Source organism: Methanobrevibacter thaueri (assembly GCF_015062905.1).
Taxonomy (GTDB): domain Archaea; phylum Methanobacteriota; class Methanobacteria; order Methanobacteriales; family Methanobacteriaceae; genus Methanocatella; species Methanocatella thaueri_A.
In genome coordinates this window covers 1-57,456 of record NZ_SUTK01000007.1, presented here as the reverse complement: position 1 = coordinate 57,456, position 57,456 = coordinate 1, and the positions used below count along the sequence as shown (strand labels likewise).

The window sequence follows — 57,456 nt, the reverse complement described above, 5'->3', positions numbered from 1 at the left end:
TCGGATATCAATTTTCAATGCTGTGGTTCAGTCTCGTTACATTCCTGGCATTGATAGCTACAATAATCTTTTTCCCAAGCCTGCCGGGTAAAGAGCAATCCTATGGAAATCAAATTAAAGTAGCAACAACTGGAATATTTATAATATCTGTTTTGGGAGTTATATTCTTAAATGGAGGCATGTATGCTTCATATTCATACATTTCAGAATTTCTAAATTCATTAACTAACATATTTGGAACTGAATTAAGCATCGTACTGTTTATTTATGGGGTTGCATCAATTGTCGGAAACTGGCTCGGAGCCAAATTATTAAATTCACAAACAAATAAAACTGTCTTATCATTTCCAATAATCTTTTCAACATTGATGATTGGAATATTCATATTCGGAGGTGCTAAAATACCAATGATTGTCCTGATGATTTTCTGGGGACTGCTTGCAGGTATTGGTAATGATATTTCACAATACTGGATGGTTTCAGCAGCAACTGATGCTCCTGAATTCGCAAATGGAATATTCTTAAGTATGGGAAATGTCGGAGTCACTCTAGGAACAACAATCGCCGGAGCAGTAGTTGCAGGAATGGGTGTCCAATATGTCATGATTGCAGCTGTTGTGGTGATGATTATCGATTTAATACTGTTATCTATCAGAACATACAAATATCCAATTGAGGCATAAAAATGACATTACCTGCTCAATTCAAAAAAGAAAATTCAGAAAATATATTCATATATCACTATGTCGAAGAAATGATAGCTGATTATACAAAATATGTCAAAGAAACATTCGATGACTCTGACATTACTGTTGCTGAACTGCCGTTTCTAATAAGGATTAGATTCAGTGAAGAAACTACACAAAAAGAATTGGTGGAACTGTTTAGGGTCAGTGAAGGATATACTGCTAAACTGTTAAGGAAATTTGAAGAAAAAGGATATCTGACTCGATGCGAAGATCCGACAAACCGGCGTAAAAAAATTGTCGAATTAACTTCTCGAGGAATTGAAAAAACAGATGAGTTAATTGAATTGATTAACGGTTGGGAAATAAAGGTAACAAAAAATATGAGTGATGAAGAGGTTAAAACGCTAAAATCTTTATTATTTAAAGTAGTTGAACCGTAATGATTTTAATTTGATTTAAATCATCGATAATAACATTACTAATACTAAAATACAGTTCTTAGAGGGCTACAGAAACATTTTCATTTTCATGAAAAAAAGTAGCTATTAATTATATATAACTTAAAAATTAAATCATTAATTAATTAAAATTATTGGAGAGAGGTTAATATGAAAGGAGATGTATATTACGGAAAAGGAATCAGGGAACTCGAAGGCGAATATCCTGATTTATATGAATTGGTTTCTGATATAAACAGTACTGTTTGGAATGCTAAAGTATTGGATTATAAGACTCAAAAATTGATTGCTATCGGAATTGCCGCTTCACGTGCCGATGCAAGAGCTACCAAAAAACAGATCAGGAGCGCTATTGAAGTATTAGGTATTACAAAAGATGAAATTGTGGATGTCTTAAGAGTAGTCCTGTTGACTTCAGGTATGCCTGCATTCTCCAAATCACTTCAAATCTTAAACAGTGTTGTTGAAGCTATTGAAGAGGAAAGGGAAGATAAGGCTTAATTCTTCTCTTATTTTTTTTAGTATTGTATTTTAATGCTATTTAACCTAAAACCTGATAGATCATCTCACCTATAAAAAACAGAATAAAGAGAATCATCCCATAATTTAAGTATACGGTTCTAAATGGATTTTTCAGACTGATTTGTGTTTTTGAACCGTTGAATCTTGCCTTTTTAATTTTGGTCAGTCCGTAAAGTCCAATCAGTATAAAGGTTAATATGATTGCAAAGTATCCCAGGATTACCAATGCATCAATTGGATTGAGACTTGTTTGGATATTTGCTACTGAATTTGCAAGGATTAGGCTCACGACCGATCCCATAAAGTTCACAATCGCATGCAGGATTATTGTGTAGGTTATCCTTCCGGTTTTGATGTAGACATATGCGAAAAATCCTCCCATCAGAAATGCATAGAAGAACTGGTTAAGGTTTCCATGGAAAAAGGCGAACAGCACTGCCGATAGGATTATGGACACCTTTGCCCCGTACTTGATTGTCTTGTCGATTAGAAATTTCCTGAAAAGGATTTCCTCACATATCGGGGCGATTATGCTGATCAGCACCAGATTGATCCAAATGTCCGTGCTGTTGATGAGTTCCTGAACGGGATTTGAAATGTCATTTTGCATTGCGCCGCTCAAAAGCATTGTGATGATTAAACCGATTATGTTTCCAATCCACATTAACGTGATTGTAATTCCTGTGTATAGGATGAATGTTTTTGCACCGACGCTTTTCTTTTCGATTTCAACGTCATCCAATTTTTTCATCAGCCAATAGAAGATTGGAAATGGTAGAATATAGCTGCATAATGATGATAGAGCGGTCAATATGTTTATGTCACTCAGATATTTCGGATTTATCATGGAAATTATATTGACGATGATTATCTGAAATATTATTGCTATTATGCCCAGTATCAGGTAATTTGCCCCTATTTTTGAGAAAAACTTTTTATGAATGTTCAATTTTTCACCTATATTCATTAATTATATTTTTACAATATAAATCTTATTATAGTTTTTTTTGCATGGGGATTTTTCTAAAGTTTTTATATTATTAAAACATAATTTAATATGTATAAAAAAATTTTTGATTAAGTGATTTAATGTTTGATAATTATAAGAATAAGTTTATTCCATTGATTTTACCAATCTGCATAATTATCTTCTGGTATCTTATTACCGAAGGATTTGGCATTATCAATCCATACATCCTTCCTGGTCCGATTACAGTTTGTCAGTCAGCCTGGGAGTTGATATTGAATGGAAAGCTTCTAACAAACACTCTGGATACTTTATATAAGGTATTCGGCGGTTTGATTTTAGCGTCTGTTGTTGCCATTCCTTTAGGAATTCTTCTCGGATGGTATAAGACTCTCGAAGACATTGCAACTTTGGTAATCAGTGTATTAAGACCGATTCCTCCTGTTGCATGGATTCCATTTTCCATCCTTTGGTTTGGAATAGGCATGTTTCCGGCAGTTTTCATTATTTTTATGGGTTGCGTATTCCCGATATTGGTCTATACAATTGATGGAGTTAAAAGAACTGATAAGGTTTTAATTGAATCAGCCCAAACTTTGGGAGCAAGCGATTGGAATGTTTTAAAAAGGGTAATTCTGCCTTCAACAGTTCCATATATTGTTTCAGGTTTGAAAGTCGGAATTGGTATTGCTTTGATGTGTACAATTTCAGCTGAAATGGTTGGTTCAAGCAGTGGTTTAGGTTATATGATTCTGACAGCAACTAGTTTATTTGATCCGGGTACAACAGTTGTTGGTATGTTAGATATAGGGTTAATAGGTATCATATTTGATTATGTATTTACTAAAGCCCAGGAAAGGATATTCTGGTAGGTGTTAATGTGTCAATTGAAGTAAAAAATATTAATAAATCATTTGTAAGTAAAAAAACAGACCAGCTATCAGTTTTGGAAGACATTAATTTAACCATTGAGGATGGTGAATTAGTCTGTCTTTTAGGTCCTTCCGGTTGTGGAAAAACCACTCTATTAAGATTAATTGCAGGTCTTGACCAGCCTAGCTCCGGTGAAATCATTGCCAACGGTGAAAAGGTTACCAAGCCGTCTGGGGATAGGGCAGTGATTTTCCAGCAGTATTCATTATTCCCATGGCTGACTGTCCTGCAGAATGTTACTTTCGGTTTGGAGATGACAAACAAGGGAGCTAAGGAGGAAAATATCGCTGCCGCTGAGAGATACCTGACAAGTGTGGGTTTAATTGATTTTAAGGATAGCTATCCTCATGAACTTTCAGGTGGTATGAAACAAAGGGTTGCAATTATCAGATCCCTGCTTAATCATTCGCCTATTCTTCTTATGGATGAGCCGTTTTCTGCATTGGATATGCAAAATAGGCACAAGCTTCAGTCACAGCTCATAGGCGTTTGGAAAAGATTCGAAAACACAATCGTTTTCGTAACCCACGATGTTGATGAGGCTGTGTATCTGGCAGATAAGATTGTCATCATGGGCAAAAACCCCGGAAGAATAGATAATGTCATTGAAGTGGATATTGAAAGGCCAAGAAAAAGAGATTCAAAGGAATTCATCGCACTTCAAGAGTCAATTGTAGAAAAATTAGATATGGGAGAATAGTTATATTTTAGCTATTAATGTCCCATAATTTCCATTTTTTATTCCTTCATAAACATAATCCATCGCCTTTAGACAGGAATCCATTAAGGAATTGTTTTTTGCCAAATATGCGGTTATTGCAGATGACAGATTGCATCCTGAACCGTGTAAGTTATCGGTTTCAATCAATTCCTGTTTTTTTATTGTTATTTCATCATCGATGTTGATTACATTAATTCCGTCCAAATGTCCGCCGGTAATGAAACAGTTGCAGTCAATAAGTTCTGTTGCCTTTACGGCATCTTCCTTGCTGTTTATTTTAATTCCACTTAATCTTTCAGCTTCACTGACGTTTGGAGTGGTCAATATGGAATTTGGAAGCAAATGTCTGTTAAAAGCGTCGGCTATGTCTCCTCCAGTCAAATCTCCCCCTGAAGTTGCAACCATGACGGGGTCAACCACCGCCTTTAGATTATACTCCCTAATCTTTTTAGCTGTCAATTTGATTATTTCCGGTGAGTAGAGCATGCCTGTCTTGATGAATTCCACTTCGTAGGCATCCATTACGGAATCTATCTGCTCTTCAATGTATTCAGGTGAAACAGGTTGTGTTGAAAAAAATTTATAGGGATTTTGAGAAGTCAGGGCGGTTACGATTCCGGTACCATAAACTCCAATAGCCTGAAATGTCTTCAAATCGGCAAAAACCCCTGCGCCTCCTGACGGATCAACGCCTGCAATGCTCATCACTATCATCTAATCAGCTCTTGTGACTTTAAGGCGTTCGGATCCACGGAATGACTCGACAGTGACCTTAAGCTCCTTCAGGTATTGCCTGGTGTGGGTTTTCTCACCGTGAATCATGATTTCACCCAGGTCTTCAGTGGTGTTGACGTCCAATGCCATGAAAAATGAATCGTGAACCTGCGGATTAAGTTTTTTCCGCTCGGCTGCCTGCACATGTTCCTTATAGCTGAATCCTTCATATCTTGTTCTGATGGCCATCGGCTTCATTATGATCATGTTTGTTCCTCCGCCTTTTGATGGAACAATTATGAAATCCAGGCTTTTGGATGCGTCAATCAGCATCTGAACATTGGTTTTGCCAATCAGTGGAATGTCTGAAGGAACTATAATTACCTTCCTTGTTTTTCCTTTGCAGATTTTCATAGCCTGTGTGAGGGCCTTGTTCAGGTTGGAATTGTCATTTTCCTGTATGGTGTTCACATTGAGGCTTTCTGCATATTTTAACACATCTTCATCCCTGCTGATTATGAAAATCTTGTCCACATGCTTTTTTAAGGTATCAGTCACGTCCCGAAGCATTGCCTTTAGGAGGTTTTCCCTCTCTTCGGCAGATAAAAATGGGGAAAGCCTGGTTTTTGCATTCTTGAATGTGGTTACTGGTATTATCGCATAAATGTTGTCCATATTATCACTAGTATGTTTTGGCAATTAAGGCAATGTATTTTGCATCTTTTCCGCTGGCTATGCATTTGCCTTCAGACACTTCTTCCTGAATGCCTAAAACGTCATAGCCGGTTTTTTCTTCGATTTCATGGCCGACATCCTCATCTCCGCACCAGTAGAATTTAACGACATTTCCGGATTCTACAAGTTCTGGAATATCTTCAAGGTTTTCTGCAAATTTAACATGCTCATTCTGGAATTCCCATGCCTGTGAGGATAAGTTTTCAGAAGATTTGTCCAATAAGTCAATTACATTGTCAACAAGATTGTCATCCAATTGAATTTCAATCTTTTCTCCTTCGTCACGTCTCATTGCAACGGTGATATTGTTTTCCAGGTCTCTTGGTCCAAGTTCAAGTTTGACTGGTGTTCCTCTAAGTTCCCAGTCGTTGAATTTTTTGCCCGGCCTGATGTCCCTGTCATCAAGCTGGACTCTCAATCCTGCTGCCTCTAACTGCTCTTTGATTTGTGAGCATTTTGCAAGAACTTCCTCTTTTCCTTTCTTGAATAGGATTGGAATTATGGTAACTTGATTCGGTGATACTTTTGGTGGTAAGCGTAATCCGGTTTCATCTCCATGAATTCCAATGACGGATGCGATAACCCTGTCGGACACTCCTGCACAGGTCTGATAAACCAATTTGTGTTCTCCGTCCTTGTCTTCAAAGGTAATGTCAAATGTTTTTGCGAATGTCTGGCCTAAATTGTGTATTGTACCTATTTGCAGGGTTTTACCGTTTGGCATTATGGCATCAAAGGCCATTGTATAGTCTGAACCCGGGAACTTGTCCCATTCAGGCCTTTTGGAGATTAAGTATGGGATTCCCAAATCATCAAAGAATTCCTTATACATTTCAATGAAGTCCTGGATTTGCTCGTCGGATTCCTCTTTGGTTGCGTGTGCGGTATGGGCTTCCTTAAAGGTAGTGATTTCCCTTACCCTGATTAGAGGTCTGGTATGTTTTGTTTCGTATCTGAAAGTGTTTACAATCTGATACATTTTGATTGGCAGGTCAATGTGTGTCCTGATCCATAATGAATACATCGGATATATTGCGGTTTCACTGGTTGGCCTTAAGGCTAGCTGTTCGTTCAATTCAGTCTGTCCGCCTTTTGTTACCCAGTATACCTCATCTTCAAATCCCTTAACATGTATTCCTTCCTTTGCAAGTTCAGTTTCAGGAACAAGCATTGGGAACAGTACCTCATCATGGTCCTTATCCAATAAATTTTTAATAATGTTCATTGAATGTTTCCTTATCTGAAAACCGTATGGTCTCCAAACTGCCATTCCCTTAATAGGATATCTTGAATCGGTTATGTCTGCTTGTTCTAAAATGTCATGAAACCATTCGTCAAAATTTTCCACCATATCACCTAAAATAATTTTTTATAATATTAAATTATCTGTTTTTAATAAGTATTAAACTTATTTAAAGATAAATTATTTATAATTATCAATTAAATATATATTAATGTATAATTAACATTTAGGAGATATCATGAGCAACAGGAGAATACAGATGCCCCGTGAAGTTTACATTGATCCGGGCATTATAAAAGATACTGGTGAGATTTGCAAATCTCTGCATTTGGATAAAAAGATTCTGATTGTTACAGGTGCGCATACATATGATGTTGGTGCAATACCTGTAATGGAAAGCCTTGAAAGGGAGGATATGGAATTTGATGTGGTCAAAGTTGACAGAGCATCCTATGAGTCCATATCTGAAGTTGAGGAACTGATCACTCCGGACACAACCGTTTTGGGTGTTGGCGGAGGAAAGGTTATTGATGTGGCCAAGTTATCTTCATATAATCAGGGTGTCTATTTTGTATCCATGCCAACAACCGCTTCTCATGATGGTATCGTATCTCCTTTGGCATCAATCAAAAACCCTAACACTTCAATATCAGCAACTGCGCACTCCCCGATAGCGGTCATTGCGGATTCCGAAATCCTTGCACAATCCCCATTCAGGCTTTTGGCTGCAGGATGTGCGGACCTGATTGCAAACTTCACTGCCATCAAGGATTGGGAATTGGCACACAGGCTTAAAAACGAAGCGTTTTCAGAGTCAGCTGCTGCATTGTCAATAATGTCAGCGCACCTGATTACTGACAACATCGCCAATATCAAGCCTAATCTCGAGCCTAGTGCAAGAATAGTCATGAAATCACTTTTCAGCGGGGGAATGGCAATAAGCATCGCAGGTTCATCAAGGCCTGCAAGCGGATCAGAGCATCTCTTTTCACATGCCCTTGACAAGATTCTTGACAAGCCTGCACTTCACGGCGAGCAGTGCGGTATCGGAACAATCATGATGATGTATCTTCATGGAGGGGATTGGAAGGCAATAAGGGACTCCCTAAAGGCCGTGCAGGCCCCTACCACTGCAAAAGAACTTAACATTACTGATGAGGACATTATTGAAGCTCTGATGATGGCTCATGAAATCCGACCTGAAAGATACACTATTTTAGGAGACAATGGAATTTCAAAAGAAGCTGCATATGAATTGGCTTATAGAACAGAGGTGATTTAATGATAACACTGATAGGTATAGATTTAGCGAAAAAAGGTCAAGAGTTTATTTTTCTAGGTCCTGCCAAGGAATGTGAAGACTGCAGATTTAAGTCATCCTGTGTTGGAAACCTGGAAGTGAACAGGAAATATGTTGTAACTGAAGTAAAGGAAAACGAGCAGAACTGTCCGATACATTCTGGAGGCAAGGTAATTCCTGTTGAGGTTGACAGAGCCGAAATAGACATACTAACAACTTCAAAAAACATCTTTGAAGGATCAACATTTACATATAATGCTCCTGACTGTGATGAAAACTGCGATTATCATGACTTGTGTTTCCCTGAAGGATTGGTTGAAAACGACAAGTGCATCGTATTGGAGAACAATGGAAAGCATGATGGGGAATGCAAGAAAGGATTGAAACTTAATAACTTAACTTTAGGATTTGTGATTTAAATGAAAGATACTAGTAGCAATAGCTCTTCTAAAATGAATGCAGGATACAAGGCTGCAGAATATGTCGAAGATGGAATGGTCTTAGGGCTTGGAACAGGTTCAACCACACACTTTTTCATTGAAAAGGTGGGCATGAGAATCAGAGATGAAGGAATAAACGTTATGGGAATTCCAACATCATTCCAATCATTGTTGAAGGCAAAGGAATGGAACATTCCAATCACAACATTGGAAGAGCATGACATTGACCTGTCCGTTGATGGAGCGGATGAAGTTGACTCAGAGTTTAATCTGATTAAGGGTGGAGGAGCCGCCCATACTAAAGAAAAGATTGTAGATTATGCTGCAGACAAATTCATAGTTATAGTTGACGAATCCAAAGTCGTTGATGAATTGGGAAATTTCCCGGTTCCTGTCGAAGTGCTTCCGGACGCATCAAGAATGGTCATTAAGGAACTTGAAGACATGGGAGCAACCTGTGAGATAAGGATGGCCCAAAGAAAAGACGGTCCTGTAATAACCGACAATGGAAACTTTGTAATAGATGCCAAATTCGAAAAAATCGAATCACCTGCTCACCTTGAAATCGATTTGAATGCAATTCCGGGTGTTGTGGAAAACGGAATCTTTTCACAGATGGTTGATAAGGTAATCATCGGAACCGATGACGGCACCAAAGAGCTATAGTGATTCAAATGCCTATGTTTGACATTCCTGATATGAGGGATTTGACATATAAGATTGCTATCGTATTTGGAGCAATAATTGTAATCTATGGCGTTTTGTGGCTATTGGTTAATTTGGGATTGATTCCTGCTATTATTGCAGCGGTATTTCCGCAGATAGTCCTGATAATCATCGGTCTGTTTATAATTTACACTGCCGTTGACCGCAGAAAAAAATATTACTGATTTTTTTTTAAAAAAAGAAAGTTTGAGAAGAGAAATAATCTCTTCTATTTCATTTTAATTTTAACTTTTGCGGTGGTTTTGCTAAAGTATTTGTTTCCTGTAAAAGTGACAGTGCTTTTGAAAGTTCCTTTTTTAGTGAATTTTTTAATTTTAAAGGTTGCTTTTCCTTTAGAATTAGTTTTGGCGGTGAACTTTTTATTCTTGATTTTGATAGTTACTTTAACTCCACTGATTGCTTTACCTGATTTGGATTTTAGGGTAATTGCATACTTTTTGGTTTTGGATTTAGCTTTAAATGTTTTCTTTTTGGCTGTAATTTTGCTTGCTTCTTTGGTTACTTTGATTGTAGCTTTTGCAGTTGTTGCTTTGTATGCATCATCGCCTTTGAATGTAATTGTTGACTGTTTGGAGCCAGTTGCTGTAGCAGTTAATTTGAAAGTAGCTACACCATTGGAATTGGTTTTTGCAGTAATGGTTTTTCCATTGAAGTTAATGGTAACTTCTTTGTTTTCAAGAGTTTTTCCGTTGGATTTAAGGGTAACTTGATAGTTAGATCCTTTAGCGATAGCCTGTAAGTAGAATGTTTTTCCAGGAGCAGTCAATGCAGCGGAAGCTCTATCATCCACAACTGTAATTGCTGCTTCGGTATTGCCTGCCTTATTGTAATAGTCGCTGACGGTATGCACTTTTGCAGTATATGTTCCGGTTGTTAAAGCTAGATTGATGGAAGCGGTTCCGTTTTCATCAGTTATGAACTCTTGCACATTTCCATTGATGGTTACGGTTCCTGCTTTATTGGCCAGTGCTTTTCCGGTAATGTTCTTTAAGGTAATTTCCAATGTGCCTTTTTTGTATCCGACAGTCACATCAGCTGCACTTAGGTTCACATTTTTGGAGTCGCCGTAAGTTCCTACAACTTTTGCTCCGATTTTGTCATAATATTTATTTTCGGATTTTACAAGGAAATGTTCAAAGGTAGGTGGGAACGGTAATTTGTCAGGTTTGTATGTATTTTTACCTATAGTGACATTATAATATCCTCCACCAAGTATGATTGCAATTCTGCTTTTAATAAAGGTGTTGTCGAAAATATATTCATTTCCAGATCCATAACAGGTAATTGAACTGATTTTTGAGTTGGATATTGTATTTCCGTAAACCTTATGTCCGCTGGAATGTAGGAGGTATATTCCTTCTTTAGAACCGGAAACGCTGTTGTTAAAGACAGTAACTCCACTTCCCTGATTGAATCTTACGTCTATACCGTGGTTGTATGCATTGGTGATAGTATTATTTGCGATTATTGAATTTTTACATCCGAAGCATAGTATTCCTGTTGTGTACTGATTGCTTACTTTGTTGTTTGTGATTATTGCATTTGGACGTCCTTGTTGTCTTTCACCTATAAACATACCCCATGAAGCACCATTAATATTACATTGGGTAATGGTAAGGTTTGGACTGAGTATTGAATAGATACCCGCTGTACAGTATTCTCTTAGATTTTGGTTTGTTCCGATTGTTGTGGTGTCATATCCAGGATATCTGCATTCAATATTTAATTTGCTCACAGTAATGTCTGAAGCATTCATGCAGTATAATACAGCTGAATAACTTACTCCGAATCCTCCTTCATTGGTTTTGTTTTTTATTCTTTCAGGAACCAAATCAAGGCTTGCGGATTCATAACTGATTAATGTTGCATTGTTTCCAATCACTTTAATGTTCTTTTCGATGTAAATGCTGATATTTTCAAATATTGCGTTTTCTTCAAAAATTAATGTGTCCCCATCTTTCATGTTATTGATTCTGTTCTGAATTTCTTCATTTGTCATTCCAGAGGTTATTAACACTTCATCGCCTGTTGGTTTTAAGATGGTGTTATAGTCAATAACGATAGGTCCTGGAATAGGGATTTCACTATATTCCACATATGTGATGTTTGAAAGGCTGCTGTCAGTGTGGGTACCCATCATTGAGTCCATACTTGCATAATCGGCTTTTGCTTCAGCAACATAATATTGGAAAGACGGTGGGAACGGCAATTCATCAATTTTCCATTCATTTGTTCCAATGGTAATGTTATTGTATCCGGTATAAGCTCCTCCTTGAGGTGCTCCTCCACCTAAAAGAATGCCTATTCTAGAGTTGTATAACTTATTGTCTTTGATGGTAATATGGCTTGCACCACAACATGTAATTGAACTTACAGTACAATTGATAATTGTATTTCCAGTTACAACATGTTTAGGTGAGTGCAATAGGTAAATTCCCTCTTTTGAACCGATAACAGTGTTGTTTAATACTTTAACATTTGGTCCGACACCATGCCTTACATCAATACCGTGATTTTTGGCATTGATTATTGTATTGTATCTGATTATGGTTCTTTTTGATTGGAAGTTCAGGATTCCTGTAATCAATTGATTCATGATTGTATTATTTTCTATTGTTCCATCATCACAATTTTGGAACCAGATACCCCAGGAACAGCCATCAATTGTAATGTTGGATATTGTGGTATGGTTTGAAAAATAGTTATATATTACACAATTTGTGTATTTTGGATCATCAGTTCCGGTTGGGGTTGCAGTCCCGCTGTTTGCACCTGCAACAAAATTAATGTCTTTTAAAACAACATCATTTGCCTTAAGGATATATAAAGTTGCCTTATTTGTAATGGCATATCCTCCCTCGGTTGTTTTGTTCATTATGATGTCTGGAATATTATCATTGCTTGGGTTGTCATAACCATATAATGTGGCACCATTACCGTTGATTGTCACGCTTTTATTAATGTAGATGCAGATGTCATGATAGTCTCCCTTTTGGAAGTTTAATGTATCTCCATCGTCCAAGGTATTGATTTTTTCTTGAATCTGATTATTGTCATCTGTAGTTTCAATTGTAACTTCTTTGCCAGCTGCAATGTTGTTATCTTCGGACACTTCCAATATGTCGCTAGCATTATTGTCAATATTGGAGGTATCTTCTGCGGATATTGCATTTGTGGCTAAGAATACAATTAATACTAACAAAACAGCTAATATTAAACTCTTCTTATTCATAATATTTCCTCTAAAATCTTTTTAAACAATTACTTGATCATAAAAAATTATATCGATAAGCAATTAATTTAATATTGATTTTCATATTATTTAAATTAAAATGTCTTAAATTCTTGATATAACACTGTTAAGAATAGTTATTTGTTGTAATTTGACTCATATCGTTTTAAATTTTTAATATAATGCCGTTATATAGGTTAGATTTATATATATTTGATATCAAAATATTATCATTAATCAATATTATTCACATAGATAAATTTTTACTTTTGAGGTTAATTTTTCTATTAAAGTTATTTGATTATAAAAATAGTAATTAGGAAGTTTTTAATATGGATAAAAAAGTATTTAATCTTTTTTTCATATCATTATTGTTCTTATTCTTAGTTTCATCAGTCAGTGCAACTGATATTCAGGATGACAATATGACTATCCTTTCTAGTGGAAATAATCATTTCATCACTTCCGATTTGTCAAATGATGATATACAGTCACAATTTGATAATGCAAATGATGGAGACACTTTTGAATTTACAGACCCTGAGTATCAGGACATATCTTTGGTTGTAGATAAGAAATTGAACATCATTTCAAAAAAGGATAGTGTAATTTATGTTTCTGATGAAGTGAGCGATAAAGCTAGGGATATGGGAATAGATAAAACTTTCGGATTTTACTTTACATCAAACGCAGCAGGTAGTATCTTATCTGGAATAAATATCGTTGCATCTAACAGCGATTATGGAATAGTTGCAGATAATACAAGAAATATCAAAATAACCAATAATAATGTTACTGGTGGAGGAAATGGTGTTTTGATAAAGAATTCAGATAAAATTACCATGTCTGAAAACGACATTTCAAAAGCCAAGCAAAATGGAGTGCAAATTCAAAATGTAAAGAATAGTATTGTTGAGAGGAATGTTATTTCACTCAATAAAAAATCAGGCATCGAAACATCAAACATTGAATATTGCAAAATATTGAACAATACTATTCATCACAACGGCTTGAACGGAATTTCCACATTCAACAAATCTTCACATACTTTAATTTCAGGAAACAATGTTTATGAGAATACCAACGGAATTTACATCAATTCCACATCAACCAATGATGTTGTAAAGTCAAATTCCATGACTCATAACAGGAAAGACCCAAGGTCCAACATGGGAGGATTTGAAACCGGTAACGGGTTGCTGTTTGGATCAGGATTTAAAAGCCAAGGGGATTCAATACTTAAAGTCGAATATAATTATCTGGCTCACAATGAATTCTATCAGGCCAAGAATTATTGGGAAAATGAAAACTTTGAATTAGGTCAGAATTGGTACAATTCAAATGATCCTACAAACACATTTGTCTGCCCAAGACTTTTAGCATCTCTAATGACATTGGATACATTTTCCGTCAGTAATACATTAACCCTTCAGCTAAGGGATTCCTCCGGAAGGGCGGTCAATGAGTTTGCAACATTCCAGACAAATGTTGAAGTCGATGGAAACGTGTATACTGCAACTTTTGTCAACGGTAGGGCTAGCGTTACTCAGTTGGACCCTAATGTCGACCATAATGTCAGAGTTCAGATTGCCGATGAATATTACAGATATGATGTTAGGGATGCATCCGGTGAAACTGGTGATGCAAAGGATTCAAAAACCTCAGCAAGTGAGGATAATTCTGGTTCTAGCGGAAGCAGTGCAAGTGGAACTTCTGAAGTTCAGGGAAATTCCAATTCCCAAGGCGCTTCAAATGGGGGAGATTCATCAGGTTCACATATTGCAAATTCAGACAAATCCGGCAATTACGGAACTAACAGTTCAGATATTCCGTCTCAAGACACATCTGATAACGGTAATGATGCACTGTCCAATGGTGATTTAAATGCAGGCGATTCCGGAAGCGGTGATGCAATGGATGAAGGAAAAGCATATGAGATAATTCCTCCGGTCACAACATCAAAAGAGCTTACCAATACATCAGGGCTTGTGGTATTAAGTATTCTATCTATCATGGGAATGCTTATCTATGGATATTGGCGTAAAGATGAATTCGAACATTAAAATTTTCCTTTTTTTCTTTTTTAATTTATTAACTACTTTTAACAAATATTTAATCAATGACAGTCAAAAATCATTCCATTAAAATAAATACGAACAGAAACTTTGAAATCATTGACATCACATCTAAAATCAACGAACTGATTGATGTTGAAAACGGAATAATCTCCATTTTTTCAAAGCATTCCACATCCGCCATTGTTGTCAATGAAAACGAATCCGGTCTATTGAACGATTTGGAATTCACTTTAGATAATCTCATTACTGATAAGTTTACATATCAGCATGACAGAATCGATGACAATGCAAAGTCTCATCTGAAATCATTTCTGCTTTCATCAAGCGAGTGTCTTCCAATCAAAAACGGCAGATTGGATCTGGGCACCTGGCAGTCAGTTTTTTTCATAGAACTCGATGGGCCGAGACATAACCGAACCATAAGTTTAACAATAATAGGGGAATAATATATTAATAAGATGTGAATAATAGGAGAAATTTTTATGGATGATGAAACTCTAAAAACTTATGGATATGTAATCAGCTCTTCATATAGGGAAAAATCAGTCAAATCTCTTAACAATGGAGACAAGATACCGACCGATCTGGCGGAAGACATCGGAATTCGCACCAATCACATTTCAAAGGTTTTGCGTGAGCTTAAGGAATGCGGTGTTGCGGAATGCATAAATGAGGAAAAACGCAAAAATAGAGTATACAGGCTAACACCTAAGGGTGAAGATGTAGCTAAACTTATCGATTAATGTTAATTTTTTAATGTGGTGTTTTTAAATTGAGGCGATGGACAATAATTTTGATAGCTATTATAATTCTTTTATTTATTTTGATACTCATCTTTAATTATTATGGCACTTCACCACAGGTCAATGAGTACGCCCAAATGGAAACCCAGATGAGAAAATTGTGGTATTGAAAAAGAATTTAGTTTAGAAATTCTATTTCAAACGCAATTACCGGGTACTCTAAAGTAAAGTTTGTAATTACTTCAGGGGAAACCTCACCAAAGAAACCTTTAACGGAACCTTTTTCAGCCGCACCGGTTACATCGGCAACTCTTCCCGGAATGAATGTCTTGTTTTCACTGTCAGATATTTCCATTGAATAGCCGAGATTGGACAATACGCTTGTAACGACAGATTTGATTTCTGTAAAGTTTGCGGATGAATGACAGATTACTCCAGCTAATTTTTTGGAAGCGACAGTCTTGTTTTCTGTGGTTTCGTCAAGGTATAGCACGTCACCTATTTCAAAGATCTTTTGAGGCAGGTCCTCATGCTTGTTGTCCTCCAAGAATTCCATCAGGGAATTGATCAGGCTTGTTCTAATCATGGTTCTGTCAATTGTAATCGGTCTTGCAACCTGAACATGAGGCTTTTCTTCCTGATTCATGTTTTTGTAGTGTGCTTCCTCACTGGTAAGCATCAGGCTCATAACTTCCTGGAAGCCTAAACCGATCATCACTTCACGGATTATGCTTTCTGCCTTAAACCAGTTGTTTTCATAAGCTACAGTATTGATGTCAGGCAATTCGGCCACAACATCGTTGATGTGGTATTGCACTGCGATATTTTCAACAATATCGACTTCGTGCAGGATGTCCACCCTATATGCAGGAATGATTGCCTTAACCTCATTGTCATCAATGATTTCAGCATCAAAACGGGCCTTTAAAAGCAAATCATGAATGTCCTGTGCAGTCAGGCTGGTTCCACCAATCAGTTCATTTGCAGTATCGACATGAACATTCATCTCTTGTGGAGTCAAATCAGGAGTTTTGATGGTCTTGTCTTCATATCTGACTTCCATGGATTTGATTTGTCCTCCAACTTCAGCAAATGAGGAGCAGATGATGTTTAATGCCTGGTTGACTGCCCTTTCGTCAGTACCTGTCACGTCAACAATGATATTGTGAGTGTCCTCTTTAAGTTTGGTTAGCTCTCCGTTAATGATCGGAGGCATTGATAGGACATTATCATCTTTGTCTAGAATTAATGGATATTTGTCAAAGTCTTCAATCAAATGAGCATAATCCTTACCTTTGTCATGCTCAGTCAAGATTTCATTTGGAGTCATTTCTGCATCTTTTTCTAAAGGAACAAAAGCGTTTGCGTCTTTAGGTGTTGCAATATATTTGAATGGACCTTCAACAACATCTGCATTGTGGATACCTATAGCCACTTTTTTCCTGTCCCTTCCAATAACCCAATGAAGGTTTTCTTGGAAATCCATGCAGTACTTGAGCTTGTCGCCAGTAAAGTCAACATTGTCGATTTTTGCAAATCCTATATATGGTCTGATTGCTGCAACATCCTTGTCTACAGTTACATATTCTCCGGATTCTTCAACCTTATAGTCTGGAAAACCGATTTCTTGACCGATAAATCCCTTAAAAGATCTAGCTACTCCTTCAACAGACAAATTGTCAGGTCGGTTAGGGAAAAATTCCACTTTGATTTCCTCATCATCAAAGTCTTCAATGTCACTAGACATCATAGGTAAGGTGTCTATTAATTCATCTTTGTCCATATCTATTCCTAAATCTTTTAAATCTTGATATTTGAATGTTATAACTGGCATTTAATAACTCCATTACTTTATAATCCATAAATTAAAATGAAAAATAGAGACTCAACTGCAAAGTGAAGCGCTCTATGTTCTAACTCGCCCATATTGCGTATGAATACTGTATGGGTTACATCAATTACAAAATGAACAAGGGCTGCTAGAATTCCAACAGTAGGATTTAAAAATACTATTGACAGTACAATGAAATGAAATCCTGCTTCCATAATCTCATGAATTACCCAGGTTTGCCAGGTAGAATGTGTGGATTGTTGGATTATTCCACCTAAAATGATGTAGAAGTTATTTAAAACTTTCCACATTAGAGTGGTGTGTAATATATCGCTTATAGCTAAAACAATTGCAACATAAAACCATAATAAATTCATTCTTTTACACAGTCCTTATTTTTGATAATATTAATAATATGATTTTTTTATATAATATAGTTAACTATTTTTGCATTGTTTTCACTTCGTAAAATTGTTTTCACTTTTTAATATTGATTTAACCTAATAAAATTGCTTTAATTTATAACTAACTACTTTAAATAGTTTTAAAATGATAATCAAATCGTGGAACTGATTTAAAATTAGTTTCATAGGAGGATTTTTTTAAAATGAAAAAAAGCGCTAAAATAGTAATTGCACTGCAAGTAATTTCAACAATTACTGCTATTGTGCAATTACTATGTACTATACTAGGGGGATGATTAATTTATCATCCCTCATGTATGGTAATTATATGCGCTTTTTCATTTATAAATCTTTTCCATGTAAATTAATAGTTATTTTTTGTGTTAGGAGGTAAACAACAATGGTACTTTTGTTGATAATCGTAAATATAATTTTAATTTTGCTGTTTCTAATGGTGTTGTATAAGAATTCTAATTTAGAATATCGAAATATATTAATGAGTTTAATAATTATTCAAATAATTTTAACATCAATAAACCTATTGCTTCAATCACTTTAAAAATTTTTTAAATTTAGAAGTTTAATCTTTCTTTTTCAATTCCATAATTACTTTTTTAAATAATAAACTACATAATTAATAATATTATTTTTACTTAATTATTTTAGGAGAAAATATATGTCAAACCAAGAGATTCCTAAAGACTATGATTTTAAAAAAGAGAAAGTTTGGGAGCAAAAATGGGAAGATGAAAACATCTACAAATACATTGGAGATGGATCTCGTCCTAGATATATTATAGACACTCCCCCGCCATACCCAACAGGCGCCATTCACTTGGGCCACGTATTGAATTGGGTTTACATTGATATGAATGCAAGATACAGAAGACAAAAAGGATTTGACGTCCTGTTCCCACAGGGATGGGACTGCCACGGTCTTCCTACTGAAGTGAAAGTTGAAGAAACTCATGGAATCAAGAAAAATGATGTTTCAAGAGCCAAGTTCAGAGAATATTGTATTGACTTGACCACCAAAAACATTGCAAGCATGAAAAAGGACATGAAGGCAATGGGTTATTCACAGGATTGGACCCGTGAGTTCGTTACAATGAATCCGGATTACATGAAAAGGACCCAATACTCCTTTTTGAAAATGTATGAAGACGGATTGATTTATCAGGGAAAACACCCAGTAAACTGGTGTCCTCGCTGTCAGACAGCTATCGCTTTTGCTGAAGTAGAATATTCCGATAACACTACATTTTTAAACTATGTCAACTTCCCTCCGGCTGTTGAAGATTCCTATGATGATATTGCATCTTCACAGGAGTCAGGCAAACAGGCTGACCCTAAAGAGGAAGGAATTTTGATTGCAACAACCAGGCCTGAACTGATGTCTGCCTGTGTGGCTGTTGTAATTCACCCTGAAGATGAAAGGTACACTCACCTTTTAGGCAAATATGTTGAAGTGCCTTTGTCACACCAGAAAGTAAAAATCATTGCAGATGAAGAGGTAGATCCTGAATTCGGTACAGGTGCGGTAATGATTTGTACCTTTGGGGATAAGACTGACGTAAGCTGGGTTCAAAAATATGACCTTGAAGTCATTGATGTTATGGACGATGACGGCACATTGACTTCTGCTGCAGGAAGATATGAAGGAATGGACCTTCAAAGCTGTAAAAAACAGACTATTGAAGATTTGGATGCTGAAGGATACCTCTTGAAGAAAGAAGAGGTGGACCAAAATGTGGGTCAATGCTGGAGATGTAAAACTCCTGTTGAAATTCTTCTTAAGGAACAGTGGTTTGTAGCGGTCCGTGATTTGATTGAAAAGACCAAAGTTGCAGCGGATGAAATGAAATGGGTGCCTGAACACATGAAATCCCGTATGGTGAACTGGGCAGATTCCATGGAATGGGACTGGTGTATCTCAAGGCAAAGAATATTTGCAACCCCAATTCCTGTATGGTACTGTAAAGACTGTGGAAAAGTCATTTTGCCTGATGTGGAAGACTTGCCAATTGATCCGACTGTTGATAAGCCAAAACATGCATGCGAATGCGGATGTGAAGAGTTCGTACCTGAAGTGGATGTACTTGACACCTGGATGGATTCATCAATTTCACCGCTATCAATTGCAGGATGGCCTGACGAAGATTATGTTAATCATTTCCCATCAAATATCCGTCCGCAAGGACACGACATTATCCGTACATGGGCATTCTACACCACCTTACGTTGTATAGCCTTAACCGGTCAAAAGCCGTTTGACGACATTGTAATCAATGGTATGGTATTCGGTGAAGATGGAAACAAGATGAGTAAATCAAGGCCGGAATTTGTGGTCGGCCCTGAAGAGGTCATTGAAAAATACGGTGCAGACCCATTAAGGACATGGGCTGCAAACAGCGTACCTGGGTCTGACGTAATATTTGACTGGAAAGACATCAAGCACGGATACAGATTCCTCAGAAAATTCTGGAATGCATTCAGATTCATTAGCATGCAGATATTTGATGAGGAAGTTTCATATGAAGATGTCAAGGATAATCTCGGACCATTGGACTTATGGATATTGTCAAAACTCAATAACTTGAACAAAACTGTCGATGAGGCATTTGCAGACTATAACTTCGCACAGACAATCACTCCAATCGAAAGGTTCTTCTGGCATGATTTCTGTGACGAATACATTGAAGCCGTAAAATACAGATTATACACTGACGTTTCAGATGAATCCAGAAAAGCTGCAAAATACACATTAAGGACAGTTGTGGAAACATCCTTGAAATTAATGGCGCCTATTGCGCCGTTCTTCACTGAAGAGGTTTACCAATACTTCTCAGATGAGTCAATCCACACAACCTTATGGCCTGAAGTCTATGAGGAATTAATCAGTGAGGAAATGGAGACAAAAGGGGAAACTACCGTTGAGCTTATTGATGAGGTCAGAAGATTCAAATCAGCATCAAAAATCCCATTGAATGCCGAACTCGCTGAAGTGAACGTTTACACTTCCGATGAGGATTTGGTTGATGTATTCAATCAGTTTGACTCAGACATTAAGGGAACTCTAAAAATCAATGATTTGGCAATCAGCTCAGGAAAACCTGAAGTTCACGAAAAAATCATTGAAGTGGAACCTGACATGTCCCAAATCGGACCGACATTCAAAGGAGATGCCGGCAAAATCATAGGCTATCTAAAATCCACTCCTATTGATGAAATCGGTGCTGTTTTAGAGGAAAATCATGAACTGACAATTGGCGAAATTGTAGTTCCTGAAGACATGCTGAACATCAAAAGGGAGATTGTTGGAGCATCCGGTAAAAAAGTGGATATCCTCCAATCTGAAAACTTAGACATGATTGTTGAAGTAATTAGATAATTACTTCACAAAACTCTTTTTTTTTTTAAAAAATAGGGATAATTAACAACGGATGTTGTTAAATATCGTAAATGTTTACTGCATTTGGTTTGAATTCGTCTTTCTTTTTATCATAGCCTTCTTCAATATAGAATGAGACTTTGACTCCCTCACGGTATTTATTCGGATCTCCCTTAAATTCAAATCCGTTGAAGAAATATGACACTCCATCATCTCCGTTGATGAATCCGGATTTTCCATGAGGGAATATCCTGTGAATCACGCCATGAGTTGGTTGCTGATTTTTAAACTTCAGCTCTTTCCAGTATTTTTTCAGTTCCTTCTCGATTTTCCAATATTCGGTGTTTCCAGTATCCAAACCGGCATCTGCTATTTTCTCTTCTAACTCCTCATCAATGCTCCATTCATTATGGAGCCTTATTGAATAGATTAGATAGGAATGTTTCAGTGCAATTTCAGGTTCGTCATCTTCAAGCAAATCTTCAAGAAGGGAATATAATTTGATTTTTTTATCGCTGTCTCCACGACTTAATGCGGCTGAAGCGGCAAATTCGAGAGATTTGTCCTCTTCTCCTTTAAAGAAATAGTTTTCTGCAATCTCCCATTGGATATACCATTCCTTTTTGAATTTATAGATGTCTGTCAGGTATTCGATCGCTTCGTCATATTCTCCCAATTCCCTGCATGACCTGGCGATTCTCCATTTGAACCAGATATCCCCATTGTTGGTGAAGTTATCTAACTTTTCAAGGGCTTCCTTTGAAACAGCTAAACATTCATCATAGTCTTCAACTTCCTGAAGTGATTTTGATACCCAATTGTAATATTTTTCCTTGTTTGACGCCAATGTCACTTCCCTTCCGTCACTTGTTGTGAAAGAAGATGTCTTAGGACTTAAATAATTAGGATTTAACTTATCTGCCCATATAAGGAGGTTCTCATAGTCATTGTTTTTATATAGATGGTCAAGAAGCTTCATCATGGATAGGGTATATGCGCAAACACCATCCTTTTTGGAAAGGTCTTCCTGTGGCACTAACTGTGTTATTGATTCTACCGCTTCAAATAACGCTGTTTCATCTTCAGGATTTTTCACATAAAGTTGATATAAAGCCCAGCTGTAGAATCTCTTGTCCCAAATTGTAAACGCTTCCGGATGGTCAATATAGAGTGATTCGTATAAATCTTTTGCTTCTTCGTATTTTTTGCTTTGGTAATTCTTTTTTGCTTGAGCCAAATCCTTTTTAATGTTTTCACTCATGTTTTCACCACACTCATGTTCATATGTGTATAAATTGTTATATGAATTATTTAAATGTTGATGTTTAATTTTCACATTCTGTTTTAAAATCAATCTTGTAATTGCTTTAAAATTTTATTTCTTGATGTAAATATTGTTTTTACTCAATTAAAAGTATATATGTAAGTTAATGCATAATTAATTAATGGAGATGGGCTTTAATTAATTTTGGTTGAATAATTAATTCCTCCTGTGGTGTTTTAGAATTCCTTGATTTAAGTTTAAAAAAATTTCTTTTGATGGTAATGGTTGGCCTATCTCCACTATTTTCCTTGAATCAATACTTTATGATGTGGATTCATTGATGGCTGTAATTAATGAAAACGGTAGATTTAAAGTAGGTTCTCTTTGGAAGGTTATCGTAAAATATGTTCTGCCATGCTTTTTAATAATAATTTGGCTGATTGGGGTATATAACTTATTAATGGACCTTGATCCATTTGAAAAGATTGTGTATATTGTTATAACGGTGGTAGTGCTGTTATTCAGCGGAATTTTAACTAAAATTCCTTCGGATTAAATGAAAAAGATTTAATCCGAAATTTTTTTCATTTTCAAATTGGCAACTTTCCGGTGTATTGTTCTATCTCTGTTTTGGCGTTATCTAAATTCACTCCGGTTTTTTCCTCAACTGCGGATTTAACCTCAGTTAAATTGGTGCTGTTTACATAATCATTTGCCTTAGACTGCAGGTCTCCAGTCATGTTTTTTACAGTGGAGATGGTATCGTTTAAATCAGTATTGTCCGGATAAACATTTTTGTATCTTACTGATTGGGCCATATGAACCGCAATGTCCTTGTCGTTGCAACAGATTAGGATATTGTCGTGAGTGGTTTCATTAGCCAATGGAATGCAATAGAATTTGCCGTTATAATTTACTTTAATTATGTCAAATATGTGGATTTCCAATAATTCATCAGCATTTATCACGTAACATGTAAAACCGTCAATGTTTTGTTTTTCTCCATTTTTTATAAGCTCGTTTAAGGTATTAAAGCCTAATTCACTTACTTTGATAAGATTTTTGTCCTCATAACTGTTGTATGTAACAAGTATTCCCTTGTCCCAGTTCCAAATTTTGGCGCCTTCAACATTTCCGTTAAATTTGGTTTGGTTGGCAGGAACCTCTATGCTTGTTCCGTTTGGTGTTATGTCAATTCTTTCATAATTTACTGAGGTCAACATTACTAGAATAATGCCGGCTATTATGATTAAGAATATTACACCAATAATAATTATTTTTTTATTATCCATTTTCATACCTTCTTTATAGAATCCTATGTTGATTTACTAAAGCTATTGTAAATAGGAAAAAGCAATCCTATGTTAATTAAAATTATGTTTAATGATATATAAAAACAAGTAAATAAATTCATTCAGTTAAATCTTTTTGAATAACTTTTAAATAATACTTTTACAATAAATTAGTACTGTCTCTTTTTAAGAGCATGAAAAAAGTTAAATAGGGGTGAAAATATGGATGTAATAGAAATAATTAAGGATGCTTTTCTCTTTCCATCAAAAGACATAAAAGTATTGGTGATTTATGTTCTACTGTCAATATTGGCGGGGGTATTTTCTTTTATAGGAACATTTGTTTATATATTAGGATTCATTACTCCTGAATGTTTTATGTGGGGTGGAATAGCTTTTATTGTTTCAATGTTAATTGGATGGGTATTGGCCGGTTATTTAATCAGCATTATCAAATCTGGAATTGAGCTTGATGATGAAGTTCCTGGGTTTGAATGGTGGGAAAATTTCATCACCGGTTTTAATAATTTCATTGTCACAATAGTCTACTTCATAATCCCTGCATTCATTGTTGTAGTTGTGGGATATCTTACAAATATTTACGGCAATTTTATGATAATTGCTAATGAAGTTATGTCACAGGCACAAAATGTTTATATGGGAAATTCCACCTTTATATTGTCTGAAGCTGCATCTCAGGCAATTGCCAATTTGATGATTTCTTTATCTGTCACTATTATGGTTGCTTTAGTCTTATTTGTAATCTTTTCATTCTTACAAACTATGGCTCAAGCAAGATTGGCAAATACTGGCAGTCTAGGTGAAGCTTTAAATGTTGTTGAAGCAGCAAAAGACATAAGAAGAATAGGTGTAGGTAAGGTAATAGTAGTGATCTTATTGATTATCATAATTATTGCAGTTATTGAGATGATTTTATCATCTGTTCCATTTTTAGCAATCCTTTCAATAATAATAAGTCCATACTTGTTATTCTTTGCTCAAAGAGCTGTTGGATTGTTATATTCTGATATAGCTTAATTTTTTAAGCTATATATTTATTTTTTTTGATTCTATTTTTGAAATTAACCAATATCATTTTCAATTTTTTTAATAACCCTTGCGGGAACTCCAAGTGCAAGTGAATTGTCGGGGATGTCTTTAGTAACCACCGCACCGGCACCAACAACCACATTATCGCCGATGCTTACTCCAGGAAGAATTGTCACGTTGGCACCTAACCATACATCATTGCCGATTCTGATTTCTGATGCCTGTCCCAAATGTTCACGTCTTTTTTTGGGAGATAATGGGTGGCCGACGGTCGTTATTGTAGTGTTGGGACCTATCATTACATTATCTCCAATGTATACCTCTTTGATGTCAAGTATTGTCAAATTGAAGTTTGCAGTAAAGTTGTTGCCTATGAAAATGTTTTTGCCATTATCGAAACAGAATCGCTTTGCAATCCACACTTTTTCCCCTACTGAACCCAAAATCTCGCTTAGCACTTCATGCTGCTTGTCCAGATCGTCTTCTGCAAGAGAATTAAAGATATTGGCATTTTCGATTGCATGTAATTTCATTAGTGATATTTCCTCATCGTCATAGCAGTATTCAAGTCCGGCTTGCATCTTTTCTATTTCTTTCATAGTTAAATATTTATTAATTTAATTTAAAAATAGTTATTGATACAATGATTCTTAAGGTAAAAAATATTTCAGAAATAGGTGGGGTAGTTAAAGCACCACCATCCAAAAGCTATTCACACAGAGCAGTGATTTTAGCTTCACTTGCTGAAGGGACTTCTAAATTGTATGACATGCTATATTCAGAAGATACATTGTCCTCAATTAGGGTATGTAAAGCTTTAGGCGCTAAAATAAATAGGACCGATGATTATTTGGAAGTAATTGGAACCGGAGGCAAATTACATAACTCTTCTGCCGAACCAATTGATTTGGCAAACTCAGGAACTACCTTAAGATTAATGACTTCAGTTTCGTCTTTAAGCGATAATGAAGTTACTTTAACTGGTGATGACTCTTTACAAACCCGTCCGATGGGACTTCTTATGGATGCATTGTTGCCGTTGGGAGTTGAAACCAGTTCTTTAAAAGATAATGACAAGGCGCCGATCTTAATAAAGCCGGGTTATGCGGGCGGCGAAACCAATATAATGGGAAATGTCAGCTCACAGTTCATATCATCAATTCTCATTTCTGCTCCATTGTCTAAAAAGGGCGTAAGATTGTATGTATTGCCTGAATTCAAATCAAAGCCTTATGTTAATATGACATTGGATATCATGAGGAAATTCGGTGTTAAGACTCTAAAAGGGTATTATTTGAAGCATGAAAACTGCGATAAGGAGTATCAAGGCTGCAGAATTGATGAGTTCCTTGTAAGAAAGCAGAATTATGTTGCCTGTGATTATACTGTTGAGGGAGACTATTCTTCAGCATCATACCTGCTTGCACTGATTGCAATTAACGGCGGAAAAGCCAAGATCAAAAACTTGTTCAGGGATTCCAAGCAGGGTGACAAGTTCATTTTGGATATACTGCAGAAGATGGGTGCTACAATCATCCGTGGAGAGGATTATGTGGAAATCGCTTCTGAAGGAAATCTGAAGGCGATTGATGTTGACCTTTCAAATGCTCCTGATTTATTGATTACCGTTGCGGTGCTGGCGGCAATGGCTGAAGGCACAACCAACATTACTGGAGTGGCCCATGCAAGGGTTAAGGAAACTGACAGGATAGATACAACCTGCAGGGAATTGGAGAAATTGGGCTGCAAGCTAACTGAAATGGAAGATGGCATGAGCATAACAGGTGGTGTAAATTCAGGTGTTGTTGATTCACATGGAGACCACAGATTGGCTATGGCATTCAGTTTAATTGGCCTTAATCATGATATTGAAATTACAAACGGAGAAGTCTTTGACGTGTCTTTTCCTAATTTCATTGAAGCGATGGCAGAACTTGGATTTGAATTGGAGTTAAAAAATGAATAATGAAGAACGTGTTATCAAGTTGATTGAAGAGCTGGAGAGTGTTTTTGAGATAAGGACTTTCCTTGACCATGATCCGTATAAGGTTTTAATCAGAACCATACTGTCTCAAAGGACAAGGGATGAAAATACTGACCAGGCAACCAATAATCTGTTTGCCAAATATCCGGATATTTATGCTGTTGTTGATGCTCCGATTGATGATGTTAAGGAGCTAATCAGACCTGCCGGTTTTTACAATGTCAAAGCGGGCAGAATTCAGGAGGTTTCACAGATTTTGATTGACCAATATGGCGGTGAGGTTCCGGATACTGTTGAGGAAATGATTAAGCTTCCAGGTGTAGGCCGCAAAACCGCAAACTGTGTCATGGTTTTTGCCTTTGAGCTTCCGGCAATTCCTGTTGATACTCATGTTCACAGAATTTCCAATCGTTTGGGACTTGTTGACACTAAAGACCCTGAAGAAACCGAGGTTGAATTGTGCAAGATTGCTCCTGAGGAGTTATGGATCAAATTGAATGATTTGATGGTTCAGTTTGGCCAGAACATCTGCAAACCGATAGGTCCTCAGTGTGAGATTTGTCCCTGCACTGATATTTGCGATTATTTCAAGGAAAATATCTAACTAATTTTTAGTCATACCAAAACATTTATAAAGTAAAACAATGTTATATAACAATAGTTATTATAACGAATGTTATATAACTTTTAAAGTAACCCCTTTAATATGCCCTAAAATATAAATTAATATAGGAGAATAAAACATGGCAAATATTCCAAAATTAAAAAGAGGAGTACTCGATAGCATAACCGATGCTATTGGAAACACTCCAATTGTAAGATTGAATAATTTAACTAAAGACTTAGAAGCAGAAGTGGACGTCAAAATCGAATCATTCAACCCAACCGGAAGTGTTAAGGATAGGGTAGCGGTTGCAATGATTGAAGATGCAGAGGAAAAAGGCCTTCTCAAGCAAGGTTCAACTATCATCGAGCCTACCAGCGGCAACACCGGTATAGGTCTTGCATTTGCAGCAGCCGCCAAAGGCTACAAATTGATTTTGACCATGCCTGAGACCATGTCTGTTGAAAGAAGAAAATTCCTCAGTGTTTTAGGTGCGGAATTGGTATTGACTCCTGGTGCTGATGGTATGGGAGGAGCAATTGCAAAGGCAAATGAACTCAATGAGGAAACTCCGGATTCAATCATCTTGGGGCAATTCGACAATCCTGCAAATGTCAAAATCCATTTCGAAACTACCGCTCAGGAAATCTTTAGGGACACTGACGGCGAGGTCGATTTTGTTGTATCTGCTGCTGGAACCGGTGGAACAGCAACTGGTATCGCTAAAGGTTTAAAGGAACTTGTTCCAGATGTTAAGGTGGTTGTAGTTGAGCCAAAAGAATCACAAACACTTGGAAAAGGTGAAAAAGGACCTCATAAAATTCAGGGTATCGGTGCAGGATTTGTTCCGTCAATCTATGATGCCGATGTGATTGATGAGATTATTCCGGTTGCAAGTGAAGATGCGGGAAAAACTTTATTGAGTCTTGCTAAAGTGGAAGGTATATTTACAGGAATATCTTCTGGAGCTGCAACTTGGGCTGCTTTGGAATTGGCTAAAAGACCTGAAAATAAGGGTAAAAGAATAATAGCCATCTTACCTGATAACGGTGAAAGATATCTCTCTGTAGACTGGTTATTTGAATAAGATTAAGTATATATACCATATGTTATATAATTTAAGTATAACATATTGTGAGGTTTATCAATGTTTGACAATTTGAAGGCTGAAATTAAAGCTATTAAAGAAAAGGATCCTGCCGCAAGGTCCACATTGGAGATTTTTCTATGTTATCCCGGTTTTTGGGCCCTGTTTATGCATAGGATTAGTCATTGGCTTTGGATTCATTCTTTCAAGCTTTTGGCCCGTATGAATTCCAACTTGGCCAGATTCCTTACGGGTATTGAAATTCACCCTGGTGCAACATTTGGTAAACGAGTATTTATTGATCATGGTATGGGTGTTGTAGTCGGCGAAACCGCTATTGTTGGTGATGACGTACTGTTATACCAAGGCGTTATCCTTGGAGGAACAAGTACAGAAAAGACCAAAAGGCACCCAACTGTTGAAAAGGGAGTGATTGTCGGAGCCGGTGCCAAGGTGATGGGAAACATCACCATTGGAGAATATTCAAAAATAGGTACCGGTGCAGTTGTGCTAAAAGATGTGCCTCCTCAATCAACTTGTGTTGGTGTTCCTGGCAGAATCGTTAAACGCAGAGGCGTACGTCATGAGGAAGTTGACCTGGATCACGGCAAACTTCCGGATCCTGTTGCCGATGCAATTAGAGTAATCGAAAAGCATCTTCAGGAAAATGATAAGCGTTTCGAAATTTTATTCGAAAAGCATGAAATTTGTTTGACTGAAGATATTAGAGATGAACAAGAAGAATTAGAAGATTTATTTAAAAAAGATGGCGATTAATATGAAACCACCTTGTGAAATTGTTGTATGGTATGTAATACCGGCTATTAGATCAGAACTGGCAAAAGAGCTATTAAACTTAGGAATGAAGCAGAAAGACGTTTCAGAGCTTATGGATATTACTCAACCTGCAGTTTCTCAGTACATTACTGATAAACGTGGAAGCGGCATTAAGCTTGATGATGATGTAAGAGCAATGATTCATGAATTTGCTCGTCAGTTGTCAGAAGGTGAAGCTACCAAAGCAGATTTGATACCAAGAACCTGTAAGATTTGTAAAAATGTCAAGACTGTTGATGTTTTAGCCCAACTCAATATTGATAAATCTGAACTTGGTGAAGACTGTCAATCTTGTATGGGTTCCGAAGCAGAATAGTGAAATATTGGAAAATATAGTAAAGTATTTAAACTATTAGTTACCAATATTTTATTATACTTTTTTAGTTAGTGGCAAGTTTACCGAGTGGCTAGGTGTGTGGCTGCAGACCATAATACGGGGGTTCAAGTCCCTCACTTGCCTTTTTAATTACTTTTTTTCGAGGTTTATTCTTATGGAAGTTTATTCAACTTTAACTCGTAGTAAAGAAGATTTTAAAACATTAAATAAAAATAGAGTTAACTTATTTGTTTGTGGTCCAACTGTATATGATGATGCACATATTGGACATGGAAGAACCTACATTTCTTTTGATACAATAAAAAGATACTTGGAATACAAAGGATATGCCGTATTCTACATTCAAAATATTACTGATATCGACGATAAAATCATTAACAGATCAAAAGAAAGCGGAATTCCCGCTAATGAGTTAGCCAGAAAATTCGAAAAACGATACATTGAAGACATGAACAAATTAAATGTCAACGGCGTTAATTTATTTGCAAGAGCAACTGATCATGTTGATGAAATTTTAGACCAAATTCAAAGATTAATCGATAAGGGATTTGCCTATGAAACCGAAGACGGTGTTTACTTTGAAATTGACAAATTCCCTGAATTCGGTAAGTTATCCAACAGAAATGTTGAAGAGTTAGAATCTCACAGGGACATAGCCGAAACCACCAAGAAAAATCCACAGGATTTTGCATTATGGAAAAAACGTGTCGGAGTGGATGAGCCAACTTGGCCGTCTCCATGGGGTGACGGAAGACCTGGATGGCATATTGAAGATACAGCAATCACTGAATACTACTTCGGACCTCAATATGATGCTCACGGTGGCGGACTTGACTTGATTTTCCCTCACCATGAAGCGGAAATTACCCAAATGGAAGCTGTGTCAGGCAAAGCTCCTATGGTTGAATTCTGGTTACACACAGGATTTTTAAATGTAAACGGAGAAAAGATGTCAAAATCTTTGAATAACTTCATTACCATTCGTGAATTACTTAAGGATTATGCTGCCGAGACTTTCAGATTCTTTGTATTGTCAACACATTACAGAAGTCCGATTGACTTTTCTAAAGATTCACTTCACCAATCAGAAAGAAGTTTGGATAGAATCAGAAAATACTATGAGCAATTGGATGTTGAAGTTGGCGAAGAGGAATTTGAATGTGATGCTTTAAAACCTCACAAGGAAGAGTTCTTCAACAGCATGGATGATGACTTTAACACTCCAAAAGCTATTGCTGCCCTTTTTGGTTTAATCAATGATACTAAAAACGATTTGGATAGCTTCAGTGAATCTGATAAAATTGCAATTAAATCATTCTTGGATGATGCCGCCCATATTTTCGGTGTTAGCTTTGAAAGTGAAGAGGTAAATGCAGGATCTGATGATTTGCTTAATCTTATTTCTGAAGTAAGGTCTGAGTTAAGAGCCAACAAGCAATATGACTTGTCAGATAAAATCCGTGATAACCTACAGGCGTTAGGTTATGAAATTAATGATTAAGGGAATTTATTCTCTTCTTTTTTTATTTTTTTTCAAAAATATAACAATGTTTATATACTAAAAATAACAGATGTTATTTTTGTATAACATAAGTTATAAATCAATATCTCTACTTTTTTTTAGGTTTACCAAAACATTTATATATAAAAAATAACTATTGTTATATAGTGAATATAACACGTGATATATTTTACTGAAATTCAAAAATTAAGGTGATATTAAATGACAAATAAAAATTATGGATTAGCAACTTTAGGTGTACGCGCAGGACAAACTCCCGACCCCGCAACCGGGGCTCAGGCGGTTCCTATTTATCAGACAACTTCATATGTATTTAAAGACTCAGATGAGGCTGCAAGAAGATTCGCCCTTCAAGAATTTGGACAAATTTACTCCAGATTAACTAACCCTACCAGTGATGTATTTGAAGCAAGAATTGCTGCTATCGAAGGCGGTAACTCAGGTATTTCAACATCAAGTGGTCTTGCAGCAATTTCATATGCAATCTTAAACGTAACCGAACCTGGAGACAACATCGTATCAGCAGACAACCTTTACGGTGGAACATACCAATTGTTCAACTACACCTTCAAGGATCTCGCAAGGGAAGTCAAGTTTGTCGACTCACAGGACCTAGAAGCTTTTGAAGCGGCAATCGATGAAAAGACCAAAGCGATTTATGTTGAATCAATCGGAAACCCAAAATTGGACGTGCCTGACTTTGAAGCATTGGCAGAAATCGCACATTCACACGACATTCCATTGATTGTTGACAACACTGTGGGTGTTGGACTTGTAAGGCCTCTTGAACATGGTGCTGACGTCATTGCAGCATCCGCAACCAAATATGTCGGAGGACACGGTACTGCAATTGGAGGATACATTGTAGATTCAGGTAAATTCAACTGGGGAAACGGAAAGTTCGCAAACTTCACAAAGCCTGATCCAAGTTACCACGGATTGGTATTCTGGGATGCATTCGGTGATGTTCCTGAACTCGGAAACTTAGCATTTACCGTAAGGATAAGGGCAAGACTCTTAAGGGACTTGGGCGCAACCCAGGCACCGGTACACAGTTTCATATTCCTTCAAGGATTAGAAAGTCTAGATGTTAGGGTAAAAAGACACTCCGAAAACGCATTAAAAGTAGCACAATTCCTGGAAGCTCACCCTAAAGTCAAATGGGTAAACTATCCTGGTTTAGAATCCCACCCTACCTATGAAATCAACAAGAAATACTTGAAAGACAACTTTGCAGGTATTCTTGGTTTCGGTGTTGAAGGAGGAGAGGAAGCAGGAAGAAAAGTCATAGAAAAACTTGAACTTTTCTCAATACTTGCAAACATCGGAGATGCAAAAAGTCTTGCAATTCACCCGGCAAGTACAACACATCAACAACTAACACCTGAAGAACAGGAAGCAACAGGAGTAACTCCTGACTTCATCAGGCTTTCCATCGGTCTTGAGGATGTTAACGATTTGATTGATGATTTAAGTCAAGCACTTGACAGTATCTGAGTAAAGTAACCCTTTACTCACTTAAAATATTTATATCATAAAATTTTACTTATTAAAAAAGACAATTGGGAGATAAAGAATGTATTTGGATAACTCAGCAACTACACAAGTCAGTGAGGAAGTTTTTGAAGAAATGAAACCATATTTTACAGAAGAGTTCGGAAACCCTTCAACTCTTTATAAAATTGGTCGTGAATCAAAAAAAGCATTAAATCAGGCTCGCCAAAGAGTGGCTGATGCAATCAACGCAAAACCTGAAGAGATTATTTTCACAGGAGGAGGATCAGAATCAGATAATCTTGCCATCAAGGGTATTGCATTTAAATATCTCAACCAGGGTAAGCATATTATCACAACAGAATTTGAACATCCTGCGGTAAAGGAGACTTTAAAATTCCTGGAAACCATCGGATTTAATGTGACTTACCTGCCAGTCTATGAAAATGGTATCATCAAGGTTGAGGATTTGAAGGATGCAATAACTGAGGATACAATTTTAATCACAATTATGCATGGTAACAATGAAATAGGTACAGTTCAGCCTATTGAAGAGATTGGTAAAATCGCCCGTGAAAAAGGAATCACATTCCACACTGATGCGGTTCAAACCTTCGGTAAAATCGAAGTGGATGTTGAGAAATTAAATGTGGACATGCTATCTTTATCTTCTCATAAAATCAACGGACCAAAAGGTGTTGGAGCATTATACATCAAGAAAGGAACCCGTGTCATCCCATTGATACATGGGGGCGGTCAGGAAAGAGGAATCAGGGCAGGTACTGAAAATGTTGCTGGTATTGTAGGATTTGGAAAAGCCTGTGAGCTTGCATCTGAAAAATTGGAGGAACATTTCGAAAAATTGTCCTCAATCAGGGACGAGCTGATTGAAAAGGTTCTAAGCACAATTCCGGAATCCTATGTAAACGGGGATATGGAGAAAAGGCTTCCAAACCTTGTCAACTTCAGATTCAAAGCAATTGAAGGGGAATCATTGATTCTTCTATTGGATGCAAAAGGATATCAGGCTTCAACAGGTTCAGCATGCTCATCAAATAAGCTGGAGGCATCACCTGTCCTCACTGCACTGGGCCTTGATCCGGTTGATGTTCATGGGTCCCTTAGGATTTCCCTTGCTCCTGAAAGCGATGCATTTGATGTTGACGAATTTGTGGAAACTGTTTCTGGGGCTGTTTCAAGACTCAGGGAAATGTCCCCTCTATGGAATCAGGAACTTGATTATGATAATGTAATGTGTAAAAAGCACAGCGATACTTGTAAGAGGTGTTAATAATGGATTATTCAGAAAAAGTAATGGATCACTTTGCAAACCCTAGAAACTGCAGAAAAATGGAAGATGCAAATGGGGTTGGAACTGTGGGAAACCCAACCTGCGGAGATTTGATGACAATTTACATTAAGGTCAATGATGATGATGTCATTGAAGACATTTCATTCCAGACATTCGGCTGCGGGGCAGCTATTGCAACAAGCAGTATGATAACCGAGATAGCTGTTGGCAAAACTGTTGATGAGGCTTTAAAAATATCAAGAAATGATGTTGCTGAAGAATTGGATGGTCTTCCACCTGTAAAGATGCACTGTTCAAACCTTGCTGCAGATGGCCTTCAGGCAGCTATTGAAAACTATAGGGAAAACAATCAATAATAATATATACTTTGTTAAATAAATTATCTTTACCAAATAAGGAGATGTTTTATTATGGCAAAAATATTAAAATGTGATGACTGTGGAAGTATTATCCAAGTTTTAGTCGAAGATGATGGAGACACATGTGATTCTCACATGCTCGCTATCCCTGTACAAACTGAAGGAGAAAAAGCTCCTAAACACAAACCTGTAGTTGAAATCGACGGAGACAAAGTAACTGTAAAAGTCGGTGAAGCTGCTCACCCAATGGATGATGACCACTACATCCAATTTTTAGTTGTTGAAGCAGGTGCTGAACAATACGCAAAATGCTTTAAACCTGGTGATGTTGCAGAAGCAACATTTACTGTAAACTCAACTGATGATGTTAAAGCATTAGCATTCTGTAACCTACACGGACTCTGGTCCAGCGAATAAGTTTAAAAATATATTTTTTAAACTTCCTTATTTTTTTTTGATAAAAAATTTTAATAATATCTTTTTATATACTTTATAATGTGTCTAGTTATATTAAATTAATAATTTTTATTGTAGTTTTACTTTTAATCTCTGTAGCTATTGTTTATGTTGACAGTTCATTAGATAACATTAATGAATCCATGCCTAAGATTAGTGACAGCATTGTTCAGGGAGATAAGGATTACAATGAATCCGTTGATTTGTTGAATACCAAATATTTTGAGCAATCAAGGGAAAAAGCAATATCTGCTGAGGAAAATTATAATGATAGTTTGCATAGTCTGCAAAGCATCAAGGATAAATATTATAAGGACTTGAATGAGGTTCACCAAGACTACATTGACACAACCATCAACGAATTGGAACTTAAATTAAAAGCCGTTAGCAATTTAAAGGATGCAATATACTATTTGGAGATGTATGAAAACTATACTGGGTCAGCTTATGGAAGCGACGCAAACGAGATAATGTATGATGCATTGAACTATCAGAATGAAAGAAATGAAATTGTCCAGAATAATTCAGAATTATTTAATTAGACAGGTGTTTAAATGAAAACAAAATGTCCGAAATGTAAAGGAATAGGTTCAGTTGTAGTGGACTATAAGGAATGTGATGCCTGTGGCGGAACAGGTTATGAAGATGATGTTTTTGATATAGGAAGTCATTTTAAGGGCGTAAACAGTAAAGCACGTGATAAATTTGACCTTGGAGGTGAAGAGGACATTCCATGTGAAGTGTGCAATGGAAAAGGGCAAGTGGAAGTTTATGAAGAGTGCCCTCAATGTCATGGAACAGGTCAAATCAATGTATGCCGTGACTGTGGAAAAATACTTGATGAGAAATATGATTTATGTCATGAATGCGGTGAAAAAAGAAAGGCTGAGAAAATGAAGCACGATGAATTTGAAGCTAGAAGAAAACAGGCCCGTGATGTATATGTTTTGGATTCAATATGCACTATGAATGATATTGATAGGGATAAACTATACAAAGGAAAGATCACAAGGATAGAAAGATATGGTGCATTTATTTCTCTAAACAATAATGTTTGGGGACTTATGAGAGGCGATGTGTCTGAATATAATGTTGGTGAGGAAATAATTGTATTTGTCACTTCAATCAAATCAAGAGAAGGAAAAATCGATTTTGCACCGGCTTATGTTGAGTCATATAATCTTAAAAGGCTCACCAAATCAATTCCAAGAACACTTATTTCTCAATTGGATGAAAATAAGGGCAAGATTGTCAGGATTGACGGTGAAGTGCAGCAAATCCAGCAAACATCAGGCCCAACAATTTTTATCATTAATGATGAGACAGGCACTACTGAAATTGCCGCTTTTGATAAGGCTGGTGAGAGGTCATATCCTGAAATTGAGTTGAATGATGCGGTTCAGGTCATCGGTGAAGTTAATGAACATGGCGGAAAGACACAAATTGAGTCATCTTCAATGATAAAGCTTGATGAGGAAAGCACACTCCAGCTACATAGATTGATTGACGATGCATTAAACAGGAAGGCCAGACCTCAAGAGGTTGATTTCTTGGTCAAAAGTGATGTTTTAAACAGGCTCAGACCAAAGATGTATGAAGCCGCTCAAAGAATCAGAAGAGCAATACTTGACGGAAGAACAATACTTCTCAGACACCACAATGATGCGGACGGTATCGTTTCAGGTGTTGCAATGGAAAAGGCTATTGTGCCATTGATACAGGAGATAAATCCAAGCAATGATGCTGAATACTATTACTTTAAAAGGTCACCGAGCAAAGCGCCATTTTATGAGCTTGAGGATGTTGTTAAGGACTTGTCATTTGCCCTTGAAGACCAGGAAAGGCATGGACAAAAATTGCCTTTAATCGTATTGTTGGACAACGGTTCAACTGAAGAGGATATTGTGGCATTGATGCAAGCGAAAATATATGACATTGAAGTCGTTGTAATAGATCATCACTCCCCTGGAGATTTGCTCACTAAAGATGAAAGGGATGGTGAAATATACGGTGCAACAGTGGCGGTTGATGAATATGTGGACACACATGTTAATCCGTACCTTGTAGGTGGGGATTCACAGTTGACTGCAGGATGTCTTGCGACTGAAGTGGCACATATCATAAATCCTGATGTTGAAGAGCTAATCAAGCATCTGCCTGCCATTGCATCCTTGGGGGACCGTGCTGAATGCGGTGAAACCTATCAGTATCTAAAGCTCGCTGCACAAAAAGGATTTAGCCAGGAACATCTTTCAAAAGTTGCTGAGTGTGTTGATTTTGAAGCGTACTTCCTAAGATTTATGAATGGAAGAGGAATAATGGATACCATTCTCGCAGTGGACAATCTTGACAAGCACAGAAAGATGATCGATGCATTATACAGAGAATATCAAAAGAGGATTGACACCCAGCTTAGGGCTGCACTTCCAAACATTAAAAGGACACAACTTGAAAACGGAATTTACTTCAATCTTCTTGATGTTGAAAAGTTCGCACATAAATTCACATTCCCGGCACCTGGGAAAACCTGCGGATTTGTGCATGACCATGTCATAAAGGAGCTTGGTGAAGACAAGCCTATAGTGACATTAGGCCACGGTCCTGATTTTGGAGTATTTAGAGCAACTGATGCAGTAAACGAACAGTATGGATTCAATGTGAATGAGATTGTAGCTAAAATGATAGAAAAAGTGCCTCAAGCAGGTGTAGATGGTGGAGGTCACGAATGTGCAGGATCCATCAAATACATTGAAGGCCTGGGCCAAGAGGTATTGTATAAGGTTGTAGAGGAAATACAATCATTATCTCGAAAAGGATAATATGGAATCAAAGAATTATTGTAGAATTTGCGGTCATAGAATACTGCCAAATGAACCTTATTGTATTGGTTGTGGCCATAAAACAGGTTTTGATGCAAATAATGCCTCTCCTGTTTTGATTCCCCCAGTACACAATATAGGTTTTTTTAATTTTCAAATAGACTTTTCACCATATATTAACACAAAAAATGATTTCAAATATGAAATATGCTCCTGCGGCTATTTGAATGACATCAACAATGAGTATTGCTATATGTGCGGAGCAAAAAGGTCACAGAGCAGGCTTTCAAAAATCTTTAAAAGAGATTCTAAACCTAAATTTTCCGTTGACAATGTTCTGTGTGAATGCGGGGCGGTCAACTCAAGGGAAAACATATTCTGTGAAATGTGCGGAAAACAACTGCAGGAGGAGGAAGTTAGGTCAAACGATAACTACAGCAATTTCAATAGGGAATTTGATGATTCGATTTTTTGCTTTTGCGGTGAGGAAAACGAAAAATTCTCACAGTTTTGCCGCAACTGCGGGCTCCCATTAGTCAATTATGGTAATTTGGGGCAAATTGCAATTTTATGCACCTGCTCCACCCTAAATGAAGTAACATCCGATTTTTGTATTGAATGCGGCAATAATCTGAAAAAACTGGATACTAAAATCGTCTGCATTTGTGGTCATAAGAATCATAAGCATCTAAAATTCTGTGAAAACTGTGAAAGACCATTAAATCCTCAGAGAAATGTAAAAACAAGATTAGTTTGCTCATGTGGTGAAATATTAACTTGGGACAGTGATTTCTGTCCAAATTGCGGTAAAAATATTAGGAGAAGAATATCTCAAAAAAATTCAATCAATTCAACTGTTAAAAGTCTTAAAGACATGTTTAGGTAGGGATGAACATGAAGGCCTGTGATATTTGTGGAACTCTAAATCTTAAAGAAAATAATTATTGCACCCATTGTGGCAACAAATTGATACTGGAACACATCTGTCCGTTTTGCGGTGAAAACAATTCGGATTTTGCCGTCTATTGTGCCAAATGTAAAAGTCAAATCAACCCAATCCGCATTGAAGACTTTGAAACACTATTTTCAGAATTCAATCAGAACCTTCTGCAGAATGCTCAGATTTCTGATGAGCAATACCATCAAATTCTATCCACTATCTTTATTAGGGCGGATTATTTTGACGTTTGGGGAGATACCGTAAAAAATAAGATTTTAAACCTGGCTTCTGTTTTTACCGAATGCAATCCCAAGGCAAGGGGTTATGAGAGAGGTTTCATATTTGTCGGCAATGGAATTTATTATGATGACAGATTAGAGGATTCAATCCAAATTGCCACAATCATTCATGAATTGGCTCATTTTTTATTATTTACAATTATTGAAAGTTTATTATGTCATATTCTTAAGGTTAACTCTTCTTCCACTCTTCAAAGTTTTGTATGGTACTTTTTAACTCGTCCTGAATTCAAAATCATGAATGAGTACTGTGCACATACTGTTGAGGGAAGGTTCATTCCATATGGCCATCAAAATTACGGATCTTTCAATGTATTGGCTGAAAGCTATGGATTTGATGATGAATCGTTAGACAGCATGATAATATTGGGCAATTCATTTGCTAATGAGATAATAGTCTATTTGGAAAAATATATTGACGAGGAGCTAAGAAACGAAATAAAACTCCAGTACAAAAAAGATTTAATTCAGCCAACATATGAATCCATTTTTAAAGAGACAACCAATAGTTTCTCATTGGATGTTAAAAATAGTATTTTATTAAAAACGTTGTATGATGTTTTAAAAGAAGTTTTGGATAATGAAGATATAAGTGAATTAGAAAGTATAAGAGAGAGTATAGAATTGGGTTAATTATTCTTCTTTTTGCTCTTTCTCTTTAATAGTTTCTAATACATCTTTACCGGTATCGGTTAATCTGTATAATCTTCCTTTACGGGCTTCTTCATTAATGCATTCAACAATTTCTTTGCTTTTTAATTCGCTTAGAACTTTTGAAATATGATTTGTTCTAATCCCACTGTCTTTAGCAATGTTTGTTGGTATTTTAACATCGTCACCAATTGACTTTAATGTTTTTTCTCGGTATTTTGAGATTTGAACATATGAAGTCAGCTTCAAAAGTTCATCACTATCTTTTACCATAATAAAATATATAGTCTTTATGATATAAAATATTTTATAACATTGTATGTTTAATTTAAACACTTCTTAGATTACTATATATTTGATAATTAACTTCATATATGTGGTGTGTTAAATTAATAAACATAACAATAGTTTTGTTCAGTTGATTAAAATGAAATGTAATAAGTGTGGACAAGAAAATAAGCCTGAGGCTAAATTTTGCACAAAATGTGGAAAACCGTTATCCGCTCCAGTTCAAAGTGAGGCTACTACTTCCAGCAATAATTCTAAAGTCGTCATTATCGCTTTGGTTGTTGTTATTATAATGTTGGTTGGAGTTATCGGTTATTTTGCATCAAATACTGGTACTGTTGCTGATGATGCCAGTTCACAGAGTAGTGCAGATTCCGACAAAGTTCAGTCTGAAGATGAGTCTGATGATAATTCCGATTCTGAAAAGACAACAACCCCTGTATCTTCTTCAAAAACATCTAGTTCGTCTGAAAGTAATTCCAAAGAATGGGTATGTATAGGAAGTTATTCCGGTTCAGGAACAGGTTCTGAAACCATTAAGGTTCCTGAAGGTAAAATAAAAGTGGAACTTTCTGCATATCCGATTTTAAATTATGCAACAAACCATTTATATGTATCCGGTACAAATGGTGAGTCTGGTGGAGTGGATTGGGGTTCAACAAGTGCTGTTGAAACAAGATCTGATTCATTCGAATTCGATTCAAATTCTGAAGAGGAATTTACAATAGACTACTATGAGACTGTTAGTTGGGAAGTTTATTTCTATAGATATCAATAAGTGATTTATAATCACTTATCTTATTTTTTTTTGACAAATTTTTAAATATATAAAATAATAAAATAATTACTATGTTTTTTGATTTAAATATTAAAGGCGGTAGCTTAGAAAATAATATTAAATTGGCTAAGCAGGCTTCCGAGTATGGATGGGAGCACATTAATTTTTCATACAATCAAAATGATTTTAAAGATGCCTTGAATTTAAAAGATGACTTAAAAGATGATTTAAACGGCATAATTGATTTTGATTATACTTTAGAGATTAAATCAACAAACATTAATGAAATTAGAAAGGCGACAAATAAATTCCGGCAAAAAGCATCATGCATTTCTGTAATTGGTGGAGATTTGAAGGTCAACAGGGCAGTTTTGGAAAATGTTAAAATCGATGTACTGTCAAGACCTTATTTAAAAAGATACGATTCAGGCATAAATCATATTCTTGCAAAGGAGGCTCTACGCAATGATGTTGCCATTGAACTATCTTTCAGGGATATTCTAAAAAGTTATTTGGCGCCGAGATCAAAAATCATTTCAAATTTCAGGGACATTTACACCTTATACAGAAAGTTTGATTTTCCATTAATCTTATCATCAGGAGCGGAATCTATTTTTGAAATTAAAACAACTCATGATTTTGTTTCTGTTTTCAAGCAAACAGGATTGGAGGATGATGAAATAAACAAGTCATTCCTGACTTCTGAAAATATACTTAAATTCAATAAGGACAGAGGAGACCTGATTTTTAAAGGTGTTAGGAGGGTAAACGATGAAGCTTAAGGTTTTGCCACCCACTCTCAGAAAGAACAACAGATATCTCACATTGGATATTAAGGCTGCATCTCCAATCACAAAAGACGAATTGGTAAACCTGATTTGGGATACATGTATTCGCTTTCAGGGAGAATGCATGACTTCTAATTTTAATTTATGGGTCATGAAATTTTATGAAATGGAAAAGACCGATGAATATCTTCATTATAAAGCCATTGTCAGATGTCAAAGGGATTTCACTGAAAATGTGCGATCTTCCCTTGCTTTAACCTATAAGTATAACGGCAATGTCATTTCAATATCAACCATCGGATTGTCCGGAACCATAAGTGCCTCTCAAAAATACATTTAATTACTTTTTGTTATTTTAAAATAGAAAACTTTATAAATAAATATAATTATAAATATCAATTGGATTTATGGAAAAAAAGAATAAAAAATATTTTAATTCACTACAGATTTGTGATTAGAATTAAAATTTGCCTTTTCATGGAAGATTTGGTTTTATTTTTTTTAAGTTGTCGAATATAAAATTAATATTTATAAAAATATGAGGTATTAATATGCAACCTTTACAAAATGCTGGATATGACAGGGCTATTACTGTATTTAGCCCAGATGGAAGACTTTTCCAAGTAGAATATGCAAGAGAAGCTGTTAAAAGAGGAACTACATCTATTGGTGTAAAAAGTTCAGAAGGTATTGTTTTAGCTGTTGACAAAAGAACTACTTCAAAATTAGTTGAAGCCTCATCTATCGAAAAGATATTCAAAATAGATGAACATATTGGAGCAGCTACTTCAGGTCTTGTTGCTGATGCAAGGGCATTGGTTGAAAGGGCAAGAGTTGAAGCACAAATCAACAAAATCACCTATAGTGAACCTATTCGTGTAACCAGCTTATCTAAGAAATTATGTGATATGCTACAGTTATATACCCAGAATGGTGGAGTAAGGCCATTCGGTTCTGCTTTAATCATTGGTGGAATATATAACGGCAGATGTAAACTGTTCGAAACAGATCCTAGTGGAGCTTTAATTGAATACAAGGCAACTGCTATCGGTTCTGGTAGAAATGCTGCAATGGATATTTTTGAAGAAAAATATGAAGATGACTTATCATTGGAAGGAGCTATTGAACTAGCATTAACTGCTATCAATGAAGCTACTGATCATGAAACCACTTCAAACAATGTCGAAATCGCAGTCATTAAGATTGAAGATGAAAAGTACGTAAAACTTTCTCAAGATGAAGTACAGGAATATATAGACAAAGTACTTCCTGATGAAGAGGAAGAAGAAGAAACTGAAAGCGAAGAGTCTGAAGAGGATTCAGAAGAAGAATAATTATTTTCTAATTGACTAGTTAGGGGATGCTTTGATGGTAAATGTTGATGAAGCTATAATTGCTAAATATGAGTACTCAGGAGAACATTTTGAAATATTGGTTGACCCTGATTTAGCAGCAGATTTTCGAAATCCTGATGGGCCAGATGTTGCCATCGAAGATCTTTTAGCTGTTGAAGAAATTTTTAAAGACTCTAAAAAAGGAGATAAGGCTTCTGATGAAGCTATGAACAAGATATTTGAAACCACTGATCCTATTGAAGTTTCCAAGATTATACTTGAAAAGGGAACTGTTCAATTAACTGCGGAACAAAAGAGAAAAATGCAGGAGGATAAAAGAAAACTGGTTATAAATAAGATTGCTAAAGAAGCGATAAATCCTCAAAATGGCTTGCCTCATCCTGTTCAAAGGATTGAAAATGCGTGCGATGAGGCCAAAGTCAAATTTGATCCGTTCACATCAGTGGACCAACAAGTCCAATCTGCTCTCAAATCCATTAAACCACTTATACCAATCAGATTTGAAAAGGTTAAAGTTGCTGTCAGACTTCCGGGTTCTGCAGCTGGTGGAGCCTATAATGTTATTCATGGATTTGGGCAAATAATCAATGAGGAATGGCAGCAGGACGGTTCTTGGATTGGCATTGTAGAGATGCCAGGGGGTCTTCAAAATTCTTTTGCTTCAAAGATGGCTGAAATTTCAGGCGGAGAGGCAGAAACTAGAACTATAAAATAAATTCATATTTATAGGGATTATTATGATACATGTGGAAAATAAAGATTTAGTTATTCCAGGTCAAATATTGGCCGATGACGAATACTATTCAGGAAGAGGTACCTTTAAAGAAAACGGTAAGATTTGTTCTTCTTTATTGGGACGTGTTTCTTTAAGGAATAAAAAGATTAGGGTTATTCCTTTAAAAAGCAAATATGTTCCTAAGAAAGGGGATGTTGTAATTGGTAAAATCAAGGATGTCAGATTCTCAATGTGGGATGTAGACATTAATTCACCATATTCCGGAATTTTACCTGCCTTTGAAGTGTTTGGTCGTGAGAAAAAAGAGCTCAACAAAGTATATGATGTTGGGGATGTGCTATTTTTAAGAGTTGTCGATGTTGATGAAATCAAAAAGGCAAAACTCGGTTTAAAAGGTAGAGGAATGGGTAAATTCAAAGGAGGAATTATTGTAGACATTGCTCCAACCAAGGTTCCTAGATTAATCGGTAAAAAAGGCTCAATGATTAACATGATTAAGGACAAAACCAAATGTAAAATCGTTGTTGGTCAAAATGGTCTTGTATGGGTTAAAGGTAACGAAGATATGGAACAACTTACCCGTGAGATAATTCATTTGATTGAGGCTGAAGCTCATACTTCTGGTTTAACAAATAAAATCAAAAACAAATTATACCTTGCTATCGACGGTGAATTGCCACCTGAAGAGGTTGAGGAAACCGAAGAGGAATTTGTTTTAGAAAAACCTAAACTTCAAAACTTTAAAGAAGAGTTAGAACAAGAAGAAAAAGAAGAAATGGAAGCTGAGGAAAAAGCAGCTGAAGAAGAAAAAGAGAAAAAAGAAAAACCAGATATTGGTGAAGTTATAGAAGAATTCAAAAGAAAAAATAAAAGTAAAGATGGTTCATTATCCTATAGTGATAACTCAAACAATTCTTTCATACTAAATAACAAATAATTCTTCACATTTATGAGGTTGATAAGATGTCAGATTTAATAAGAGATGATGGTAGGAAATTTGATGAATTACGTCCTATTAAGATTGAAGCTGGAGTTCTTGAACGTGCAGACGGTTCAGCTTATTTGGAAGTTGGAGGAAATAAGATATTGGTAGCTGTTTATGGTCCTAGAGAATCATACATCAGAAGATTGCTTGAACCAAATACAGGTGTAATCAGATGTAGATATAACATGGCTCCGTTTTCTGTAGATGACAGAAAAAGACCAGGACCTGACAGAAGGTCATCTGAAATTTCCAAAATTACTGCAGACGCTTTAAGGCCAGCATTAATGTTAGAAAATTATCCTAGATCAATGATTGATATTTATATTGAAGTAATAGAAGCTGAAGGTGGAACCCGTTGTGCTGGAATTACAGCAGCTTCTGTTGCACTTGTCGATGCAGGAATTCCTATGAAAGATATTGTTGTAGGTTGTGCTGCAGGAAAAGTTTATGATGAAATAGTCCTTGATTTATCTGAAAAAGAAGATAAAGAAGGTCAAGCTGATGTTCCAATAGCTATGATGCCAAGAACCGGCGAAATCACATTATTACAAAGTGATGGTAACTTGACTGAAGAAGAATTTGCAAAAGCAATCGATTTAGCTATGGAAGGATGTCGTAAAGTAAACGAAATCCAAAAAGAAGCTTTAATGAAAAAATATTCTATAGAATAGGGGGTGGAAAATATGGAGATAGTACCAGAAATTACAAGAAGAAGTATTGAAAACCTTGTCGGCAATGATAAAAGAGAAGATGGCAGGGCACTTGATGAATATAGGGACATTTCTATTGAAACTAATGTTATTTCCAAAGCTGAAGGTTCTGCTCGTGTTAAAATCGGTGGAACTCAAGTTATTGTAGGTATTAAACCACAACTCGGAAGTCCATTCCCAGACACTCCGGATTTAGGAGTTTTAATGACCAATTGTGAAATGTTGCCAATGGCTGATCCTACTTTTGAACCAGGACCACCTAGTGACGATTCAATCGAACTCGCACGTGTAGTTGACAGAGGTATTCGTGAAAGTGAATTAGTGGAATTGGACAAATTATGTGTTGAAGAAGGAAAACATGTTTGGATGTTATTCATTGACTTGCATATTATTGATAACTGCGGAAACCTTTTCGACGCATGTGAATTAGCAGTTATGGCTGCTTTAAAAACTACTAAATTGCCTGTTGCAACTATCGTTGATGAAGAAGTTGTCATCAGTGAAGATGAACCTTCGATTTACCAATTAACAATGAATTGGCATTATGTACCTTTGTTAAAATTGGTGATAAGATGGTAATCGATCCAACATTATCCGAAGAAAAAGTAGCAAGTGCTCGTTTAAATGTTGGTGTCACAAAAGATGGTCACATCTGTTCCATGCAAAAAGGTGGAAAACAACCATTAACAAAAGATGACATTCTTTTCGCTGTTAATTTAGCAGTAACAAAAACAAAAGAGTTAGTAGAACATCTTTAAACGTCTTGTGGACGATTAAGATTTCTAAATTCTTTTTTTTCTATTTTTTTATTATCAATCAAAACAAATTTTGTATCTATTTTTTCTATCAATCCCTTGATGTGCAGGATATCATTTGAAATCAGGTTTTCGATTTCAGGGATGATGCTCTTGTTGTAGATTGAATGCAGTGGTTCGGATGTCTTTAATTTGTTTTCCTCATCATGATAAGGAACAACAGCTTGATAATCTTTATCAATTTCTTCAAAAATAGTATTTATATAATTTTTGGAAACATAGGGACTGTCACACGGCAGAATCAGTGCGTAATCGCTGCTGATTTCATATAGTCCTGTCATGATTCCGGGCATGGGGCCCTTATCCTTGATTTTGTCTTCAACAAAAGTAATCTTATAGGTGTAGTCTTGAGGATTTATGAATTCGCTATATTTCTCAATCCTTTTTCTATCATTTAAAACAATTATGACTTCATTTATTTGGTGGTTTAAAGTAGTAAGAATATGTTTAATCATAGGTTTGTCCTGAATAATCATAGAACCTTTATCCTGACCCATTCTACTACTTTTGCCTCCACATAAAATAATGCAAGATTTAATATTTTCACTATTTTCAGTATCGTTACTCATATTAAATCTCTCCGGAATTATTTTACGTACACGTCTGCATCAGCATCAAACGGATTGGTACGAACAACTAATGCAATCATGTAAGGGTAATTTTTATATAGATATTTTAGATAACTGACCCATTCATAGACTAACTTGTCGTATACCCTTTTCATGTCTCCATTCAAATGGCCGAAGTCAGTGTCAGTGACTAATGTCAGGTCTTTTCTATGTTCCAGTTCCTCATCCAAGTGAAGAATGGCATTGGTCAATTCAGTAAATTCTTCTTTTTCAAGTAAGTTAGGATTGTTTATTAAATTAATAATAAACTCTCTTTTGCTTGCAAGCAATGTTCTTAAGTTTTCTAAGAATTCTTCACGCTCTTCAGCAGGAATATCTGCTCGAAAATCAAGTGAAGCATCCTTTAGTTCAGCTAGTTTATTGTCAAAGTCTTTTTCATCCCAATCCTTGATTGACTTTAAGTTTTCAGTGCTTGTTTTATATTTATTTGCTGTACTTAATTGACTAATCAATTCGTTTCCAACTTCTGAAAAGAAAGTACTCATGAGCATGTCTAATTTTTCAAGCATAGCTTCTTTTTCCTTTTTTTCAATAATTTCATCAAGTAAAAATGCTACAAGCAGAATATCAACTGGAATGAAACCTAAATGTGTCCAAACATATGAAATAATATGTTCTCCGTCACCTAATACAAGGTAATTTGATCCATAAATGATTATTATCAGCAAAACCATCACTATGGAAAATTTTACCTTCCAACTTAATCGTTTACTCATTGTATAATCTCCAATTTTATCGCTTTTTTGCGGTTATAATGGCTATCGGGTTTTCACTAATCATCAAAATTCCCCTATCGAGGATTCTGCCGTTTGAAACATTGACTTCCATAAGTTTTGGATTATATCCCAAGTCTTTAAGTTTGTTCACTGCCTCAACTTTAGTGTCAACTAGAATAGCTGTAATTATGATTCTTCCTTTTGAATTTAATTTTTCATGGACAATGTCCAAGATATTTTCTAATTGTCTGCCGCTGCCCCCCACAATGGCAATATCAATATCATCAATATCCTTTAGGGCATTTGCCCCATCGTCATTGATTAATGTGACATTATCTCCAAGGTCAAATTTCTTAAGATTTTTTGAAGTAACTTCAATCGCTTCGGGATTGGTATCAATGGAGATGACTTCGCCTGCTCTTTGGCTAAATTCGCAGGTTATTCCTCCGGTTCCGCATCCGCAGTCAACAACTTTGTCTGTTGATGTTACTTCGGATTTATATAAAATTACTGCTCGTATAGCTTCTTTTGTAGGTCCTGGAACGTCACAGGATTTAATGAAATCCTTATCTTCTAACATTTACTCCCACCTTTTAAATAAGTTATTTTCAATTTTTAAGGAGTCCAGGATTTTTCCGACAATGAAATTGATTTGGTCATCAACAGTATCGTGTGTTGAGTAAAAACCGGGCATTGCAGGTAAAATAATGGCTCCCTCTTGTGATAATGTTAGCATGTTCTGTAAGTGAATGCTTCTAAGAGGAGTTTCGCGTGGAACAATAACAGTTGGCCTTCTTTCTTTTAAACTCACATCAGCAACTCTTGTTATAGTATTTGCACCGTAACCATTTGCTATTGATGATAATGTCTTCATTGAACATGGCACAATTGCCAGCGCATCGGCTTTGAATGATCCACTGTTTATCGAAGCGGTCAGGTCATTGAAATCGTAATATTTGTCTGCCATGTTTATTACATCTTCAACATTGTAATCAGTTTCCGATTCAATAACTATTTTAGCCGCATCACTTATGACTAGACTATTTTCAATATTCAATTCCTTTAAAGCCTCAAGAAGTCTTATTCCATATATGACTCCGCTTGCTCCTGTTATTCCAACAACTATCATATTATTCTCCTAGAATAGTTTAATTTGATCATAATGAATTCCGTGGAATTTTTCACGGTCAATTTCAGGTAAATCAATGTAATTATCTAATTTTAATTTGCCGAATTTGGATTTTTCTTCTTCCGGAACATAAACGCTAATGTCCGGAATGTTGAATCTTGCTTTGCTTAATGCTGAGATGATATTTGATATTTCAGTCAGTGGGAACAATTTTCCATCAACGCTTACTTGTGTCTTCATTTCATCAAAACGAGGGTACTCTGCAATATTGACGAATACATAATCTTTGTCAAGTCCATAATCTTCAGCAATTTCCTCTTCCGCTTTTCTAAGTTCCTCGGCTTTGATTTTATACATTTTTTCCGGGAACTTAAAGTTATCCAAACGGATCGTTTTCACTCTTTTTGGAACAATCCTATTGTCCAATCTGTGCATTATGTCGTTTGCATAATCGTTTTCACTTTGTCTGAATGTTGCAATGATGTCTGCATCATCGTATTTGTAAATTTTACGTTCATCTATTGTGCCCTCATCGATTATTTTTTTCAATGCCCTTCTAAACATTGAGTTTACAATTCTGGTGGTGTGGTGCTGATAAACGCTTGGATACATGAAATATCTTGACACTAATGCTCCTTCAGCTGCTTGAACACCCTTAATGTCAAGTATCAATCCGTCATCTAATGTTAAATTTGAAATTAATCTTTCATAATCAATTATTCCGTATGAAACTCCGGTGTTATGTGAATCTCGTAAAAGGTAATCCATCCTATCAACATCAAGCTCGCCGGAAACGATCGGTCCCAGGTGTCCCTTTCCGTTAATGATGTCAACAATTTCATTTACATCAAATTTCTCTTCCAGCAGATCCCTCATTGATGTTTTGGTGATTACATATTTTGATAATTCTTCATGGGGAACGGACAATACTCCTTCTGATACATGGGAAAATGGACCGTGACCTATATCATGTAGGAGGGCAGACGCTCTGATTAGTTCGATGTCATCATCATTCAATCCCAGTTCTTCGGAAAGCTTTGACCCCAAATTCATGGTTCCAACACAATGCTCAAATCTTGTATGTGTTGCTCCAGGATAGATTAAACTGATCAATCCAAGTTGTTTTATGCGTCTTAAACGCTGAAACTGAGGCATATCCATTATTTTTACTTCAAAATTGTTTAAACTGATATCTCCATAGACGCTGTCTCTGATAAATTTCTTTTTTTCACCCATTTTATCAGCCCTCTGTGAACCTTTCTATATTTTCATCAATGTCGCCTGTCCAATTGTCTATCGTAGTTTCAATATAATCGGTTGAATTTGTTGTATTTAAAGTAATATTAGTGCTATTGGTGGTATTTGTATCATTTTTTGGAATATATGTTGGCACATATTCTATCTCGTTTGGTTCAAATGAATCGTCTTCAATGGATAGTAGTTTATACGAATCGTTATCTTCGTGTATTGTTAGTGTTGCGAATGCTGAGCTGATACAAAATGCAATTACAGCAATAATAATGAATACTATTAAATTTGCTTTAATTGAACCTCTCATAATAACACTTTATTAATTTATACTATTATTATTTTTTTTAAAAGCTATTATTTAATTGTTTGGTAAAATTAAACTGATTTAAATGTTTTTTTGTCAATTTTGCAAAATGTTTATATATGATAAATGATAGATTCTTATATCGGAAGTATACTTCCGACAGTATATTTCCGACTAATGAAAAAATAAATAGAGTTAAGATATTATGGTTATGTTTAGTGCTGGTGACACTGCATGGGTTCTCATTTGTACATTGCTTGTACTTTTAATGAGCATTCCTGCAGTAGCATTTTTTTATGGAGGATTAAGTAAAAGAAAGAATGTTTTAAATACAATGTTTTTAACTTTCATTGCATTTGCTATAATCAGTGTGATTTGGGTAGCATTCGGTTATCAATTTGCATTTGGAAGCGATATTTACGGATTGATCGGTTCACCAAGCAATTTCTTCTTGCAGGGAATTGCTTTGGATGACCTGAACGGTACAATTCCAACATTATTGTTTGTAATGTTTCAATGTGCATTTGCTGGAATTACCTGTGCGATTATGTCCGGTGCTTTAGTTGGAAGAATGAAAACAAAAGCATGGGTTATATTCGTTATCATCTGGGCATTAATTGTTTATGTCCCTATTGCCCACTGGGTATGGGGAGGAGGATGGTTAATGCAGATGGGTGCACTCGATTTCGCAGGTGGTGCTGTTGTCCACATTAACTCAGGTATTTCCGCATTGGCTGTAGCATTGGTATTAGGTAAAAGGAAAAACCCTTCCTTGATTCCGCACAATTTAGGTTATGCAGTACTTGGTGCAGCATTGCTTTGGTTTGGTTGGATGGGATTCAATGGAGGATCTGGCCTTGCCGCTGATGGACTTGCGGCTAATGCATTAATAGTGACAAATGTTTCCGCAGCAACCGGTCTTATTGTTTGGACATTAATTGATGTGGTTAAAGTCGGAAAACCAACTATTTTAGGTGCAATATCCGGTGCTGTAGCAGGTCTGGTAGGAATTACTCCTGCAGCAGGTTTTGTTGATGTTTTCGGCGCATTAGTTATTGGTGCAGTTGCTCCGATTATTTCCTATTATTCAATTAATTATCTGAAACCTAAACTTGGATATGATGACGCATTGGATGCATGGGGCATTCACGGAATGTCCGGTGTATGGGGAGCAATCGCAACTGGAATATTTGCAATTCCATCAATCGGTGGAGTGGCAGGACTGATTGCGGGAAATCCTAATCAGGTTGTAATACAGATAATAAGCGTTATCGCCACTATGGCTTATGCGTTTGTAGTAAGTTATATAATAGCAAAAGTCCTAGATAAATCATTGAATGGTATAAGAGTGGAAGATCACAAAGAGATTGGCGGACTCGACACACATCTTCACCAGGAATCCGCTTATAACTTTAATTCATAGGAGGGATATAAATGAAAGCTATTGTTGCAATTATCAGACAGGAAAAGTTTGATGATGTTAAAAGGGCCTTGATGGAAGTGGGCTGTGAAGGTATGACAGTTTCAGAGGTAAAAGGAAGAGGAAGTCAAAAAGGTATTAGGGAATCCTACAGGGGGTCCAGTTATTGCATTGATTTGATTCCCAAAACACGTATTGAAATTGTCGTAAAAAGTGATGAACTTGATTTATTTGTTGATGCGATTAAAAAAGCAGCATATACAGGTAACATCGGGGACGGAAAAATATTCATTTATCCTGTTGAAAATGTGATTAGAATAAGAACCGGTGAACAAGGGGATGATGTTGTGTAAACTAACCTCTTATTAAAATCAATATAGAAAAAATCTATTTTTGATATCTCCCTATTAGGAAGATAATGCATTTTTGCATTATTTTCCTTCAATTAATATTCGATAACCATGCCATTTATGTCTGAAATGTCAACCCAGGTAGTAATGCCTGTGATTTCATATAAAACACCATTGATGTATTCGTATGATGTGTTTTTATTGTCGCTTACCAGGTAGACTTCATTTCCATTGATCTGGTCAACCCTTTTTACAATCCCACCGTATTCATCTGATTCGGCCACAACGATGTCTCCAACATGTATGTCATGGGTCTTGTTTGCAAGCACAGTTTGCCCATCAAGCAATGTCGGAAGCATTGATGTTCCATTGACAGTAAAGACAATAGGAATCTGATTATGCCCAATGCTTGAATCTATATTGATTTCAGCATTTTCAAGACCATAATCGCAGCAGATATCTTCAATTCCATGCCTGTAGGTTTCCACATCTGTAGTGGCATCATCCATGACGTCCAGGGTGTAATTGCAGATAGCCTTGTTCAGTCCGTGTTTGTCAATGTCTGAAAAGGTTGTGGTTTCAACGGTAATGTTCTCGCCATCATTATAAACGTCAACGGAATCGTTGCCAAAAAATATGATTCCCAGTAATATGATTAAAATTAGAATTATTAAAGCTAAAATAATTTTTTTAGCCATCCAATCACTCATCCATAATATTCAAATCCATATTTAGAAGAGCTTTCATTGTTTCAATATCGATTTGACCGGGGGCGGTTGCATCCCTTCCGGCAGCAAAAGTAATCGGTGAATCGAATTTGGATGCCATGACTCTAGTGTAGCTTCCCAAATCGCCCATTGAGATTGCTATTGTGTTTTCGCAATGGGAAAGAACTGCCAGTATTGTTAATGTGTCCTCTAAATCCTGCGGCATGAAAGCGACTTTGGCGATGTCTCCCAATTCGTGCTCTTTATCGACAATGTACATTATCTCATTTAAGTCGGGGGTCTTTTCAAAGTCATGATAGGAAACAATGGTTTTGACGCCGGTGTCATGGATTTTATGAATGTATTCGTCATCGCATTGAAGTTCAATGTCCACATACTCTACCAAATCACAGCATTCATAGAGTATATTCAACCTTTCCTCTTCGCTTCCCTTGAAAGATCCGCCTTCAGTGCTGATTCTATTGGTGGCTATCATTGGAAAGCTAATGTTCTCGATTGTATCTCTGATTTTGCCAATGTCAGGATTTTCAAGTGCGTCTATTCTGAATTCCAATATGTCGGCACCCTTATCGATACAGTCATTTGCAACTTCAATAACGTCTTCATATTTCTCTTGAAAAATGGGAATTGCGATTTTAGTTTGTGAATACATTACTTTATAATATATTTATTACTATTAAATAAGTTTTCTTAAAAACTTTATATAAATTAAAAAACATAATATATACCAATAAAATTTCAAAATTTTATTTATTTGATTAATCAATTATGCAAGGTGTTAATTTGAAAGTTACGGCTATAGGTGCAGATATATCAAAAAATGATGTGTCCTGCAGTTCTAAGCTAGTAGAAACTATAGAAAAGAACCTTCAAAGTGTAATAGAACTAGGTGCAAGAAATGCGGAATTAACAAATGTCACCGGTGATGATGTTGTTGTCACCGCATTTGTTGAGGACGATTTGCTTGAAGTGGTCAATGAAGGTTTGGTTAATGTTTTGAAGATGAGTGCAGAAAATCTTGGTGATTTGTCAGGAATATCAGATAATCCTGATGATGCTGGAGAAGGAATTTCCTATGCTGAAGCAAGCATAAGAAAAGATTTCTATCCTGATGCGATTATCTTAGGTTTTGATACATATGGTGGTGAACCGTTTGTAGCTGATGTTGCAAACTCAGCAATTGAAGCTGCAAAAGGCATGAAAAACTGCACAGATGTATCAGATTACATCGAACCAAAACCAAGAAAGATTCCTGGTGTAGGATATGTTTCACCGGAAACCGATGATCCTGTTGTTGTGGCGGCTGTCGAGAATATCGAATCTGTTGGTGTTATTGCCGGGGCTATGATTGGCGCTGCACTTGGAAATAAGAACGTTTATTTAGTTGAAAGGGGAACAACTTGTAATGTATTGCCTGGTAGCGTAATATTTTCGGCTACCGCATTGATGAATGGAAATGTAATAGATTTAGCTGTTCCATTTGAAAATAAAACTAGAATATTGAGATAGGAGATTTATTATGATATTATTAAACGAAGATACAAAATGTTTAGTTCAAGGAATAACCGGTAAGCAAGGTTCCTTCCATACTGAACAAATGTTGAACTACAATACTAATATTGTAGCTGGTTTGACTCCTGGAAAAGGGGGTCAGGACTTTATGGGAGTTCCGATTTTTAACTCCATGGAAGAAGCAACAGAAAATGTAGATATTAATGCTTCAATAATCTTTGTTCCTGCAAGATTTGCAAAGGATGCAGCATTTGAGGCAATCAGACACTTGGATTTGGTTGTTATCATTTCAGAACATATTCCAGTTCATGACAGTATGAAAATCATGGCATACGCAAAGGAAATGGATACAACCATTATAGGACCTAACACTCCTGGAATCATCTCACCTGGTGTTGGTAAATTAGGTATTATGCCTACTCACATTTTCAAAGAAGGTAACGTGGGAGTAATTTCAAGAAGCGGTACATTGACATATGAAATTGCAAGCGAACTCACTAATGCCGGAATTGGCCAAAGTACTGCAGTGGGTATTGGTGGAGACCCTGTAACCGGAGACAATTATGTGGATATCCTAAAAAGATTTGAAAAGGATGACCAGACCGATGCTGTTGTCCTTATTGGTGAAATTGGAGGAACTGCAGAAGAAAGAGCAGGTAAATATATCGCTGACGAAATGTCCAAACCTGTTGTATCATATATTGCAGGAAGGACTGCACCTCCAGGCAAAAGAATGGGACACGCTGGAGCTATCATTCAAGGCTCATCCGGTACTGTTGCAAGTAAAACCAAAGCCTTAAATGAGGCTGGTGTTGAAGTAGCTAAAAAACCATCTGAAATTGTAGATTTGCTTAAAAAGGTAATGTAGATGTCAAATCAGGAAATTATTGATAAATTATTAAACGGTGAAATGAAACTTTATCAGGTTGATAAAGAGGTTTCAGCAAAGGAAGCAACTGACATTAGGAGAGAGTTTCTCGAACAGAAGTATGATTTGGACTTGTCCAATATCTCAAATTATACTTTGGACATGGAAAGGGCCTCTGCCCGTAACATTGAAAACTCAATCGGTGTATTGCAGCTTCCGATGGGTATTGCAGGACCTTTAAAAATCAATGGCGAATACTGCCAAAGGGAAGTATTTGTTCCACTGGCAACATCAGAAGGAGCATTGGTTGCCTCAATTAACAGAGGAGCATCAACAATCACCGCTTCAGGCGGCGTCAATGCAAGAGTGGTATCAGATATCATGACCCGTGCACCTGCAATCAAATGTGATGGAGTTAGTGATGCTTTAAAGGTAAAACAATGGTTTATTGATAATTTCGATGAGTTGAAGCAAATTGCTGAAAGTACTACTTCCCATGGTAAACTAATTAAAATCGATCCTATCTTAATCGTCGGAAGCTATGTATATCCGAGATTCGTTTTCTCAACCGGAGACAGTATGGGAATGAATATGGTGACAATAGCTTCTGAAAAAATTCTGGATAAACTGGCTGAAGAGACCAGTGCACTTCACATTGCATTAAGCGGAAATGTTTGTGTTGATAAAAAGCCTGCTGCTATAAACATTGTTGAAGGAAGGGGAAAAAGCGTTATAGCAGATATATTAATACCAAAGGATATTGTGGCTAAAAAATTAAAGACAACATCAGAAGCGATTGTCGAAGTGAACACTGCTAAAAATTTAATCGGTTCGGCTGCAAGCGGGTCCATGGCATTCAATGCCCATTATGCGAATATGGTTGCAGCAATATTCTTGGCAACCGGTCAGGACCCTGCACATGTTGCTGAAGGAGCTTTGGGCATTACAACTGCTGAAGACAGAGATGGTGATTTATATTTCTCAGTAAACTTGCCTGACTTGCCTGTTGCCACTGTTGGTGGCGGAACCAGTCTGGAAGTTGCTCGTGAAGGATTGGAAATCCTTGGCGTTGCAGGTTCAGGTCATGCCCGTGAATTTGCAGAAATTGTAGCATCAACTGTTCTGGCAGGTGAATTGTCATTGGTTGGAGCATTAGCTGCAGGACATCTTGCAAGGGCTCACCAGGAACTTGGAAGAGGATAATCATGGACGATTTTCTAGATTCGCTGTATCCGGAAATCACTCTTGAAACCGATGATATTTTGATGACAATATCTGTAAAAAAAGATTACTCCCAAATTGAAGATTTGGACAAAAGAAAAGAAGAGTTCATTAAGGATTTAAATGAGTTCATTAAAGAGTTCAGCGAAACTCATGAATCTAGAGAATTTATGGCTTATTTTGATTAGGGTATTTGGAATCTATCTTTTCAAATACTTTTTTAACATTTACTTTTGTTTCAAAACAGCCGGTCTTTTCAAGCAGAACGCCCTGTGGACAGAAGTCGGACAATAACATCATCATCTGGTTCAAATCTTCATGACAGGCAACGCCGAGAACAGCCTGGAATTTGTTCTCCATTACTATTTTTTTAACAAAGCTGGATCCTGGTACAATATATAATTTGTAGCCCATTGGTTCGGATTTTTTCTTAATCGCTCCAATTGAGCATAATCCGCATTCGCTGCAGTTCAGACCTTCCTTTTGAAGTGGTGCCGGACAGTCTCTGTGTCTGAGGCAATGAGGTAAAAAAATCAATGTTTTTTCAGCGGGAATTTGTTTGAATCTTTCCTTGTTGATGTCGTCACGCACCTTTATTGCAATGTCGTCAATAAGATGATCATCCAATTTCAGAAAATGTGCTATGGTCTTGAATGGAGAGTATAAAAGATCCACAATGTATAATAGGAACCTTGGAAACTTTATCTGATTTTTACGGGCTATCAGATATCCTAAAATCAATACTATAATAAATAATATTATAATCAGGATAGTGAGAAATACTACCAGTTGGCCTAAAAACATGTAGAAGGAATCAAGAAAGATCATATTTCACCCTAGAATTCTTCAATTGTATAATTATCAAAATCTTTATTCAATTTCACGCCTGTAGGTGTTTTCATTATTTCAAGTCCTGACAGGCTGTCGCATGAGCATAATACGTTTTGTTCTGGATGGGTTCCTGGAGTGATGTTGCAGTTCAGGTTTACTGCGTCCCCTATTGATATTACTGTTTCTAAGCGTTTTGTTGATGGATGGTCCTTGTTTAGGATTACCAGTGGTGAGGACTCTTCACGACTGAGGTAAGCCTGTGAACGGATGGCCCTTTTATCTTTTTTAAAGTTGGATACGGCTATTATATCGTCTGATTCTAAAAATTGGACTATCTCTTCATTGTCCTGGGTTGCAATGAACAGCATTTTGTTTTCATAGGATACCTTAACAATGCCGACCATTCCTGTTTCCCCTTCAAGAAATAGTATTTCATCATCTTTAAAATCAATATTCATGTTATCACTAAAAAAAATAAAAAGAGAGTAAATAAATTTACTCTGCAAGTTCAACGTTGTCACTTTGACAAGATGGACAAACAACTTTTTTTCCAAGTCCTTTAAAGGAATTTCCACAGTCTTTGCAATGGTATTTTTTGGTTTTCAATT

Annotated in this window: 63 protein-coding genes, 1 tRNA gene and 1 pseudogene (1 of these 65 only partly in view); 44 read left to right on the top strand and 21 right to left on the bottom strand. The window is 36.3% G+C overall.

Features of this window, described 5'->3' with window-relative positions; genetic code table 11:
• The 3 genes from E7Z79_RS02795 to E7Z79_RS02785 form a co-directional block, all read left to right on the top strand.
• Positions 1–683, top strand: partial view of an MFS transporter gene (locus E7Z79_RS02795; RefSeq protein ID WP_303738459.1) — the 3' portion only. 469 nt of this gene lie to the left of the window's left edge; the window shows 683 of its 1,152 coding nt (coding positions 470–1,152); its start codon lies beyond the left edge, outside the window; its stop codon occupies positions 681–683.
• Between the two features lie 2 nt (positions 684–685).
• Entirely contained in the window at positions 686–1,129 is a 444-nt protein-coding gene (locus tag E7Z79_RS02790; protein ID WP_303738458.1) for a MarR family winged helix-turn-helix transcriptional regulator, read from the top strand.
• Positions 1,130–1,297: 168 nt separating this feature from the next.
• The gene (locus E7Z79_RS02785; protein ID WP_292844143.1) at positions 1,298–1,648 is read left to right on the top strand and encodes a carboxymuconolactone decarboxylase family protein; all 351 of its coding nucleotides are present in this window, start codon (positions 1,298–1,300) and stop codon (positions 1,646–1,648) included.
• Between the two features lie 40 nt (positions 1,649–1,688).
• Here E7Z79_RS02785 and E7Z79_RS02780 read toward each other — a convergent pair whose 3' ends face one another.
• Positions 1,689–2,618, bottom strand: coding sequence for a CPBP family intramembrane glutamic endopeptidase (locus E7Z79_RS02780; RefSeq protein ID WP_303738457.1), 930 nt, complete (start codon positions 2,616–2,618; stop codon positions 1,689–1,691).
• Positions 2,619–2,758: 140 nt separating this feature from the next.
• On the opposite strand from E7Z79_RS02780, the gene E7Z79_RS02775 reads away from it, so the two are divergent.
• Entirely contained in the window at positions 2,759–3,508 is a 750-nt protein-coding gene (locus tag E7Z79_RS02775; protein WP_303738456.1) for an ABC transporter permease, read from the top strand.
• A gap of 8 nt (positions 3,509–3,516) precedes the next feature.
• The gene (locus tag E7Z79_RS02770) at positions 3,517–4,269 is read left to right on the top strand and encodes an ABC transporter ATP-binding protein (protein ID WP_303738455.1); all 753 of its coding nucleotides are present in this window, start codon (positions 3,517–3,519) and stop codon (positions 4,267–4,269) included.
• Here the strand turns inward: E7Z79_RS02770 and thiD are convergent, their stop codons facing one another.
• From thiD to proS, 3 genes are read right to left on the bottom strand one after another with little or no spacing between them, the layout of a single operon-like run.
• Complete coding sequence (thiD, locus tag E7Z79_RS02765; RefSeq protein ID WP_303738454.1) at positions 4,270–5,004, bottom strand: bifunctional hydroxymethylpyrimidine kinase/phosphomethylpyrimidine kinase; 735 nt, start codon at positions 5,002–5,004, stop codon at positions 4,270–4,272.
• Positions 5,005–5,679: a 2-phospho-L-lactate guanylyltransferase gene (gene cofC / locus E7Z79_RS02760; protein WP_303738453.1), complete on the bottom strand. Its 675-nt coding sequence runs from the start codon at positions 5,677–5,679 to the stop codon at positions 5,005–5,007.
• 7 nt (positions 5,680–5,686) lie between these two features.
• Positions 5,687–7,090, bottom strand: coding sequence for a proline--tRNA ligase (proS, locus tag E7Z79_RS02755; protein WP_303738452.1), 1,404 nt, complete (start codon positions 7,088–7,090; stop codon positions 5,687–5,689).
• A gap of 130 nt (positions 7,091–7,220) precedes the next feature.
• Between proS and E7Z79_RS02750 the strand changes: the two genes are divergently transcribed.
• The 4 genes from E7Z79_RS02750 to E7Z79_RS02735 are packed head-to-tail and all read left to right on the top strand — an operon-like array spanning position 7,221 to position 9,612.
• Positions 7,221–8,264 (top strand): NAD(P)-dependent glycerol-1-phosphate dehydrogenase, encoded by a 1,044-nt coding sequence (locus tag E7Z79_RS02750; protein WP_303738451.1) that lies wholly within the window; start codon positions 7,221–7,223, stop codon positions 8,262–8,264.
• Positions 8,264–8,701, top strand: a complete 438-nt coding sequence (locus E7Z79_RS02745) for a UPF0179 family protein (protein ID WP_303738450.1) — start codon at positions 8,264–8,266, stop codon at positions 8,699–8,701. The genes E7Z79_RS02750 and E7Z79_RS02745 overlap by 1 nt, the downstream gene beginning before the upstream one ends.
• A complete protein-coding gene (gene rpiA / locus E7Z79_RS02740; protein ID WP_303738449.1) occupies positions 8,702–9,388 on the top strand; it encodes a ribose-5-phosphate isomerase RpiA in 687 nt (228 codons plus the stop codon).
• Between the two features lie 8 nt (positions 9,389–9,396).
• Positions 9,397–9,612 (top strand): hypothetical protein, encoded by a 216-nt coding sequence (locus E7Z79_RS02735; RefSeq protein ID WP_303738461.1) that lies wholly within the window; start codon positions 9,397–9,399, stop codon positions 9,610–9,612.
• A 44-nt stretch (positions 9,613–9,656) separates the two neighbouring features.
• Here E7Z79_RS02735 and E7Z79_RS02730 read toward each other — a convergent pair whose 3' ends face one another.
• Positions 9,657–12,680: a NosD domain-containing protein gene (locus E7Z79_RS02730; protein WP_303738448.1), complete on the bottom strand. Its 3,024-nt coding sequence runs from the start codon at positions 12,678–12,680 to the stop codon at positions 9,657–9,659.
• A 332-nt stretch (positions 12,681–13,012) separates the two neighbouring features.
• Here E7Z79_RS02730 and E7Z79_RS02725 point away from each other — a divergent pair, with 332 nt between their 5' ends.
• The 3 genes from E7Z79_RS02725 to E7Z79_RS02715 are packed head-to-tail and all read left to right on the top strand — an operon-like array spanning position 13,013 to position 15,501.
• Positions 13,013–14,743: a right-handed parallel beta-helix repeat-containing protein gene (locus tag E7Z79_RS02725; RefSeq protein WP_303738447.1), complete on the top strand. Its 1,731-nt coding sequence runs from the start codon at positions 13,013–13,015 to the stop codon at positions 14,741–14,743.
• A gap of 56 nt (positions 14,744–14,799) precedes the next feature.
• Positions 14,800–15,204, top strand: a complete 405-nt coding sequence (locus E7Z79_RS02720; protein WP_303738446.1) for a secondary thiamine-phosphate synthase enzyme YjbQ — start codon at positions 14,800–14,802, stop codon at positions 15,202–15,204.
• A 36-nt stretch (positions 15,205–15,240) separates the two neighbouring features.
• Entirely contained in the window at positions 15,241–15,501 is a 261-nt protein-coding gene (locus tag E7Z79_RS02715) for a winged helix-turn-helix domain-containing protein (protein ID WP_303738445.1), read from the top strand.
• Between the two features lie 178 nt (positions 15,502–15,679).
• On the opposite strand, the gene pheT is transcribed toward E7Z79_RS02715, so the two are convergent.
• On the bottom strand, positions 15,680–17,335 hold the full coding sequence (gene pheT / locus E7Z79_RS02710; protein ID WP_303738444.1) for a phenylalanine--tRNA ligase subunit beta: 1,656 nt from the start codon (positions 17,333–17,335) through the stop codon (positions 15,680–15,682).
• A gap of 17 nt (positions 17,336–17,352) precedes the next feature.
• Positions 17,353–17,709, bottom strand: coding sequence for a hypothetical protein (locus tag E7Z79_RS02705; RefSeq protein WP_303738443.1), 357 nt, complete (start codon positions 17,707–17,709; stop codon positions 17,353–17,355).
• A 703-nt stretch (positions 17,710–18,412) separates the two neighbouring features.
• Between E7Z79_RS02705 and E7Z79_RS02700 the strand changes: the two genes are divergently transcribed.
• On the top strand, positions 18,413–21,127 hold the full coding sequence (locus E7Z79_RS02700; RefSeq protein WP_303738442.1) for a valine--tRNA ligase: 2,715 nt from the start codon (positions 18,413–18,415) through the stop codon (positions 21,125–21,127).
• Positions 21,128–21,185: 58 nt separating this feature from the next.
• Here E7Z79_RS02700 and E7Z79_RS02695 read toward each other — a convergent pair whose 3' ends face one another.
• Entirely contained in the window at positions 21,186–22,388 is a 1,203-nt protein-coding gene (locus E7Z79_RS02695; protein WP_303738441.1) for a tetratricopeptide repeat protein, read from the bottom strand.
• 343 nt (positions 22,389–22,731) lie between these two features.
• On the opposite strand from E7Z79_RS02695, the gene E7Z79_RS02690 reads away from it, so the two are divergent.
• Positions 22,732–22,947, top strand: a complete 216-nt coding sequence (locus tag E7Z79_RS02690; RefSeq protein ID WP_303738440.1) for a hypothetical protein — start codon at positions 22,732–22,734, stop codon at positions 22,945–22,947.
• Between the two features lie 34 nt (positions 22,948–22,981).
• Here E7Z79_RS02690 and E7Z79_RS02685 read toward each other — a convergent pair whose 3' ends face one another.
• Positions 22,982–23,683 (bottom strand): hypothetical protein, encoded by a 702-nt coding sequence (locus tag E7Z79_RS02685; protein WP_303738439.1) that lies wholly within the window; start codon positions 23,681–23,683, stop codon positions 22,982–22,984.
• A 222-nt stretch (positions 23,684–23,905) separates the two neighbouring features.
• On the opposite strand from E7Z79_RS02685, the gene E7Z79_RS02680 reads away from it, so the two are divergent.
• Positions 23,906–24,721 (top strand): DUF4013 domain-containing protein, encoded by an 816-nt coding sequence (locus E7Z79_RS02680; RefSeq protein ID WP_303738438.1) that lies wholly within the window; start codon positions 23,906–23,908, stop codon positions 24,719–24,721.
• A 44-nt stretch (positions 24,722–24,765) separates the two neighbouring features.
• Here the strand turns inward: E7Z79_RS02680 and E7Z79_RS02675 are convergent, their stop codons facing one another.
• Positions 24,766–25,332, bottom strand: coding sequence for a sugar O-acetyltransferase (locus tag E7Z79_RS02675; RefSeq protein ID WP_303738437.1), 567 nt, complete (start codon positions 25,330–25,332; stop codon positions 24,766–24,768).
• A 44-nt stretch (positions 25,333–25,376) separates the two neighbouring features.
• On the opposite strand from E7Z79_RS02675, the gene aroA reads away from it, so the two are divergent.
• The 15 genes from aroA to E7Z79_RS02600 all read left to right on the top strand — a co-directional run bounded on the left by aroA (position 25,377) and on the right by E7Z79_RS02600 (position 39,416).
• The gene (aroA, locus tag E7Z79_RS02670) at positions 25,377–26,699 is read left to right on the top strand and encodes a 3-phosphoshikimate 1-carboxyvinyltransferase (protein ID WP_303738436.1); all 1,323 of its coding nucleotides are present in this window, start codon (positions 25,377–25,379) and stop codon (positions 26,697–26,699) included.
• The gene (nth, locus tag E7Z79_RS02665; RefSeq protein WP_303738435.1) at positions 26,692–27,321 is read left to right on the top strand and encodes an endonuclease III; all 630 of its coding nucleotides are present in this window, start codon (positions 26,692–26,694) and stop codon (positions 27,319–27,321) included. The genes aroA and nth overlap by 8 nt, the downstream gene beginning before the upstream one ends.
• A gap of 139 nt (positions 27,322–27,460) precedes the next feature.
• A complete protein-coding gene (cysK, locus tag E7Z79_RS02660; RefSeq protein WP_303738434.1) occupies positions 27,461–28,408 on the top strand; it encodes a cysteine synthase A in 948 nt (315 codons plus the stop codon).
• A gap of 60 nt (positions 28,409–28,468) precedes the next feature.
• Positions 28,469–29,185: a serine O-acetyltransferase gene (cysE, locus tag E7Z79_RS02655; RefSeq protein WP_296782957.1), complete on the top strand. Its 717-nt coding sequence runs from the start codon at positions 28,469–28,471 to the stop codon at positions 29,183–29,185.
• 1 nt (position 29,186) lies between these two features.
• Positions 29,187–29,561: a transcriptional regulator gene (locus E7Z79_RS02650; RefSeq protein WP_303738433.1), complete on the top strand. Its 375-nt coding sequence runs from the start codon at positions 29,187–29,189 to the stop codon at positions 29,559–29,561.
• Between the two features lie 73 nt (positions 29,562–29,634).
• Positions 29,635–29,705 (top strand) — tRNA-Cys (locus E7Z79_RS02645).
• 31 nt (positions 29,706–29,736) lie between these two features.
• Positions 29,737–31,083, top strand: coding sequence for a cysteine--tRNA ligase (cysS, locus tag E7Z79_RS02640; RefSeq protein ID WP_303738432.1), 1,347 nt, complete (start codon positions 29,737–29,739; stop codon positions 31,081–31,083).
• Between the two features lie 222 nt (positions 31,084–31,305).
• Complete coding sequence (locus tag E7Z79_RS02635; RefSeq protein WP_303738431.1) at positions 31,306–32,601, top strand: O-acetylhomoserine aminocarboxypropyltransferase/cysteine synthase family protein; 1,296 nt, start codon at positions 31,306–31,308, stop codon at positions 32,599–32,601.
• Between the two features lie 79 nt (positions 32,602–32,680).
• Positions 32,681–33,889, top strand: a complete 1,209-nt coding sequence (nifS, locus tag E7Z79_RS02630) for a cysteine desulfurase NifS (protein ID WP_303738430.1) — start codon at positions 32,681–32,683, stop codon at positions 33,887–33,889.
• A gap of 2 nt (positions 33,890–33,891) precedes the next feature.
• Positions 33,892–34,266 (top strand): Fe-S cluster assembly scaffold protein NifU, encoded by a 375-nt coding sequence (gene nifU, locus E7Z79_RS02625; RefSeq protein ID WP_303738429.1) that lies wholly within the window; start codon positions 33,892–33,894, stop codon positions 34,264–34,266.
• Positions 34,267–34,320: 54 nt separating this feature from the next.
• On the top strand, positions 34,321–34,686 hold the full coding sequence (locus E7Z79_RS02620) for a desulfoferrodoxin family protein (protein ID WP_303738428.1): 366 nt from the start codon (positions 34,321–34,323) through the stop codon (positions 34,684–34,686).
• Positions 34,687–34,766: 80 nt separating this feature from the next.
• Positions 34,767–35,267, top strand: coding sequence for a hypothetical protein (locus E7Z79_RS02615; RefSeq protein WP_303738427.1), 501 nt, complete (start codon positions 34,767–34,769; stop codon positions 35,265–35,267).
• A 12-nt stretch (positions 35,268–35,279) separates the two neighbouring features.
• On the top strand, positions 35,280–37,544 hold the full coding sequence (locus E7Z79_RS02610; RefSeq protein WP_303738426.1) for a DHH family phosphoesterase: 2,265 nt from the start codon (positions 35,280–35,282) through the stop codon (positions 37,542–37,544).
• Between the two features lies 1 nt (position 37,545).
• On the top strand, positions 37,546–38,430 hold the full coding sequence (locus tag E7Z79_RS02605; RefSeq protein ID WP_303738425.1) for a zinc ribbon domain-containing protein: 885 nt from the start codon (positions 37,546–37,548) through the stop codon (positions 38,428–38,430).
• An 8-nt stretch (positions 38,431–38,438) separates the two neighbouring features.
• Positions 38,439–39,416, top strand: coding sequence for a zinc ribbon domain-containing protein (locus E7Z79_RS02600; RefSeq protein WP_303738424.1), 978 nt, complete (start codon positions 38,439–38,441; stop codon positions 39,414–39,416).
• Here the strand turns inward: E7Z79_RS02600 and E7Z79_RS02595 are convergent, their stop codons facing one another.
• Positions 39,417–39,707, bottom strand: a complete 291-nt coding sequence (locus E7Z79_RS02595; protein WP_303738423.1) for a winged helix-turn-helix domain-containing protein — start codon at positions 39,705–39,707, stop codon at positions 39,417–39,419.
• 154 nt (positions 39,708–39,861) lie between these two features.
• On the opposite strand from E7Z79_RS02595, the gene E7Z79_RS02590 reads away from it, so the two are divergent.
• The 8 genes and pseudogenes from E7Z79_RS02590 to rrp42 all read left to right on the top strand — a co-directional run bounded on the left by E7Z79_RS02590 (position 39,862) and on the right by rrp42 (position 45,832).
• Positions 39,862–40,500, top strand: a complete 639-nt coding sequence (locus tag E7Z79_RS02590; protein ID WP_303738422.1) for a zinc ribbon domain-containing protein — start codon at positions 39,862–39,864, stop codon at positions 40,498–40,500.
• 71 nt (positions 40,501–40,571) lie between these two features.
• Positions 40,572–41,282 (top strand): ribonuclease P protein component 3, encoded by a 711-nt coding sequence (gene rnp3, locus E7Z79_RS02585; RefSeq protein WP_303738421.1) that lies wholly within the window; start codon positions 40,572–40,574, stop codon positions 41,280–41,282.
• On the top strand, positions 41,272–41,628 hold the full coding sequence (locus E7Z79_RS02580) for an Rpp14/Pop5 family protein (RefSeq protein WP_303738420.1): 357 nt from the start codon (positions 41,272–41,274) through the stop codon (positions 41,626–41,628). Before rnp3 ends, E7Z79_RS02580 begins: the two co-directional genes overlap by 11 nt.
• A 211-nt stretch (positions 41,629–41,839) precedes the next feature.
• A complete protein-coding gene (gene psmA / locus E7Z79_RS02575; RefSeq protein ID WP_303738419.1) occupies positions 41,840–42,622 on the top strand; it encodes an archaeal proteasome endopeptidase complex subunit alpha in 783 nt (260 codons plus the stop codon).
• A gap of 34 nt (positions 42,623–42,656) precedes the next feature.
• Positions 42,657–43,358, top strand: coding sequence for a ribosome assembly factor SBDS (locus E7Z79_RS02570; RefSeq protein WP_303738418.1), 702 nt, complete (start codon positions 42,657–42,659; stop codon positions 43,356–43,358).
• 22 nt (positions 43,359–43,380) lie between these two features.
• Positions 43,381–44,316 (top strand): exosome complex RNA-binding protein Rrp4, encoded by a 936-nt coding sequence (gene rrp4, locus E7Z79_RS02565; protein ID WP_303738417.1) that lies wholly within the window; start codon positions 43,381–43,383, stop codon positions 44,314–44,316.
• A gap of 26 nt (positions 44,317–44,342) precedes the next feature.
• Positions 44,343–45,035 (top strand): exosome complex exonuclease Rrp41, encoded by a 693-nt coding sequence (rrp41, locus tag E7Z79_RS02560; RefSeq protein ID WP_303738416.1) that lies wholly within the window; start codon positions 44,343–44,345, stop codon positions 45,033–45,035.
• Positions 45,036–45,047: 12 nt separating this feature from the next.
• Positions 45,048–45,832: pseudogene (gene rrp42, locus E7Z79_RS02555) on the top strand (exosome complex protein Rrp42).
• Here the strand turns inward: rrp42 and E7Z79_RS02550 are convergent.
• The 6 genes from E7Z79_RS02550 to E7Z79_RS02525 are packed head-to-tail and all read right to left on the bottom strand — an operon-like array spanning position 45,829 to position 49,921.
• Positions 45,829–46,458 carry a molybdenum cofactor guanylyltransferase gene (locus E7Z79_RS02550; protein ID WP_303738415.1) on the bottom strand — a complete coding sequence of 210 codons (630 nt, stop codon included), beginning with the start codon at positions 46,456–46,458 and terminating at the stop codon, positions 45,829–45,831. The pseudogene rrp42 and the gene E7Z79_RS02550 sit on opposite strands and share 4 nt — an antisense overlap.
• A 17-nt stretch (positions 46,459–46,475) precedes the next feature.
• A complete protein-coding gene (locus tag E7Z79_RS02545) occupies positions 46,476–47,192 on the bottom strand; it encodes a hypothetical protein (protein ID WP_303738414.1) in 717 nt (238 codons plus the stop codon).
• Between the two features lie 58 nt (positions 47,193–47,250).
• On the bottom strand, positions 47,251–47,814 hold the full coding sequence (gene cbiT / locus E7Z79_RS02540) for a precorrin-6Y C5,15-methyltransferase (decarboxylating) subunit CbiT (RefSeq protein WP_303738413.1): 564 nt from the start codon (positions 47,812–47,814) through the stop codon (positions 47,251–47,253).
• Positions 47,815–48,363 (bottom strand): UbiX family flavin prenyltransferase, encoded by a 549-nt coding sequence (locus E7Z79_RS02535; RefSeq protein WP_303738412.1) that lies wholly within the window; start codon positions 48,361–48,363, stop codon positions 47,815–47,817.
• 9 nt (positions 48,364–48,372) lie between these two features.
• Positions 48,373–49,599 carry an HD domain-containing protein gene (locus E7Z79_RS02530; RefSeq protein WP_303738411.1) on the bottom strand — a complete coding sequence of 409 codons (1,227 nt, stop codon included), beginning with the start codon at positions 49,597–49,599 and terminating at the stop codon, positions 48,373–48,375.
• A gap of 4 nt (positions 49,600–49,603) precedes the next feature.
• Complete coding sequence (locus E7Z79_RS02525; RefSeq protein ID WP_303738410.1) at positions 49,604–49,921, bottom strand: hypothetical protein; 318 nt, start codon at positions 49,919–49,921, stop codon at positions 49,604–49,606.
• Positions 49,922–50,123: 202 nt separating this feature from the next.
• Between E7Z79_RS02525 and E7Z79_RS02520 the strand changes: the two genes are divergently transcribed.
• Together E7Z79_RS02520 and E7Z79_RS02515 are read left to right on the top strand one after the other, a co-directional pair.
• The gene (locus E7Z79_RS02520; RefSeq protein WP_303738409.1) at positions 50,124–51,341 is read left to right on the top strand and encodes an ammonium transporter; all 1,218 of its coding nucleotides are present in this window, start codon (positions 50,124–50,126) and stop codon (positions 51,339–51,341) included.
• A gap of 11 nt (positions 51,342–51,352) precedes the next feature.
• Positions 51,353–51,691, top strand: a complete 339-nt coding sequence (locus E7Z79_RS02515) for a P-II family nitrogen regulator (protein ID WP_303738408.1) — start codon at positions 51,353–51,355, stop codon at positions 51,689–51,691.
• 92 nt (positions 51,692–51,783) lie between these two features.
• On the opposite strand, the gene E7Z79_RS02510 is transcribed toward E7Z79_RS02515, so the two are convergent.
• Together E7Z79_RS02510 and aroD are read right to left on the bottom strand one after the other, a co-directional pair.
• Positions 51,784–52,386, bottom strand: a complete 603-nt coding sequence (locus tag E7Z79_RS02510) for a S24/S26 family peptidase (RefSeq protein ID WP_303738407.1) — start codon at positions 52,384–52,386, stop codon at positions 51,784–51,786.
• 4 nt (positions 52,387–52,390) lie between these two features.
• On the bottom strand, positions 52,391–53,068 hold the full coding sequence (aroD, locus tag E7Z79_RS02505) for a type I 3-dehydroquinate dehydratase (protein ID WP_303738406.1): 678 nt from the start codon (positions 53,066–53,068) through the stop codon (positions 52,391–52,393).
• A 131-nt stretch (positions 53,069–53,199) separates the two neighbouring features.
• On the opposite strand from aroD, the gene E7Z79_RS02500 reads away from it, so the two are divergent.
• The 4 genes from E7Z79_RS02500 to E7Z79_RS02485 are packed head-to-tail and all read left to right on the top strand — an operon-like array spanning position 53,200 to position 56,205.
• The gene (locus E7Z79_RS02500) at positions 53,200–53,925 is read left to right on the top strand and encodes a hypothetical protein (protein WP_303738405.1); all 726 of its coding nucleotides are present in this window, start codon (positions 53,200–53,202) and stop codon (positions 53,923–53,925) included.
• Positions 53,926–53,935: 10 nt separating this feature from the next.
• Positions 53,936–54,796 carry a succinate--CoA ligase subunit alpha gene (gene sucD / locus E7Z79_RS02495; RefSeq protein WP_303738404.1) on the top strand — a complete coding sequence of 287 codons (861 nt, stop codon included), beginning with the start codon at positions 53,936–53,938 and terminating at the stop codon, positions 54,794–54,796.
• Positions 54,797–55,999: a hydroxymethylglutaryl-CoA reductase (NADPH) gene (gene hmgA / locus E7Z79_RS02490; protein ID WP_303738403.1), complete on the top strand. Its 1,203-nt coding sequence runs from the start codon at positions 54,797–54,799 to the stop codon at positions 55,997–55,999.
• A 2-nt stretch (positions 56,000–56,001) separates the two neighbouring features.
• Positions 56,002–56,205, top strand: coding sequence for a hypothetical protein (locus E7Z79_RS02485; RefSeq protein WP_303738402.1), 204 nt, complete (start codon positions 56,002–56,004; stop codon positions 56,203–56,205).
• On the opposite strand, the gene E7Z79_RS02480 is transcribed toward E7Z79_RS02485, so the two are convergent.
• Positions 56,186–56,845: a DUF116 domain-containing protein gene (locus E7Z79_RS02480; RefSeq protein WP_303738401.1), complete on the bottom strand. Its 660-nt coding sequence runs from the start codon at positions 56,843–56,845 to the stop codon at positions 56,186–56,188. The genes E7Z79_RS02485 and E7Z79_RS02480 overlap by 20 nt on opposite strands.
• An 8-nt stretch (positions 56,846–56,853) precedes the next feature.
• The gene (locus tag E7Z79_RS02475; protein WP_303738400.1) at positions 56,854–57,306 is read right to left on the bottom strand and encodes a hypothetical protein; all 453 of its coding nucleotides are present in this window, start codon (positions 57,304–57,306) and stop codon (positions 56,854–56,856) included.
• Positions 57,307–57,456: the final 150 nt, after the last annotated feature.

Coding starts and splice junctions, on each gene's coding strand:
- E7Z79_RS02790 (WP_303738458.1), top strand. CDS start 686: ATGACATTACCTGCTCAATTCAAAAAAGAAAATTCAGAAAATATATTC.
- E7Z79_RS02785 (WP_292844143.1), top strand. CDS start 1,298: ATGAAAGGAGATGTATATTACGGAAAAGGAATCAGGGAACTCGAAGGC.
- E7Z79_RS02775 (WP_303738456.1), top strand. CDS start 2,759: ATGTTTGATAATTATAAGAATAAGTTTATTCCATTGATTTTACCAATC.
- thiD (WP_303738454.1), bottom strand. CDS start 5,004: ATGATAGTGATGAGCATTGCAGGCGTTGATCCGTCAGGAGGCGCAGGG.
- cofC (WP_303738453.1), bottom strand. CDS start 5,679: ATGGACAACATTTATGCGATAATACCAGTAACCACATTCAAGAATGCA.
- proS (WP_303738452.1), bottom strand. CDS start 7,090: ATGGTGGAAAATTTTGACGAATGGTTTCATGACATTTTAGAACAAGCA.
- E7Z79_RS02750 (WP_303738451.1), top strand. CDS start 7,221: ATGAGCAACAGGAGAATACAGATGCCCCGTGAAGTTTACATTGATCCG.
- E7Z79_RS02745 (WP_303738450.1), top strand. CDS start 8,264: ATGATAACACTGATAGGTATAGATTTAGCGAAAAAAGGTCAAGAGTTT.
- rpiA (WP_303738449.1), top strand. CDS start 8,702: ATGAAAGATACTAGTAGCAATAGCTCTTCTAAAATGAATGCAGGATAC.
- E7Z79_RS02735 (WP_303738461.1), top strand. CDS start 9,397: ATGCCTATGTTTGACATTCCTGATATGAGGGATTTGACATATAAGATT.
- E7Z79_RS02730 (WP_303738448.1), bottom strand. CDS start 12,680: ATGAATAAGAAGAGTTTAATATTAGCTGTTTTGTTAGTATTAATTGTA.
- E7Z79_RS02725 (WP_303738447.1), top strand. CDS start 13,013: ATGGATAAAAAAGTATTTAATCTTTTTTTCATATCATTATTGTTCTTA.
- E7Z79_RS02720 (WP_303738446.1), top strand. CDS start 14,800: ATGACAGTCAAAAATCATTCCATTAAAATAAATACGAACAGAAACTTT.
- E7Z79_RS02715 (WP_303738445.1), top strand. CDS start 15,241: ATGGATGATGAAACTCTAAAAACTTATGGATATGTAATCAGCTCTTCA.
- pheT (WP_303738444.1), bottom strand. CDS start 17,335: ATGCCAGTTATAACATTCAAATATCAAGATTTAAAAGATTTAGGAATA.
- E7Z79_RS02705 (WP_303738443.1), bottom strand. CDS start 17,709: ATGAATTTATTATGGTTTTATGTTGCAATTGTTTTAGCTATAAGCGAT.
- E7Z79_RS02700 (WP_303738442.1), top strand. CDS start 18,413: ATGTCAAACCAAGAGATTCCTAAAGACTATGATTTTAAAAAAGAGAAA.
- E7Z79_RS02695 (WP_303738441.1), bottom strand. CDS start 22,388: ATGAGTGAAAACATTAAAAAGGATTTGGCTCAAGCAAAAAAGAATTAC.
- E7Z79_RS02690 (WP_303738440.1), top strand. CDS start 22,732: ATGGCTGTAATTAATGAAAACGGTAGATTTAAAGTAGGTTCTCTTTGG.
- E7Z79_RS02685 (WP_303738439.1), bottom strand. CDS start 23,683: ATGGATAATAAAAAAATAATTATTATTGGTGTAATATTCTTAATCATA.
- E7Z79_RS02680 (WP_303738438.1), top strand. CDS start 23,906: ATGGATGTAATAGAAATAATTAAGGATGCTTTTCTCTTTCCATCAAAA.
- E7Z79_RS02675 (WP_303738437.1), bottom strand. CDS start 25,332: ATGAAAGAAATAGAAAAGATGCAAGCCGGACTTGAATACTGCTATGAC.
- aroA (WP_303738436.1), top strand. CDS start 25,377: ATGATTCTTAAGGTAAAAAATATTTCAGAAATAGGTGGGGTAGTTAAA.
- nth (WP_303738435.1), top strand. CDS start 26,692: ATGAATAATGAAGAACGTGTTATCAAGTTGATTGAAGAGCTGGAGAGT.
- cysK (WP_303738434.1), top strand. CDS start 27,461: ATGGCAAATATTCCAAAATTAAAAAGAGGAGTACTCGATAGCATAACC.
- cysE (WP_296782957.1), top strand. CDS start 28,469: ATGTTTGACAATTTGAAGGCTGAAATTAAAGCTATTAAAGAAAAGGAT.
- E7Z79_RS02650 (WP_303738433.1), top strand. CDS start 29,187: ATGAAACCACCTTGTGAAATTGTTGTATGGTATGTAATACCGGCTATT.
- cysS (WP_303738432.1), top strand. CDS start 29,737: ATGGAAGTTTATTCAACTTTAACTCGTAGTAAAGAAGATTTTAAAACA.
- E7Z79_RS02635 (WP_303738431.1), top strand. CDS start 31,306: ATGACAAATAAAAATTATGGATTAGCAACTTTAGGTGTACGCGCAGGA.
- nifS (WP_303738430.1), top strand. CDS start 32,681: ATGTATTTGGATAACTCAGCAACTACACAAGTCAGTGAGGAAGTTTTT.
- nifU (WP_303738429.1), top strand. CDS start 33,892: ATGGATTATTCAGAAAAAGTAATGGATCACTTTGCAAACCCTAGAAAC.
- E7Z79_RS02620 (WP_303738428.1), top strand. CDS start 34,321: ATGGCAAAAATATTAAAATGTGATGACTGTGGAAGTATTATCCAAGTT.
- E7Z79_RS02610 (WP_303738426.1), top strand. CDS start 35,280: ATGAAAACAAAATGTCCGAAATGTAAAGGAATAGGTTCAGTTGTAGTG.
- E7Z79_RS02605 (WP_303738425.1), top strand. CDS start 37,546: ATGGAATCAAAGAATTATTGTAGAATTTGCGGTCATAGAATACTGCCA.
- E7Z79_RS02600 (WP_303738424.1), top strand. CDS start 38,439: ATGAAGGCCTGTGATATTTGTGGAACTCTAAATCTTAAAGAAAATAAT.
- E7Z79_RS02595 (WP_303738423.1), bottom strand. CDS start 39,707: ATGGTAAAAGATAGTGATGAACTTTTGAAGCTGACTTCATATGTTCAA.
- E7Z79_RS02590 (WP_303738422.1), top strand. CDS start 39,862: ATGAAATGTAATAAGTGTGGACAAGAAAATAAGCCTGAGGCTAAATTT.
- rnp3 (WP_303738421.1), top strand. CDS start 40,572: ATGTTTTTTGATTTAAATATTAAAGGCGGTAGCTTAGAAAATAATATT.
- E7Z79_RS02580 (WP_303738420.1), top strand. CDS start 41,272: ATGAAGCTTAAGGTTTTGCCACCCACTCTCAGAAAGAACAACAGATAT.
- psmA (WP_303738419.1), top strand. CDS start 41,840: ATGCAACCTTTACAAAATGCTGGATATGACAGGGCTATTACTGTATTT.
- E7Z79_RS02570 (WP_303738418.1), top strand. CDS start 42,657: ATGGTAAATGTTGATGAAGCTATAATTGCTAAATATGAGTACTCAGGA.
- rrp4 (WP_303738417.1), top strand. CDS start 43,381: ATGATACATGTGGAAAATAAAGATTTAGTTATTCCAGGTCAAATATTG.
- rrp41 (WP_303738416.1), top strand. CDS start 44,343: ATGTCAGATTTAATAAGAGATGATGGTAGGAAATTTGATGAATTACGT.
- E7Z79_RS02550 (WP_303738415.1), bottom strand. CDS start 46,458: ATGAGTAACGATACTGAAAATAGTGAAAATATTAAATCTTGCATTATT.
- E7Z79_RS02545 (WP_303738414.1), bottom strand. CDS start 47,192: ATGGTTTTGCTGATAATAATCATTTATGGATCAAATTACCTTGTATTA.
- cbiT (WP_303738413.1), bottom strand. CDS start 47,814: ATGTTAGAAGATAAGGATTTCATTAAATCCTGTGACGTTCCAGGACCT.
- E7Z79_RS02535 (WP_303738412.1), bottom strand. CDS start 48,363: ATGATAGTTGTTGGAATAACAGGAGCAAGCGGAGTCATATATGGAATA.
- E7Z79_RS02530 (WP_303738411.1), bottom strand. CDS start 49,599: ATGGGTGAAAAAAAGAAATTTATCAGAGACAGCGTCTATGGAGATATC.
- E7Z79_RS02525 (WP_303738410.1), bottom strand. CDS start 49,921: ATGAGAGGTTCAATTAAAGCAAATTTAATAGTATTCATTATTATTGCT.
- E7Z79_RS02520 (WP_303738409.1), top strand. CDS start 50,124: ATGGTTATGTTTAGTGCTGGTGACACTGCATGGGTTCTCATTTGTACA.
- E7Z79_RS02515 (WP_303738408.1), top strand. CDS start 51,353: ATGAAAGCTATTGTTGCAATTATCAGACAGGAAAAGTTTGATGATGTT.
- E7Z79_RS02510 (WP_303738407.1), bottom strand. CDS start 52,386: ATGGCTAAAAAAATTATTTTAGCTTTAATAATTCTAATTTTAATCATA.
- aroD (WP_303738406.1), bottom strand. CDS start 53,068: ATGTATTCACAAACTAAAATCGCAATTCCCATTTTTCAAGAGAAATAT.
- sucD (WP_303738404.1), top strand. CDS start 53,936: ATGATATTATTAAACGAAGATACAAAATGTTTAGTTCAAGGAATAACC.
- hmgA (WP_303738403.1), top strand. CDS start 54,797: ATGTCAAATCAGGAAATTATTGATAAATTATTAAACGGTGAAATGAAA.
- E7Z79_RS02485 (WP_303738402.1), top strand. CDS start 56,002: ATGGACGATTTTCTAGATTCGCTGTATCCGGAAATCACTCTTGAAACC.
- E7Z79_RS02480 (WP_303738401.1), bottom strand. CDS start 56,845: ATGATCTTTCTTGATTCCTTCTACATGTTTTTAGGCCAACTGGTAGTA.
- E7Z79_RS02475 (WP_303738400.1), bottom strand. CDS start 57,306: ATGAATATTGATTTTAAAGATGATGAAATACTATTTCTTGAAGGGGAA.